Raw genomic sequence first — 57,671 nt, 5'->3', positions numbered from 1 at the left:
GAAGGTCTGCTCGTGCGGGGAGAGGTCCGCGGTGTCTGCCACGGGCCCAGGATGACAACCCCCCGTTGCCGTTGTCACGTGGGTGTTCGCGACCCCCCTCACGCCCCTCGGCGGTCCCGCATCGCCTCGATGCCGGCGATCAGCAGGTCGAGCGCGAAGGCGAAGTCCCGCTCGCGCATCTCCTCGACCGTGTCGCCCCCGCGCGCGTCCATCAGGTCCTGCGAGACGTCGATGACGGGCTTGAGGCTGGGCTCGGAGCGGTATGCGGCCATCGCCTGCCGGAAGTACTCGTCCTGACTGATCCCGGCGGCGGCCGAGCGGCGGCGGAGATCGCCCTCGATGGTGCCGAACCCGTACACGAACTGGAAGACCGCGGAGAGTGCTCCGGTCCGCTGGTGCAGCGGGAGGCCGGTCTCCCGGATCACGTCCTGGACGGCCCGGGTGAAGAGCACCGAGTGCGGGCCGATGTTGAGGAAGCTCACGGCCAGCGACGACGCCCACACGTGGCGCACCAGCAACGCCCGGTAAGAGCCCGCGAGTTCGCGCAGGCGGTCGGTCCAGACGGCGTCCTCGGGGGGTGCCGCGATCTCGCCGTAGACGGAGTCGAGAGCCAGCTCCAGCAGGTCGTCCTTGGTGTCGACGTACCAGTAGAGGGACATGGCGGTGACGTCGAGTTCGGCGGCGAGGCGGCGCATGGAGAACCTCGCGAGGCCCTCCGCGTCCAGCAGCCGGACCGTCGCGGCGGTGATCCGGTCCCGGTCGAGACCCGTGGGCGACCCTTCCGACCTGCGGGTACGCGAGGCCGGGCGCCCGACGAGCCACACACTGGTCCGCACCGCCGGCGGGGCCGGCGCGATTCTCGGTGCGGGCTCCTCCGCCCGGTCGGCCGCGGACACCATGGCGCACTCTCCTCGTGTGCCCGGGGGACGGACCGGGCGGGGCACCGTCACGGACGGCCCGGATGCCCGGTCCGATGCTATGCCGCCGATCCGGCCGGCTCCCCCGGGATGTCCGAGCCGTCCGCCGCCCCGGGCGCGCCACCCGCCCGTTCCGCCCTGCGCAGCAGCAGCGCCGCCACCATCCCGCCGGCCAGCACCGCCGCCGCGCCCACCAGTTGGCCTCTCTCCAGCCCGGCCGCGAAGGCGTTCTCGACGGCGGCGCGCTCCGGTCCGCCCCCTGCCGCCGCCAGCGCGGCGGGCAGGGAGGCGGCACCGGTCGCGGCGAGGGGGAGCAGCGCGCCGAAGCGGGAGGTGAGGACCGCGCCGAGGACGGCGACGCCGAGGCCGTTGCCGAACTCGGCGAGGGTGCCGTTGACCCCCGCGCCCACCCCCGCGCGCTCCGGTGGGATGGCTCCCATGATCGCGGCGGCCATGGCGGGGCCCGCGAGGGCGATCCCCGTGCCCGTCAGGACCAGGCCGAGCAGCATGCCGGCGTACCCGTGCGGGGCGAGCAGCGCCACGGCGGCGAGACCGGCGGCCAGCAGGGACATGCCGGCCCCGATCGTGGCGGGAGTGCCCATCCGGGGGACCAGCCGGGCACCGAGCCCGGTGAGGTTGAGCGCGACCACGGTGAGCGCGAGCGGGGCGATGCGCAGCCCGGCCTCCAACGGCTCGTACCCGAGGACGAACTGGAGGTACTGGGTGAGCAGGAAGAGCGAGCCGCCCATCCCGAACGTGACCAGCACCGACCCCGTCACCGCGCCGGTGAACGACCTGTTCCGGAAGAACCGCATGTCGAGCATCGGCGCCGGGACGCCCAGTTCCCAGCGTGCGAACCCGGCCAGCACGGCGACCCCGGCGCATGCGGGAAGCAGCACCCGGAAGGAGGTCCAGCCGTGCTCCGGGCCGGAGATGATCGCGTACACCACGGCACCCAGGCCGAGCGTGGAGAGCAACGCGCCCAGCAGGTCCGGCCGTTGGCCGTCCGGGTTCTTGGACTCCGGTACGAGCCGGGCCACCGCGACCAGGCCGAGTACGGCGACGGGGAGGTTGACGAGGAAGATCGAGCCCCACCAGAAGTGGCCGAGCAGCACCCCGCCGAGGAGCGGGCCTGCCGCGAACCCGAGGGAACTGACCGTCGCCCAGAGGCCGATCGCGCGGACCCGCTCGGCCTCGTCGAAGACCTGGACCACCACGGCGAGCGTGCTGGTGAGCAGAAGCGCGCCGCCGACCCCCATCCCCGCACGGGCGGCGACGAGTTGGCCGGGACTCTGGGCGAAGGCGGCGACCAGCGAACCGGCCCCGAACACCGCGAGGCCGGCGAGCAGCATCCTCTTCCGGCCGTAGCGGTCCGACGCGCTGCCGGCGGTGAGCAGCAGACCCGACTGGACGAGCGAGTACGCGTTGATCATCCACTGCACCTGCGCGCCGGAGGCCCCCAACTCCTCGGTGAGGGACGGGATCGCGACGTTGAGGACGGTGTTGTCGAGCAGCACGGTGAGCTGGGCGAGGCAGATCACGCCGAGGATCAGCCAGCGCTGGGGATGCCGGGGCGGTCCGAGGCCGGTCGAAGGGGTGGAGGTGTTCGCCGTCATGCGGTCTCCTGTGGGACAGCCCTCCGGCGCGCGGCGACGTGCCACGGCCGCGCCGTGCCGGGGGCCGGCGGTACGGGCCTGGCGGAACGGGACCGGCGGTACGGGGGACGTGGGGTGCGGGCGATGCGGGGGGCTCGCGCGGTGCGGGACGGTGCGGGACGGTGCGGTGCGCTCGTGCGGGGCGGAGAACCGATCGCCATACACCGTAAGGGAGTTCTTCTACGGCGTACAAGCGAATGGCCCGGACTCATCCGAACGGACGAACTGGCGCGCGGGCCGGGTGGGGCGCCGACGCGGTCGGCGCGGGAGCCCCTCTTCCGGCGGGCGGACCGAGAGGGTGGGACCCATGACGACGGATCTGCGCGCATTCCTGGAGCCCTACGCCGAACGGGGCGCCGCCCCCGGTGCCGTGGCGCTCGTGGCCCGTGGCGAACGGGTGGACGTGGCCGCGGCCGGTTCCGCGGACACCGGCGGCTGCACGCCGATGGCCCGCGACACCATCTTCCGGATCGCCTCCCTCACCAAGCCGATCACCGCCGCCGCCACGATGGCGCTGGTCGACGAAGGGCGGCTGGCCCTCGGCCAGCCGGTCGGGAACTGGCTGCCGGAGCTGTCCGCGCCCAAAGTCGTCAGGACGCCGGACGGCCCGGTCGACGACGTCGTACCGGCCGGACGGCCGATCACCGTCTTCGACCTGCTCACCTTCCGCGCCGGGTACGGCTTCCCCTCCGACTTCGCGTTGCCGGCCGTCGCGCCGCTCTTCTCCGAGCTGAACCAAGGACCGCCGCAGCCGCAGGCCGTCGCGGAACCGGACACCTGGATGCGGACCCTCTCCCGCATTCCGCTGCTGCGGCAGCCCGGCGAGGCCTGGCTCTACAACACCTGCTCGGACATCCTCGGGGTGCTCGTCGCCCGGGTCTCGGGGCAGTCGCTGCCGGAGTTCCTGGCGGAGCGGCTGTTCGCACCTCTCGGGATGAAGGACACCGGGTTCGCCGTCCCGGCGGCGGACCTTAGCCGGTTCACCGGCTACTACCGGGCGCACCAGGACGGCGGATTCGACCTGGTGGACGCGGCGGACGGGCAGTGGAGCACCCTCCCGGCGTTCCCCTCGGGGGCGGGCGGGCTGGTCTCCACCGCGGACGACTGGTTCGCCTTCGCCCGGATGCTTCTCACCGGCGGCCTGGCCGGGGACGGGACGCGACTGCTGTCGGCCGGCTCGGTACGGCAGATGCTGACCGACCACCTCACCCCCGCCCAGCGGAAGGCGAGCGGCCTCTTCACCGAGGGGCAGGGCTGGGGGTTCGGCGGGTCCGTCGACGTGGAGCCCCTGGACCCGTGGAACGTACGCGGCCGGTACGGCTGGATCGGCGGCACCGGCACCGCCGGGCACATCGTCCCGTCCACCGGGCTGACCACGCTGCTGCTGACCCAGGTCGAGCTGGGCGGGCCGAAGCCACCGGAGCTGATGCGGGACTTCTGGACGTACGCCGCACGGGCCGGGGCGGCGGACTGAGCGGCGGGCTCCCCGCGCGCCCCGAACGGGCCCGCCCCGCTCCAAGGGGACGGGCCCATGAGGGGGTGCCGGGGTGACCGGTGTCAGCTCTTGGGCTGCGTCAGGTCGTAGAACGTGCTGCTCCCGACGGTCACCTCATCGAAGTTCGCCTCGACCCAGGACGAGATCTTCGAGGACGTACCGCTGTCGCCGCCGCCCATGCCCAGGCCGCCGCCGACGAAGTAGTGGATCTTCCCGGCGGAGACGTAGGCCTTGAACTGCGCGAGGGTCGGGGACGGGTCGCTGCCGTTGAAGCCGCCGACGGCCATCACCGGCTCCTCGGTGGCCAGCTGGTAGCCGGCCGAGTTCTGCGAGCCGATGGCCGCCGCGACCCAGGTGTAGTCGTCGGCGTTCTTCTCCAGGAGCTTCTTCGCCGCGTCGGAGACCGTGGTGCCGTTGAGCAGTCCGCCCATACCGCCGCCACCGCCGCCCGGACCGCCTTCGCCCGTGCCGCCGGGCATCCCGCCGGGCGTGCTGCCGCCGTTCTGCCGGCTGGTGCCCTGGCCGGGCACCTGCCCCGCCGCTCCGGTGGGGGGCGTGCCGTTCGGAGGCGTACCGCCACCACCGCCGGGGCCCTGGCCGGTCGTACCGTTGCCTTGACCGCCGTTGGCCTGCCCGGTCATACCGCCCGGAGGCCGCATCCCGCCACCGCCGCCGCCGGGGCCGCCGCCCCCGCCCATCGAGCTGGCACCGGACGGTCCGGCCGTGACGATCGACCCCTCGTGTCCGGTGTCGAGGGTGCTGATCGTGTACGCGGCCGGGCCGGCCAGCGACGCCACGATCGCGACCGCCGCCACCACGAGCCCGAGCGGCCGGCCCAGCCGTCCCGCGAACACCAGCCACACGGCGCTGATCAGGCCGAAGAGCAGCACCGTCCAGCGCAGCCAGGGCAGGTAGTCCGGGGTGCGGCCGAGCAGGACGAACGCCCAGATCGCGGTGATGGCGACGGTGCCGCCGAGTACCGCGCTCGCCCACCACGCGGTCCGCTCCTCCCACAACGCACCCGCACCGATGCCGACGAGCGCCGCGAGGTAGGGGGCGAGGGCCACCGTGTAGTACTGGTGGAAGATGCCGGCCATGAAGCTGAAGACCACCGCGGTCATCAGCAACGAGCCGCCCCACGCGAGGAACGCGGCCCGGCGCGCGTCGGTGCGCGGCGCCTTGCGGGTGAGCCAGAGCCCGGCCACGAGCAGGACGAGCCCGGCGGGCAGCAGCCAGCTGATCTGGCTGCCGATCTCGGAGTTGAACATGCGGCCGATGCCGGTCTCGCCCCAGCCGCCGCCCTGTCCGCCACCGCCGACACTGCCGGTCTCCTCGCCGCTGATGCGGCCGAGTCCGTTGTAGCCGAAGGTCAGCTCCAGGAAGGAGTTGTTCTGCGAACCGCCGATGTACGGGCGGGAGGAGGCGGGCCACAGTTCGACGATCGCCACCCACCAGCCGCCCGCGACGACCATCACCGCTGCACAGAGCGCCAGTTGACCGAACCGCTTCCGTACGGACACGGGCGCGACGACCGCGTACAGCACGGCCAGCGGCGGCAGGATCAAGAACGCCTGGAGGGTCTTCGCCAGGAAGGCGAGCCCGACCGCGGCGCCCGCCCAGAGCAGCCACGTGGTGCGGCCGTTCTCCACCGCGCGGAGCACGCAGTACACGGTGACGGTCATCAGCAGCGCGAGGAGCGCGTCCGGGTTGTTGAAGCGGAACATCAGCGCGGCGACCGGGGTCAGCGCGAACGCGCCCACCGTGAGGAGACCCGCCGCCGCGCTGAAGCGGCGGCGCACGGCCGCGTACAGCACCCCGGCGGTGGCGACGCCCATCAGGACCTCGGGCAGCAGGATCGCCCAGGAGCCGAGGCCGAAGATCCGCACCGAGATCGCCATCGGCCAGAGCGCGGCCGGGGGCTTGTCGACCGTGATCGCGTTGGCCGCGTCCGAGGAGCCGAAGAAGAACGCCTTCCAGCTCTCGCTGCCGGCCTGGACGGCGGCGGAGTAGAAGGAGTTGGCGTACCCGGAGGCGCTGAGGTTCCAGACGTAGGCGAGCGCGACCACCAGCATCAGGCCGAGGAAGGCGGGGCGCGCCCAGGACGGGTCCTCGGGCCTGCCGCGCCAGAGCCGGTCCGCCCGGCCGGTCCCGGCCCGTGGGGTCGCCCGGTGGGCGGCCTGCGGGGGAGCGGGCGGCACGGGGGGCGGTGGTGCGGGGTACGCGTCGGGGTGGAGGGAGGCGGTCATCGGGCGTTCCTCAGTTCGTCGTCGGCGTACGGGGCGGTGCCGGGGGCCGTGATCGGAGCCGTACCGGAGACTCCGGTCGGGGCGGCCTTCGAGGCGGCCTCTCTCGGGGCTGTACCGAAAGCGTCGAAGGCGTCGAAGGGGGCCGGCTCTCCGGCGGGGCGGACGGCGACCGCGTGGGCGTGGGGGCGGCCGTCCGTGGCGGGCCGCTCCCCGCGCCGCTCCGGGAAGACCCAGGCGCGCAGCAGCAGGAAGCGCAGCACGGTCGCCGCCAGGTTGGCCGCGACCAGCACCGCGACCTCCGTGGAGTGCGAGGTGGACGGGGCCGTGGTGGACAGCGCGGCCAGCGAACCGCTCGTGAGCGCGAGGCCGATGGCGAAGACCACGAGGCCCTGCGCCTGGTGGCGGACGACGTCGCCCCGGCCGCGTACCCCGAAGGTGAGCCGCCGGTTCGCCGCCGTGTTGGCGACGGCGGAGACCAGCAGGGCCCCGGCGTTGGCGAGTTGCGGGCCGACGCCGAGCCGGAAGAGGGAGTAGAGCGCGAGGTAGACGGCTGTCGAGAGCACCCCGACCACGCAGAACCCGACCAACTGCCGTGCCAGCCCACGCGGTACGCCGGGCACCGTGCGGTCCCGGGGGTCGTCGCCGAACGGCCGGGCCAGCCGGTCGAGCGGCAGCGCGCCGACCGCCAGCGCCCGCCCCACCCGCCAGACGCCCTTCAGATCCTCGGTGGCGGTCTTCACGATGTGCACCGTGGAGTCGGGGTCGTCGATCCAGTCGACCGGCACCTCGTGGATGCGCAGTCCGGCCCGTTCGGCGAGCACCAGCATCTCCGTGTCGAAGAACCATCCGGTGTCCTCGACCATCGGCAGCAGCCGCTGGGCCACCTCGCGCCGGATCGCCTTGAACCCGCACTGGGCGTCGCTGAACCGGGCGGAGAGCGAGGAGCGCAGGATCAGGTTGTAGGAACGCGACACGAACTCGCGCTTCGACCCGCGCACCACCCGTGCGCTGCGCGCCAGCCGGGACCCGATCGCCAGGTCCGAGTGGCCGGAGATCAGCGGCGCGACCAGCGGCAGCAGCGCGTTCAGGTCGGTCGAGAGGTCCACGTCCATGTAGGCGAGGACCGGCGCGCCGGAGTGCGACCACACGGTACGCAGAGCGCGTCCGCGCCCCTTCTGCTCCAGCCGGTACGAGACCACCTCCGGCAGCAGCGCTTCGAGCCGGGACGCCACCTGCGGGGTGGTGTCGGTGCTCGCGTTGTCCGCGATCGTGACGCGGAAGCGGTAGGGGAAGGTCCGGGTCAGGTGCTCGTGCAGCCGCCGTACACAGGCTTCGAGGTCTTTCTCCTCGTTGTACACGGGCACGACCACGTCGAGTACGAGTGCGGGCGCTCCGTGCGCGTCCACCGTCCCGGCCGGAAGATGCTGCCGGGCCGGCAGGGCACTGGTGCCGGCGCTCCAGGGGTTGTCGGTTCGCATGGGCACGACATTCGCGGGCCGCGCTGTCACGCCGTTGTGCTGAGCCTGTGGTCGGGCTGTGAGTTCCGAAAGCCACAGTGACGGACCCTCACATGCCGTTCCCCGTAGGCGAGTCGATGTGGCCAGAAGATGTACGGAAGTCTTCCGCAGCCGGCTCGGCACAGGCCGGGAGCCGGACGGAGAACACCGTGTCGCCCGGCACCGAGCGCACCGACACCTCCCCGCCGTGGGCGGCCGTCACCGCCTGCACGATGGCGAGCCCCAGTCCGGTGGAGCCCGCGTGGCGCGAGCGCGAGGCGTCCCCCCGGGCGAACCGCTCGAAGACGTGCGGCAGCAGCCCGGCCGGAATCCCCGGCCCGTCGTCCCGCACCTCCAGCGTCACCCAGGGACCCCCGGGCTCCGGGGCGCGTACGCACGCGGTGACGGTGGTGCCGGGAGGGGTGTGGCTGCGCGCGTTGCCCAGCAGATTGACCAGCACCTGATGGACACGGGTCGCGTCGGCCCGTACCGTCGCGGGCGCGTCCGGCAGCTCCAGCCGCCAGAGGCGACCGCCCTCGGCCGACCGGGCGCGGTCCGCCGCGCGTGCGTCGCTCACCGCGTCCACCACGAGCGGCGAAAGGTCGGTGGGGCGGTGGTCGAGCGGCCGGCCGGCGTCGAGCCGGGCCAGCAGCAGCAGGTCCTCCACCATCCCGGTCATCCGCTCGGCCTCGGACTCGATGCGCCCCAGCGCGTGCCGGGTGTCGGCACCGATGGACTCGCGCCCGCGCCGGGTGAGTTCGGCGTACCCGCGGATCGAGGCGAGCGGGGTGCGCAGCTCGTGGCTGGCGTCCGCGACGAACTGCCGGACCCGCGTCTCACTCTCCTGCCGGACGGCCAGGGCCGAACCGACGTGCCCCAGCATCCTGTTGAGCGCGGCACCCACCTGACCGACCTCGGTCCGGGGATCGGCCTCCGCCTCGGGCACCCGTACGAGCGGGGCCACCTCACCGCTGTGCAGCGGGAGTTCGGAGACACGGGTCGCGGTGGCGGCGATCCGGCGCAGCGGGCGCAACGCGACCCCGACCATCGTGGCGCCGGCGATCGAGGCGGCGATGAGCCCGGCCCCGGTGACGCACACCTCCACCAGGATGAGGGCTGCGATGTCCCCGCTGACCTCCTCGCTCGGGATGCCGACGAGGAAGGTGACACCGCCCTTCGCGGAGGCGGATTCGACGCGGTAGGAGCCGAGTCCGGGCAGTTCGGCGTCGTGGGTGGCGGAGTCCGCGGTGGCCCCGGAGGACTCCAGCGCCTTGGACTGGGCGTCGGTCAGCGGCGTGGAGCTGGGCACCGAGTCCTCGCCCTGGTCGGCGAGCACCTTCGAGTCGAGGACCGTGCCGTCCTCGGCGACGACCGCGCCGACCGTACCGATGGGCTGGCCGCCGTTGCCGATGAAGGCCAGCGGGCTGCCGCCCGGCCCACCGCCGCCCGGACCCGGTTCACCGGCCCCCGGGCCCAGTCCGGCCCGGACCGCGATGGAGTCCAGTTGGGCGTCGAGCTTGCCGTACATGTAGCTGTGGAAGGCGATCGCGGTCACCGAGCCGATCACAGCCGCGACGACGGCGATGAGCGAGACGGCGGAGACCACGAGCCGGGTCCGCAGCGTCCAGGGCCGGCCGCCCTTCCGCCTGCCCCCGGCTGCGTCACGTCCAGCCGTCCCGCCCCGGGTGTCCGCCTGACGGCCGGTCCGCCCGCGCATTCCCGCTACTCGCCGGGCTTGATGAGATAGCCCGCGCCGCGGCGGGTGTGGATCATCGGCGTGCGGCCGGCGTCGATCTTCTTGCGCAGGTAGGAGATGTACAGCTCGACCACGTTGGCCTGACCGCCGAAATCGTAGTTCCACACCCGGTCCAGGATCTGCGCCTTGCTCAGCACCCGGCGGGGGTTGCGCATGAGGAAGCGCAGCAGCTCGAACTCGGTCGCGGTGAGGTGGATCGACGTCCCGCCCCGGCTGACCTCGTGGCTGTCCTCGTCGAGCAGCAGGTCGCCGACGACGAGCGTGGACTCGCTGCGGGCGTGGGCGGACGTGCCGGCACGACGGATCAGCCCGCGCAGCCGCGCCACGACCTCCTCCAGGCTGAACGGCTTGGTGACGTAGTCGTCGCCGCCCGCCGTGAGCCCCGCGATCCGGTCCTCCACCGCGTCCCGGGCGGTCAGGAAGAGCACCGGCACGTCGGCGTGGTCGCGGCGCAGCTTGCTGAGCACCGCCAGCCCGTCCATGTCCGGCAGCATCACGTCGAGCACCACCGCGTCGGGGCGGAAGTCCCGGGCGGTCCGCAGCGCGCCGGCACCGTCCCCCGCGCTGCGCACGTCCCACCCCTCGTACCGCAGGGCCATCGAGAGCAGCTCGGCGAGCGGCGGCTCGTCGTCCACGATCAGTACGCGGACGGGGTTGGGGTTCTTGGTGGTGCGGTCGGCCCTGAGCGGCTCGATACGCCCCTGGGGCGAGGTCGTCGTCATCCCCCCACCCTGTGAGACCGCTCTGAGAGGGAGCTTGCCCGTTTCTGTGAAAAGCCTGAGAAACGGGTCAGGCTCTGGTCATGAGGAGACCAAGCCCGCTCCGAACCGAAGCGGGCTGAAGGAGAACGGGTCAGAACAGCCCGTCCTGCACCGTGCCGGGCCCCAGATCCTCGACGGGAACGGTCACCGCCGGACCCCAGCCGCCACTACCGCCCCTCCCGCCGCCGTCCGCCCCGCTCCCGGGCGGCGCTCCGGCGGCGCGGACGAGCTCCCAGCCGGTCATCAGCCGGGTGTCGAGCACCACCACCACGCCGCCGGCGCCGTCACCGCCACCGGTCGCCAGGTGCAGATCCGGCCCGGCCGCCGCCACCAGCCGCCCTGCCACCCCACCGCCCGCGACCAGTCCCCGCACCGCGCCGACGGCCGCGCCCGGCTCCCGTACCGCCCCGGCCGCCGTGCCCGGTGCCGCCAGGCCGAAGATCTCCGCGTGGTCCACCGCCTCGTACGGCAGCCGCTCCAGCGACTCCGGCCAGCCCCGCCCCTCGAGCGCCGCCGCCCGCCCGTACAGCTCCGCGACCTCGCCGCCGCGCTCCCGGGCGTCCGGCAGCACCCCGCGCACCGCGCGCTTGCGGGCGTACGGAATCCGGTCCGGCACCCCCAGCGCGGCGCGCAGCACCTCCTCGGTCCGGCGCGCCGCCATCAGCGGCCCCCGGCCCAGCCAGCTGAAGACCACGGCGCCCTGCTCCCGCAGCCGCGCGGCGCCCCGCTCCTCGGCGGTGATCCCGACCTTGACCATCCCGGGCCCGAACCAGGCGAGGTAGACCCGGTAGGTGCGCGGGTCGTCCGCGACGGTGTCCGCCGCCACCGAGTGCTGCCGGTCCAGCCGCGCGCACTCCGCGCACCTGGCCCCCGTACTCCGCCCCGGCACGGACGCCCCGAGCGGGCAGGCGTTCCCCCGCGCACCCACGCAAGTCCGCTCCCCGAGCGCCCGGAAGCCGAGCTCGCTCCCGTACACGAGGACGCTCCCCCGCCGGGCCCGGCCGTTCTCCCAGCCCAGCTCCGGGGCGTCCCCGGGCCACCGCAGTCCGGTGCACCGCCAACCCACGTCGAGAACCCCCCACACCGAGACCACCGCGGACAACGAGGGATCAACCCTACGGGCCCGGAACGCGAGTGAAGGGGACCCGGCCACATCCCCCGAAGGGCCACTACAATCCCCGCCATGGCACTGACCATGGACGACGTGGACCGCTTCGAGGCTTCCCGACCGCGCCTGGAGGCCATCGCCTACCGCCTCCTCGGCTCCGCGAGCGACGCCGAGGACGCCGTGCAGGACACCTTCCTGCGCTGGCAGGGCGCCGACATCGGCCGCATCGAGGTCCCCGAGGCCTGGCTGACGAAGGTCCTCACCAACCTGTGCCTGAACCAGCTGACCTCGGCGCGCGCCCGGCGCGAGACCTACGTCGGCCAGTGGCTGCCCGAGCCGCTGCTCACCGGTGACCCGATGCTCGGCCCCGCCGACACCGTCGAGCAGCGCGAGTCCGTCTCGTACGCGGTCCTCGCCCTCATGGAACGCCTCTCCCCCAACGAGCGCGTGGTGTACGTGCTGCGGGAGGCCTTCGACTACCCGCACCGCAGGATCGCGGAGATCCTCGACATCACCGAGGCCGCCTGCCAGCAGCTCTTCCACCGCGCCAAGAAGCACGTCGCGGAGGGCAGGTCACGTGCCGAGATCGACGAGGCCGCCGCCCGGCGGATCGTCCACGAGTTCCTCGCCGCCGCGACCAGCGGCCGTACCGAGCCCCTCGTGGCGCTCCTCACCGGCGACGCGATCGCCGTCGGCGACGGTGGCGGCAAGGTCCCGGCCCGCGCCTCGGCGTTCGAGGGAGCCCTCGCGGTCGCGAAGTTCATGCGCGGCCTCTTCAAGCCCAGCCAGGCCAAGCGCGACCTCGCCGGCGGCTCCCCCGGCATCTGGGCCTCGACCGCCAACAACAGGCCCGCCCTGGTGGTGGTCCTCGACGGCCGGGTCATCGGGATCGTCTGCATGGAGATCACCGCCGGGGGCATCGCCGCGTTCCGGAGCCAGGTCAACCCGGACAAGCTGGCCCGCGCGACCGAGCGGTGGGCGGCGGCCGGCGACCACGGCGAACCCCTGGTCCGGCCGTTCTGACGACCCCCCGCCCGATGTGAGCCGCTTCACATCGCCTCCCTGTCAGGAATCGTCGGGCCGTCCGGTTCAAGAGGCGAACCGCGCGGAACAGGACGCGAGACAGGGAGCAGGGAAATGAAGGCCCACACCGTCCAGAAGCACCGCATCATCGTCCTCGGAGCCGGATACACCGGTGCCATCGCCGCCGGCCGCCTCGCCAAGCGGCTGCGCCCCGAGGACGTCGACATCACCCTGGTCGACGCCGAGTCCGACTTCGTCGAGCGGGTCAGGCTGCACCAGCTGGCGGTCGGCCAGGAGCTCAGGCCCCGCCCCTTCGCCGCGATGTTCGCGGGTACGGGCGTCACGCTGCGGCTCGCCAAGGTCACCGCCGTCGACGCCGACCGCAGGACCGTCACGGTCTCCGCCCCGGACACCGGCGGGACCGAGGAACTGACGTACGACACCCTCGTGTACGCCCTCGGCAGCGGCTGGAACACCCACGGTGTCCCCGGCACCGCGGAGCACGCCCACGACGTCGCCGGCCGTCCCGGCGCCCTGCGGCTCCGCGACCGGCTGGCGGGTCTCGGCGCCGGAGCGCCCGTGGTCGTCGTCGGCGGCGGCCTCACCGGCGTGGAGGCCGCCACCGAGATCGCCGAGGCCCGCCCCGACCTCGGCGTCACCCTCGCCGTACGCGGCGAACTCGGCGACTGGCTCTCCCCCAAGGGCCGCCGCCACCTGCGGAAGGTGGCCGACAAGCTCGGCATCACCGTCCGCGAGCACACCGCCGTCGAAGGGGTGGAGGCCGGCCACGTCGTCACCGCCGACGGCACCGCCGTCCCCGCCGCCGTCACCGTGTGGACCGCCGGCTTCGCGGTCCACCCGATCGCACGGGCCAGCGCCCTGGAAGTCACCGGCACCGGTCAGATCGTGGTCGACAGGACGCTGCGCTCCGTCTCGCACCCCGACGTGTACGCCATCGGCGACGCCGCCCACGCCATCGGCCCGGGCGACAAGCCGCTGCGCATGTCCTGCGCCTCGGGCGTCCCCGTCGCCTGGCAGGCCGCCGACACCATCGCCGCACGCCTCACCGGGGACGAGCTCCCCGAGCCGTCCGCCCGCTACTTCAACCAGTGCGTCTCGCTGGGGCGCAAGGAGGGCCTCATCCAGTACGTCACCGCCGACGACCGCGCCGTCAGCGCGGCCCTGACCGGACGGCTCGCCGCCTTCTACAAGGAGGTCGTCTGCAAGGGAGCCGCCTGGGGCGTCGCCCACCCCACCCTCGGCCTCCCGTCGCGACGGCGGCCGGTCGTTCACCCGGCCCCGCTCGACGCGTCACCGGAGACGGGAACAGCCGTACCGGCCCCCGAAGCGGCGTCCTGACCGCTCGACGAGCCTCGAACGGCTCCGGACGGGTACGGACGGGTACGGACGTGGAGGCACGGGCCCCCGGACCGGCCCCGTCCGTACCGGCGCTCGACGCGCCCGGTCCCGCCGGATCGTCCCCCGTGGGCGGTACGGGAACAGGACGCGTGGAGGAGTACCGGGCGGCCGAGGCGGGCGTCCGCGAACCCCGACCGCCGCGCGAACCCGCGGTCGCCGCTCAGCACCACGAAGTGCCCGTCCTTCTCCAGGCACTCCCGGAAGACGGACCACTCCGTGCCGAAGGACCCGTGCTCCCCGGTGCTGCTGACCATGCCGCTCCCGTCGGCCACCGTGCGGCATTCCCCGTACGCCTTCGTCACGCTGAACATCCGGCGGGCCGAAGTGCGCATGCCGCGCAGGGTGCCCCAGCCCGTCACCGCCATGGCGAGGACCAACGAGACGGCCGTCAGCCGGGAGACGAACTCGGCCCCGGTCGTGCCGCGTTCCGCCTCCGACTGTGATGCCGCCCCACCCCGGTGTCCAAGAGCGGAGAGCGCAGCGGTGTGCTCCGGGGCCGCGAGCGACCGCCCGCCCACCCGGGCCCCGGGGAACTCGCTCCCCCTGCACTGTCACGCCGTACGACATGGCACGACACACGACAGAGGCCCTCAGGATTTCTCCTGAGGGCCTCTGGCCTGTTGTGCACTCGGCAGGATTCGAACCTGCAACCTTCTGATCCGTAGTCAGATGCTCTATCCGTTAAGCTACGAGTGCTTGGCGTTCCGGTTTTTTTCTTCCCGGTCGGCGTTGCGAGAACAACATTACATGAACCGCGCCGGGACGCGAAATCCATTGCCCTCACCCCATCTGACCTGCGGAAACGCCCTCAGAGGGTGAATCTCGACCAAGCCGGGACCCACTGCCGCCTTCACCCTTCCGGCGCTCCGGCACCCGGAAACCCTCCGAACGGATCCCCGCGACGGGGGACCGGCGCAACCCGGACCCGGCCGGGCACGATCACGACCGGGAACGACCGGAGCCGCGGCCCGGCAGGCGGCGACCGGCACCGGGCGCGGCCACCATCCGCACCGCCCCGCCCGAGCCGGCCCGCCCCCGGAACCGCCCACCCCGGGAACGACCGAAGCCCCGTGCCAGGGGCACGGGGCTTCGGATGGAGCGGAGGCGGAGGGATTTGAACCCTCGATGGGTTTTAAAACCCAAACCGCATTAGCAGTGCGGCGCCATAGACCGGACTAGGCGACGCCTCCAGCACACCTTCGCGCAAGCGCGAGTGGTGCGTGCAGATGATGACACAGTCGGGTGCGGTGTCACCAATCGCGGCCCACGGTACTAGGCAGGTGGGCGCCAGGGCAAAGGACATTCGCCCCCGATTCGGGGAAGGTCCGGCGGATGCGTGTTCCGGGCCGCTCTCCTCGCCCGTACGCCCCGCGTGCGCCCCGGCTTGCTCCGTGCGGCCCCTCCGGATCGCGCAACGTCGGGGCGGGAGGGACGTTAGGGACACCAGGGCTGGGCCGACGTGATCCAGGGACACGAGATGGGTCAGCCGTTGCCCGCCGTCATCTCCCCGCACCCGTGCCCCAGGACCAGGAGTCCCGCAATGCTGCGCCGTCTCGCCCTCACCGCCGTCGTCTCGCTCGCCGCGCTGTCCGCCGCCGCCCCCCTCGCCACGGCCGTGGGGCCACTGCCCGTGCCCATCGAGGGGTCGGGGCCGATCCCGGTGTCCGAACAGTCCGGGCCCGCCGTCCAGTCCGGGCCCGCCGGCTCCCCGTACAGCGGGATGCTCCGCCCCGCGCGCAAGGGCGCCGGGCCGGCCGAGGCCCGTGGTCCCCGCGACACGAACGCCCCCGCCCTCCCCGGCCGCGGCAACCGGCCCGGGGACACCGACGAGCCCACCACCCTCCCGGCGCCCGTCACCCTTCCCGCACCCACCACCGGTGGCACCGAGGGAGACACCGGAGCCGCGGCGGACGCGACCACCCGGCTCACCGTGACGGTCCAGGACACCGGGAGCACCGACTCCGGTAAGGCGGGCGCCGCAGGCGGCCCCGTCCGTGACGGGTCGTACGAGCTGACGTGCGCGCCCGCCGCCGGCACCCGGTCGGGCACCCGGGGCGGGGGCGACCACCCGGAGGCGCAGGCCGCCTGCGACCGGCTCGCGGAGGCCGAGGGGGCGGGCGAGGACCTGTTCCGGCCGGTGGACGAGGACGCGATGTGCACCCAGATGTACGGCGGTCCGGCCACCGCACGGATCACCGGGACCTGGCGCGGCCGGCCGGTCGACACGACCGTGAACCGCAAGAACGGCTGCGAGATCGCCCGCTGGAACGCCCTGAGCCCGCTGCTCCCGGCCACCGGCCGGTAACCGGGCCGGCGGACCGGGCCGGGCCCGAGGGGGAGCCCTTCCGCACGCACAGCGGACGCACATCGGAAGCACATACGGGTCCCGCGTGCCCGGCCAGTAGGCCGAATGGGCCTTTTCCCCGGCCTTCTCGCATCCCCTGAGCCCTCTCGCGGGCTCCAGGCGTACGGCTCCGCCCGAACCCCCGGAGCCGTACGCACGGGGCGTGTTGGGGCATTCGGGGGCCTGGGGTGCGCACCGGTTGCGCGGAAGCTCGACGAGAGCTCCTCCTCATCCACCGTTCCTGCCCGCTCCGGTGCCCGTAGACTCCTCCCGTGACAGCCTGTGGCCCGAGGGGCAAGATGGAGGCCCGGGCCGGCAAGGTGCGGTAAACAGGGAGGAAGCGCGTCGTGAGCAGCAGGCCATCCCGAGGCACTGCTCGCCTCGCAGCCATACTCGACGCCCTCCCTGACGGGCTGCTGCTCGTCAATGCCAACGGCACGGTCGTCAACGCCAACACCATCGCGCTCGAAATGTTCGAGGCGCCCGGTACCGGGCTGGTGGGACGCGGACTCCTGGATCTGCTCACCGAGTTCGACTCGCGGCTGATCCCCGGGTCGATGCGCCGCCCCGATTCGGCGGACTCCCGGGGCAGGACCAAGCCGACGCGGATGATCGCGCGCCGGACCGACGGCCACGAATTCCCGGTCGAGGTCACCAGCGCGAGTCTCGACAGCGGACAGGCCGCCTACAACGACTTCCCGACCTCCTCCTTCACCGGTGACGAGCTGCTGATGCTCGTCGTCCGGGACCTCTCCGGCACCGTCGACACCGAGGCCGAGCTGGCCCGTTCGCAGCGGCAGACCGAGATGATCCTGCGGGCCGCGTCCGAGGGCGTGGTCGGTACGGACACGGACGGCAGGGTCGTCCTGGTCAACCCGGCCGCCGCGCAGATCCTCGGTTTCCGCGCCAGCGACCTGGGCGGCAAGGAGCTGCACCCGCTGATCCTGCACTCGCGTGCGGAGGGCGAGCCGTTCCCGTACGAGGAGTCCCCGCTCGCCGACACCCTGCGCTCCGGGCGCAAGCACCGGGTGCGCGGGCAGGTGCTCTGGTCCAAGAGCGGTGCGCGGGTTCCGGTGGACCTGACGACCGCTCCGGTCCGGGACGGCGACCAGCTGGTCGGCGCGGTGATGACCTTCACCGACCGCAGGCCGTACGAGGAGCTGACCGAGCAGCACACGACCGAGGTCGCGGAGCTGACCGGGAAGCACGCCGCCGAGATCGCCGCCCTGACCGAGAAGCACGCCGCCGAGATCGCGGAGCTGGCCGAGAGCCACACCGCGGCGGTCACGGAACTCACCGAGAACCACACCACCGAGGTCTCCGGCCTCACCGAGAGCCACGCCGCCGAGATCGCCGACCGTACCGAGCGGTACGCCTCCGAGCTGGAGGAGCAGGCCGACCACATCACCCTGCTCGGCGCCCAGCACGCGCAGCTGACGGCCGTTCTCGGCGAGTCGCTGCGCGGGCCGCTGGAGGAGCTGCGGGGCGAACTCGCCACGCTCGCCTCCGACCCGGCCGGCCAGCTCTGGCCCGAGGCGAACCAGATCCTGCACCATCTGGCCGCCGGGTACGCCCGGATGACCACGCTGGTCGACAACGTCCTGGGCTACCAGCGCCTGGACTTCGGTACCGAGGCACTCGACAAGGCTCCGGCGCCCATCGACGCCGTCGTGACGGCGGGCATCGACGGCGCGGTCGAGCTGATCGGCCCGGGTCGCGCGCAGTTCGCGGTGCACGCTCCGCCGATCGAGGCCGAGGTGGACGCCCGCCGGCTGGCGACCGCCCTGGCCCACCTGGTCGCGGACGTGGCCGGTATCGACTCCACCGGCAAGACCCGGATCGCCCCCGGCGGCGGCTATCTCGACTCGACCGTCGTGGTGGCCGCGGCGCAGCGCGGGGACGTCGTACGGATCGAGGTGCGTGGCCCGTTCGCCGGTGGCGACCCGGTGCACACGCCGATCGTGCGCGGGATCGTGCGGGCACACGGCGGAGTGCTCCAGACCCACGAGATGCCCGGCATGGCGGGCAGCGCGTACGTGCTCGAAGTGCCGCTGGGCTCCGGCTCCGGCACGGTCCAGCAGCAGCCGCAGCACCCCCGGCAGAGCCCGGCCGCAGTGCCGGAGCAGTCCGCGCAGCCGCAGGCGGAGGTCGCGGCCTTCGAGGCCGTCGGCGCTCCCGCGGTCGTCAGCGGCGGCCGGCGCAGGGCCCGCCGGGCGTCGACGGACGCGTTCCTCGAAAGCGCGCTGAGCCCGGAGGGGCCGGAGAGCCTCGCGGGAGCCGAGGGCGCGGTGCCGGCGGGGTCCACCGACGCGGGTGTGCCGGTGGGCGCGTCCGACGGGGCAGGCGACGCGGGTGCGACCGGACGACGCCGGGCGCGGCGGGGTCCGGCAGCGGTGGAGGAGCAGGCGCAGGAGGCACTGGTGCCCCCGCCGAGCGAGGGTTCCGGCCGCAGACGCGGCCGTCCCAGCCCGGCGGAGACCGCCCCGGTCCCGGCGCAGGCCGGTCCCGCTCAGCAGGCGGGTCCCACTCCGCAGCCCGTACCTGGTCAGCAGGCCGTGCCCGTCCCGGCGCAGGCCGGTCCTCCTCACCGGCTCCCGGCCGCGCAGGCGCGTCCGCGCGGTGCCGGGCAGGCTCTGGCACTCCCGGCGGCCGGTAACGCGCCTTCGGAGGGTTCCGTGGTGACGGCGGCCGAGGGCGCCCAGGGCGCGGGCCGTCCGCAGCGCGGTCAGACCGTGCCCCCGCAGGGTGTCCCGGCAGCCCCGCAGGCACCCGGTGCGCAGGCGCCGGCAACGGGCCCCCAGGTCCCGGGCCGGCAGGGGCAGCCGGTGCGTCCGGAGGGCGCGGGCCGTCCGGCGCTGCCCGTGCGGTCGCCCGTGGTGCACGACGAGGGCGCCCCGCAGCCCGAGGCACTCGCACCGGAGCTCCAGCCCGCGGGCCGTCGCGCCCGGCGCGCGCTGGCCGCCGCGCAGGAACGGCTGGCCGCGGAGAACGCGGGCCCGCGCACCCCGTTCGCGCTGGGGCCCGCCGACGCGGACCGGTCCGGAGCCGAAGCGGTACCGGACCGGCACGACGCCACCGCCATGGGCCCGGACGAGGACCACACGCCTCCGCAGCCGCACCCCCTCCCCGCCCCCCCGTCCGGCCGTCGGCGGGCCCGTCCCGCCGAGGCGGCGGGCTCGCCGGAGAGCTGGTCGCGGGTCGACTCGACCGACCGGGTCGGCGGCCCGGACCACGGCTCCGCCGACGACGACGTCCAGGACGACGACGAGGCGCCCGAGCCCGCCCTGGCGTACGCCGCGCGCGTCCGGAACGGCGCCGCCGGCGACACTTCCGCGCCGTCGGCGGAGGTTGCCGCCGACGTCCCGCTGCCGCCCGCCTCCGCCGTACCGGCAGCGGAGCCCGAGCCCGCGCTGCCCGCCGCTCCCGGGCCGGTGCCGGGCGAGACCGGGGCCACCGCGCACGCGACCGGCAACACCTTCGTGCCGCCCGGCGCCGTGCCCGCGGCCCGCAGGCAGCCGCTCCCCGCCGAGATGCCGATGCCCGGCGGCTCGGACACCCAGGGGCGGGCCTTCAGCGTGCGGACGCTCGGTCAGGGCGTACCGCTCGTCCAGCACCTGGGGCACCAGCAGAACCAGACGCTGGGCACGGCCGGCCGTCGCCGGAAGCTGTCGGCGCCCCCGGGAGCCGATGCTCCGGCCCCCGCTGCCCTTCCGCAGGCTCCCGCCGCCCCGCAGCCCGCGCGGCCCGGTTCCACGACGGCCTCGGCGTCGGGGCAGCTCATGACGCCGGTCTCCGCGGGGCGTTCGTACGCCATAGGAGCACCGGACGAGGGCGCCGAGGGCCCGGAGCCGCTGGACGGTCCGGGCGGCGCGGTCGAGATCGCCAACCGTCCGCAGCCGCGGCCGGTCGACGACGAACTGCCCCCGGAGCCGCTGGACAACCCCCGGCGGCTGCTGGTCTGGCCCGCTCCCGACGTCTCCACGCAGCAAGCGCTCAGCGACCGGGGCTACCGGCCGGTGATCGTGCACTCGCGCGAGGAGGTGGACGCGCAGATCGCCGCGTTCCCCGCCGCGCTCTTCGTGGACCCGCTGACCGGGCCCATCACGCGTACCGCCCTCCAGTCGCTGCGCCAGGCGGCGGTGGCGGCCGAGGTGCCGGTGCTGGTCACGGCGGGCCTGGGGCAGGCGAGCCGGGAGGCGGCGTACGGCGCCGACCCCGCCGTCCTCCTCAAGGCGCTCGCCCCGCGCGACAGCGAGCAGCACCCGCCCCGGGTCCTCGTCATCGAGGAGCGGGAGGAGATCGGAGGGGCCCTCGCGCAGACCCTGGAGCGGCGGGGCATGCAGACCGTCCGGGCGTCCACCGACAGCGAGGCGGTCGACCTGGCCGCGCGGACGCGGCCGAACCTGGTGGTGATGGACCTGATGCAGGTACGTCGCCGACGGGCCGGGATCATCGACTGGCTGCGGGCCAACGGACGCCTGAACCACACCCCGCTGGTCGTCTACACCTCGGCCGGACTGGACGGCCCCGCGCTGTCGCTGCTGGCTTCCGGCGAGACCGCGCTCTTCCTGGCCGAACGCTCCACCAGCGACGAGGTGCAGTCCCGGATCGTCGATCTGCTGGCGAAGATAGGGACCAACTGAGCAGCTGACGAAGGGCGGTACGGATCTCCGTACCGCCCTTCGTCGTGCGGGTCCGCGCGACGGTCAGACGACGACGGTGACGTCCAGTTCGCCGTCCGCGTGCCGCTTGCGGATCACCTTCTTGTCGAACTTCCCGACGCTCGTCTTCGGCACGGCCTCGATGACCGTCCAGCGTTCCGGGAGCTGCCACTTGGCGACGCCGGACTCGGCGAGGAAGGTCCTGAGGTTCTCGAATCCGACGACGGCACCCTCCTTGAGGACGACCGTGGCCAACGGACGCTCGCCCCACTTGTCGTCGGGCACGGCGACGACGGCGGCCTCGGCCACGTCCGGGTGAGCCATGATCGCGTTCTCCAGCTCCACGCTGGAGATCCACTCGCCGCCGGACTTGATGACGTCCTTGGCCCGGTCGGTGAGGGTGAGGAAGCCGTCGGGGCTGATGACGCCGACGTCGCCGGTCTTCAGCCAGCCGTCCTGGCTGAACTTGTCCTCGGGGCGCAGGTTTTCGCCGTCCACCCCGCCGTAGTACGCGCCGGCGATCCAGGGACCCCGGACCTCCAGCTCACCGGCCGACTCGTTGTCCCAGGGCAGGTGCTCACCGCCCGGGCCGACCAGCCGTCCTTCGACTCCGGCCGGGAAACGGCCCTGGGTGACGCGGTACGGCCACTCCTCCTCGGCGCTCAGCCCGGCGGGCGGGTTGGCCATGGTGCCGAGCGGCGAGGTCTCCGTCATGCCCCAGGCGTGGCAGAGGCGGACGCCCAGCTTGTCGTACGCCTCCATCAGCGAGGGCGGACAGGCGGCGCCGCCGATCGTGACGCGGGCCATCGAGGTGAGGTCGCGCGGCCTCGCGGTGACCTCCGCGAGCAGGCCCTGCCAGATGGTGGGCACGGCCGCCGCGTGGGTCGGGCGCTCCCTCTCGATCATCTCGGCGAGGGGGACGGGCTGGAGGAAACGGTCCGGCATCAACATGTTCACACCGGACATGAAGGCCGCATGGGGCAAACCCCATGAAAGTACGTGAAATTGCGGAACCACGGCGAGGGTGGTGTCGGCGTCCGTCAGCCCCATCGACTCGGTCGCGTTGACCTGCATCGAGTGCAGATAGATCGAACGGTGCGAGTAGACGACGCCCTTGGGGTCCCCCGTGGTGCCGGAGGTGTAACACATGGCGGCGGCCGAGCGTTCGTCGATCTCGGGCCAGTCAAAGGTGGTCGGGCGCCCGGCGATGAGCTCCTCGTAGTCGTGCACGCGCGGCGCGACCCCGTCGAGCAGGGACCGGTCACCGGGTCCGGCGACGACCACGTGCTCCACGGACGGCATCCGGGGCAGGAGCGGTGCGAAGAGCGGCAGCACCGAGCCGTTGACGATCACCACCTTGTCGTCCGCGTGGTTGACGATCCAGACGAGCTGTTCGGCGGGCAGCCGCAGATTGAGGGTGTGGAGCACGGCACCCATGGCCGGAATCGCCAGGTATGCCTCGACATGGAATGAGTTGTTCCACATGAGAGTCGCCACCCGCTGATCGCCGTCGATGCCCAGCTCGTCGCGGAGGGCGTGGGCGAGGCGGATCGCGCGGGTACCGATCTCCGCGAAACTGGCCCGGTGCGGCTCGGGTTCGCCGGTCCAGGTCGTGACCTGCGACTTCCCGTGGATCGTCATCCCATGGGTCAGGATGCGGGTGACAGTCAGCGGTACGTCCTGCATGGTGCTCAGCACGGCGTCCTCCCGGAGGCGCTACGCGGCAGTAGGGTTCCGCTGATTCTGCGCACATACCGCGCGGTATGTCACTACTTCCGGTCACCCCAATCGGTACGCGCCTCCACCGGGCCGGTGGTCACGGGCGCCCCGGGCCGGTGGTCACGGGCGCCCCGGCGCGGGGTCAGGGCGCGGTCAGGGCGCGGGCACCAGTTCCGGGTCCTCACGGAGCTTGCGGAGCGCCCGGGAGACGGCGCTCTTCACCGTGCCGACGGACACTCCGAGCACCTCGGCGGTCTGGACCTCGCTGAGGTCCTCGTAGTACCGCAGGACGACCATGGCCCGCTGCCGGTCGGGCAGCTTGAGCACGGCCCGCCACATCGCGTCGTGGAGCGACTGGTGTTCGGCCGGATCGGGGGCCGGAGCGCTCTCCGGCTCGGGCAGCTCGTCGCAGGCGTACTCGTCGACCTTGCGCTTGCGCCACTGCGAGGTACGCGTGTTCACCAGGGCGCGGCGGACGTACCCGTCCAGCGCCCCGTGGTCCTCGATCCGATCCCAGGCCACGTAGGTCTTGGCCAGCGCGGTCTGGAGCAGGTCCTCGGCGTCGCTCGGATTCGCGGTGAGCGAGCGCGCGGTGCGCAGCAGGACGGGGCCGCGCGCCCGGACGTACGAGGAGAACGACGGGTAGGGCGGGGTGTGTCCGGCGGCGGCAGCGGGGCGCCTGAGGGCGCCCGTGCAGACTGGCGTGGTCATCTCCCCAACCTAGGAGCGGAGGCCGGGCGGCGGATCGCCCCCAGGTCCCGATGACGCGTCCGCCTCAGGGTGTAGGCGCCGGGAGACGTCCACCTCCTGGGGGTGGAGGGCACGGGGGCCGGGGTCCGGGCCGGGATCAGGGTCGCGGCCGGGATCGCGGCCGGGGTCGCGGCCGGGATTGCGGCCGGGGCTTCGCCGCGCGCGGTGGCCGGAAGGCGCCGGGGACGGGAACGGCCCGCGCGAGGGCACCGGTGTGCCCTCGCGCGGGCCGGCCGCGGATCCGCCGGGGTCCGCGGGTCGTCCCCCCGCAGGTGACGCGGGAGTGCCCTCAGCCGATCCGCAGGCTCTCCGGCGGGCCGAGGTAGACCGGGCGCAGGCCGCCGGTGTCGACCACCAGCTTCTGGACCACCACCGTCGGGTCGATCATCCAGAACTTCAGCACGTGCTCTCCCGGCCGGGTGATGACGTGCTGGGTGGCGGTGCGGTTGACGTTGTCGGAAGTCCCGCGCGCCCACTGCGCGTTCATGGTGCCGTCGTCCCCGCCGGTGACCGCCGTGACGTTCACCGTGCTCGGTGCGTCGTCGTCGAAGGAGACCGCGTACTTCAGGCCGTCGCCCGAGAGCGGGTTGTTCCTCGGGGAGAGGTACGCCCAGACCGTGACCGGTCCCGTGGTGAAGAGGCTCAGCGTGTATTCGAGGCGCGGGCCCCGTCCCGCCGACTGCCGGGCCGCCGTCACCGGGAAGGGCTCCATGCCGCCCGCCGTACGGCCCACGTCGGGCAGCCGGCGCCAGTCGACCGACCCGCTGCCGACCGCGCGGCTGTAGTGCTCGGCCTCCATCGACACGTACCCGCCGGCCTCAACGAACCCCTTGAGGCCCGACTTCGGCGTCCTGGGCCGGTCGACCACGGCGGTCACGACGACGCTCGACCCGCCGGGGCCGCTCACCGTCACCGGCACCCGGGTGACGCCCTGCGGGGCGTGCTTCCAGTCGACCCGCAGCGTGACCCGGGTCTGGGTGGTGACCCGCCCGCGCGGCCGGTCCACCACCAGCCAGGACTCACCCGTGGTGATCCGGTAGTCGAAGGGCGCCCGGCCCCGGTTGAACACGTCGATGTACGGGTCGGGGCCGTTGCCGTACGGGGAGAACACCGGCAGCGTCGCCTCGCCCGCGCCGCCGCCCGGCCACCAGTCCTCGCTGCCCTCGACGGCCACGCCCATCTCGGCCGCCCCGGGCAGCTCGATGCGCTTCAGCGCCGGGTAGATCTCGTCGGTGAGCGCCACGTTGTTCAGCTCGGGCTGCTGCCACGGGGCGTTCGGGCCGTACCGCGCGACGTCTCCGTACCCGATGTGCGGCTGGGTCTGGAAGCCCTCCCATTTGCCTTCCGCCACCTGGGTGTTGAACCTCTTCGAGAAAGCGAAGTCGTCCGCGAGACGGGCCTCGGCCCTCGCGGCCAGCTCGTTGGTCAGGGCCCGGCCCTGCTCCGCGTAGAAGAGGTTGGTGAACTGTGCCTCGCGCAGCTCGTAGACGTTCGCGGTCGCCTCGACCTCGTACCCGACGAGCTCGAACCAGGCGTCCTGCGAGGAGGCGGGCAGGCGCTTGCCGACCTCGCGGGACTTCGCCGCGAGGGCCCGCCAGCGGTCGGTGACCCGCTCCAGTTCGCGGTGGTCCACGAGGCTGAACGGGGTCGCCCGGTCGTCGTAGACGATCGCCGAGGAGTCGGTGGCCGGGTTCTTGGCCGGGTCGAGGGTGATGCGCCGGTTCAGCAGCTCCGGCTTGCGGATCTGCTGGAGGTGCGCGTACTCCGAGAGCACCTGTGCGATCCGCTCGGCCTGCTTCTCGCCGAAGTGGAGGCGCGCGTAGCCGAGTTCCCACTCCGGGAGGTCGTCGACGTCCCAGCGCGCCGGGCTCCAGGCGTACTCCATGAAGAACTGCGTGGCGAGCTCGTTGCCCTTGAGGTCACCGACGTTGGTGACCCACAGACCGCGATTCCCGTACGTGTACGACTGGTTGAGCTGGTCCCACATGTTCGGCAGCGAAGTGGTGTCCACCCACTTGTAGTTGCGGCCGACGCCCACGTAGTCGAAGTGGTAGTAGAGGCCGTACCCACCGGCACGGTCGTCGGTGTCGAGCTGCGGCAGCTTGCGGACATTGCCCCAGTTGTCGTCGGTGAGCACCACCGTCACGTCGTCGGGGACGCGCAGCCCCCGGTCCCAGTAGCGCTGCACCTCCTTGTAGAGGGTCCACACCTGCGGGACGGACGTCTCGTCGCCGGTGATGTCGGCGATGATGGCACGCTGGCTCGCGATGATCTCGCTCATCAGCTCGATCGCGTCACCGTCCGGCAGACTGGTGTCGCCGTTGCCGCGCATGCCGAGGGTGACCACGCCCTCGAAGTCCTGCTCCTTCATGCGGCGGATGCCGTCGGCCCAGTAGGCCTTCAGCGCGTCGGAGTTGCGCCGGAAGGACCACTCGCCGGTACCGCCGTAGGGGTCGTGGCCGGGAGTGGTGATGTTGCCGGCGCTGTCGCGGACGGCTGCCACCGCGTGCCGGTTCCACTCCTCGATGCCGCGCATCATGGGCGCCTCGTGCGAGGTGCCCATGACGATCCCGTACGCCGTCGCGGTGGCGTGGTTCAGCGGGTCGTCCTCGGCGAAGGCACGGCCCCAGACGGCGGGCCAGAGGTAGTTGGCCTTGAGGCGGAGCAGCACCTCGAAGATCCGGGCCCAGAAGTCGGCGTTGAACCCGCCCTCGAAGCCGGGTGCCTTGCCGGGACCGAAGAACTTGGGCGCCCAGGTGCCGAGCGCGGGGTTCTCGTCGTTGATGAAGATGCCGCGGTACTTCACCGCGGGGGTGCCCTGGGTGTGACGGCCGGGGCGGACGTGGATCTGGTCGCGGTGCTCCGGCACCACGTCGTCCCACCAGTACCAGGGGGAGACCCCGATGCCCCGGGAGACGTCGTACGCGCCGAAGATCGTGCCCCGCTGGTCGCTGCCGGCGATCACGAAGGCCCGGTCCACGCCGGGCATCGGCCGCTCGACGATCGTCTGGAGGGACGTCTCCCACGTGCCGGCGATCCCGCGCACGTCGAGCTTGCCCGCGTCCACGAGCGCGTCGATCAGAGGGCTGCGCCCGATGGTGCCGACGATCGCGATCTCCCGCTGCCCGGCACCCGCCTTCCGCACCACGGCCGGACGCACCCCGGTGACCCGCTCGATGTCGGACTGCAGATCACCGACCGCGCGGATGACACCCGCGTGGTCCGCGCCGCTGACGACGAGGGGGACCGCGCGGCCCGACTTCACCAGGGTGAACCCGCCGGGGACCGCGCCGAACGAGATGTACGCCCCGGAGTCGGTCGCCCGGCCCGCCGCACCGAGTGCCCCTCGCGTCCCGCCGGCTCCCTGGGCCCCGAGAGGTGCGGCCAGGGCGGGCGTGGCACCGCCGAGGGACAGGAGCGGGGAGGCCAGGGCACTCAGGCCCAGGCCGAGCGCCAGTACGGACCTGCGGCTGGCGCGGCCCCCCGCGGGCGAGTCCGGGGCGCCAAAGAGACGGGGGTCCCGGGAGTCCTGTACCGAGTCCCGCAGCCGCGGGTCCGAAATCTGCGGGCCCGGAATCTGTGATTCCACGAATGACCTCCGATAAAAGTTTCGAGGAAAGAGTCGCCACCACGGACACGAGGGAGAGTTCGCAGGTCACAGCCCTGAGCAGCACGAAATAGCGGACCCTGCGCCGGTATTCCGCAGCTCACCGATCTCTCCCTTATCGAGCCAAGGCGCTCGAATGCGAGGAATTCCGACATCGAGCCACCCGACAGCTCTGCGCCGGATCGAAACATTTCGAATATGTCCCCGCAATTTTCTGGAAACCTAAAGCCCTCCTTTTCCAGCGGTCAATCCCCCTGCACCAACCGATTGCGACGAGGCGGCGGCGAGGCGGGCGCGAGGGAGCCCTCCCCGACGGCCGGACAGGGTGGGGCGTGCCCAGGGTCACCCCCTGCTCCATTGCCTTCTTCGAACGTGTGTACGAACATGGCTGCATGGCCCCCACCGACCGGCAGATCGCCACCCTGGCCCTGGCCCACGCGCTGAACGCCGCGGAGCGGGGGCTCCCCGTCATCCCGCTCAACTCCGCCCGGCTCCCCGCGCTGCGTTCACCGCACCCCGGCGGCGCGGCGCGCACCGCCTGCACCGGCCACTGCGGGCTGCCCGGACACGGGGTGCGCGACGCGACCACCGACCCGGCGGCCGTCCGCGCGCTCTTCGCGGCGGCCCCGGACGTCGCCGGGTACGGCATCGCCTGCGGGCAGGGGCCGCACCGGCTGATCGGCATCGACCTGGACGCGGACACCCCCGGACCTGCCGCCGACGCCTCCACCGGCCCAGCCGCCGGCACCGGAGCCGAAGCACACGCGGACGGCGCGCTCCGCCAGCTCGCCCTCCAGCACCTCTTCACGATCCCGCCGACCCTCACCGTGCTCACCCCGGCCGGCGGCCGGCACCTCTGGCTGTCCGTGCCTGCGGAGGTCGTCGTGGCCGGCTCGGCGAGCCGCCTCGCCCCCGGCGTCGACGTCCGGGGCACCGGCGGCTACCTCATCGGCCCGGGCTCGCTCACCCCGCACGGCACGTACCGCCTCGCCCCGGGCACCGCGCACCTGCCGCCGGCACCGTGCCCGCGCACCCTGCTGCGGCTGCTCGCGCCGGTCCGCCCGGCACGCCGGACCGGCGGAGCCCGTGCCCCGCGCGGCCCCGAGGACGACGAGGGGCTGGTCCACTTCGTACGCGCCGCCCGCGCCGGAGAGCGCCACACCCGGCTGTTCTGGGCCGCCTGCCGTGCGTACGAACACGGCGTCGGCGACGCCCTCGCCGCCGCACTCACCGAGGCGGCCGTACGCTCCGGCCTCCCCGTCCACGAGGCCCGCGCCACCCTCGCCTCCGCCGCCCGGCTGACGGCGGGCCGCTCCGAGGCCGCCTGAGCACCGGAGCGGCTTCCGCGGGACCCCGAGGCGGCGGCGCGGCCGAGGAGTAGGGTTCTCCCCGGTCTCCGCAGCCCGCAGGACCGGTGTGCGCGAACCCGTCACGCACACCCCGTCCCGGAGAAGATCGGCCCGTCCATGCCCGCCGCAGCGCCCACCCTCCGGGAGCACGGCGGCGACGGCACCGCGGCGGACCCCGCCCGGCACCCGCTCCGCGCCCGCTTCCGCACCGGCCGGGCCGCCCTCCTCGCGGTCGCCCTCTTCCTCTGCGTGCGGGCGCTCTCGCTCGCCGCGCTGGCGGTCCGCGCCGCCGAGACCGGCAAGAGCCCGCGCGTGCTCCTCTCGGAACGCTGGGACTCCCTCTGGTACACCCGGGTGGCCGAACACGGCTACGCCTTCACCCTGAACGCGCCGGACGGCCGCTCCCTGTCGAGCATGGCCTTCTTCCCCCTGCTCCCCTGGCTGGAGCGGGGCACCCGCGCGGTGACGGGCCTGAGCCTGCCCGCCGCCGGACTCCTGGTCACCACCCTCGCCTCGGTCCTCGCGGCCTGGGCCGTGCACCTCGTGGTGCGCCAGTCGTACGGCGACCGGGCCGGCGTCGTCTGCGTGGTGCTGTGGGCGGCCGTACCGGTCGGCATCGTCCAGTCGATGGCGTACAGCGAGGCCCTCTTCACCGCCCTCGCCGCGTGGGGGCTGCTCTGCGTGCTGCGCGAGCGATGGGTGGCCGCAGGCGTCCTGGCGAGCCTCGCGGGGCTGACCCGGCCCGTCGGACTCGCCGTCACGGCCGCCCTGTTCCTCGCGGTCTGGCTCCGCCACCGCCCCGGGGCCGGTACCTCCGCCCCGGCCCGCACACGAGCCGTGCTCGGCTGCCTGGTCGCACCGGTGGGGGCCGCCGCGTACATCCTCTGGGTGGGCTCCCGGCGCGGACACCTGCTGGGCTACCTCGGCGTACAGGACGAGTGGGGCAACGGCTTCGACGGCGGCTGGGCCTTCGCCCGCTTCCTGACCGGCGGCTCCGCCGCACTCGCCGTACTCGCCCTCGCCGCCCTGCTGCTCCTCGCGTACTGGCCCCACCACATCGGCGCCAAGCAGCTCCAACCCCCACCGCTGATCGCCTACTCGGCCCTCGTCACGCTGCTCGCCGTCGGCGCCTCTGGCTACTTCGGTTCCAAACCCCGCCTGCTCCTCCCGGCGTTCCCGCTGCTGATCCCCCTCGCGGTGGTCCTCGCGAGGCGCCGCCCCGCCCTCGTGGCGGCTGTCCTCACCACGCTGACCGCCGGCTCCGCGGTGTACGGCGCGTACTGGCTCACGGGGTCGGGGCCGCCGTAGCCAAAGGGGACTGGGAGAGGCGGGGCCGGCCGGATTCGAACCGGCGTCCTCACGGTTTTGGAGACCGCGCGCGACGACCTCTGCGCTACGGCTCCGCCCGCCCAAAGCCTAGAGCCCGGCGCGCGGCCCGGTAGGGCGAAGCTCAGAAGGCCCTCAAGGCTTTCCCCTTCCGCCTCCACGAGCGCGGGCGGGATGCGACGTTCGTTCTCCCATGCCGTACGGCACACGGCCGCCCGGCGGACGACTGCCCACCGGCAGCGGAGGAGACCGACATGCTGGCAACGCTGCGCCCCGGCGAAGTGATCGTCATCGCCCTGACCTTCCTCGTTCTCGCGGGCCTCGGAGCGGTCACCCTCCGGCGGCTCGGGGGCCGCAGGAGGTAGCCGCCTCAGGGTCCCGACGGGTGCGGGGAGGAACCACCGCCGCCGTGCTTCCGGCGTCCGCACGCCCCGTGCCCCGTGTCACCGGCAGGAGCGCCGGACGGACGTACGGGCGGATGAGCCCCACGACGGTGGACCAGGCATTCGAGACGCGTACCCCGTAGTCCCATGTGCGCTTCGAGGAGCCTCACCGCCATGTCGTGGCCCGTCTGGAAGGCCAGATGGTACGGGGTCAGACCGCCTCGGGAGGGCTTCCCCGGGTCCGCGCCGTAGGCCGGCAGTACAGCCGTGCAGGCGGCGTCCAGAGGCTCACCGGTCTGGCGCGCCCCGTCCGACTCGCCGTCGATTGCCCGGAGCAGCGGGGTCCAGCCGTTGTGCCCGTCGTACTGATCCGGGTCGTGGCCGGCGTGCAGGAGCCGGGTCAGCTCCGCCAAGTCGTCCTGCTCCACCGCGAGGTGGACGGGCGCCATCTCGTACGGGTCCGCGTCGTCGGTCACCGCACGATCCAAACAGGCCGGGTCCGTGCCGTCGCGTGCGCCCCAAAAGGACCGGACGAGCGCGGGGACAGCGGTCACCGGCGCACACCGGCCATGTCGAAGGCCCCCGACCGGTGCTGCTGGTCAGGGGCCTTCGATCTGTGCGGTGGGTGTGGGATTTGAACCCACGGTGACATCGCTGCCACGACGGTTTTCAAGACCGTTCCCTTAGGCCGCTCGGGCAACCCACCCCGCTCCCCGGTGCGACGGGGTCGCCGCCGGGGAACGGCCTACAGCCTAGCCGGTCAGCTGTCGCCCTTGCGCTCGCCCAGGGTGAGTTCGACGGTGGACTCCTTGCCGTCGCGCTCGTACGTCAGGGTGACCCGGTCGCCCGGCTTGTGGGTCCAGATCTCGCCGATGAGGGTCGGGCCGCTGTCGACCGGGGTGTCGTTGAACTTGGTGATGACGTCGCCCGCCTTCAGCCCCGCCTTGGCGGCCGGCCCGTCCGCGGCCACGGCCGAGGTGCCGGAGGAGCCCTGGTCGGAGATGACCGCGCCGTCGCCGTTCTCCGACATGGTGACCGTCGCGCCGATGACCGGGTAGACGGGCTGGCCGGTCTTGATGAGCTGCTCGGCGACGTTCTTCGCCTGGTTGATCGGGATGGCGAAGCCGAGGCCGATGGAACCGGCCTGCGTCTGGGCGCTGCTGCCGGTCGACTGGATGGCGGAGTTGATGCCGATGACCGCGCCGGTGGCGTCGAGCAGCGGGCCACCGGAGTTGCCCGGGTTGATCGAGGCGTCCGTCTGCAGGGCGCTCATGTAGGAGCTGCTGCTGGAGGAGGAGCCGTCGCTGGAGGCGACCGGGCGGTTCTTCGCGCTGATGATGCCCGTGGTGACCGTGTTGGAGAGGCCGAAGGGGGCGCCGATCGCGATGGTCGAGTCGCCGACCGCGACGTTGTCGGAGTTGCCGAGCGCCAGCGGGTTCAGCCCGGACGGCGCGTTCTTCAGCTTGATGACGGCGACGTCGTAGCCCTCGGCACGGCCGACCACCTCGGCTTCGTACTTCTTGCCGTCGGAGAAGGTCGCGGTCAGCTTGCCGCTCTCCGCCGCGGAGGCCACCACGTGGTTGTTGGTGAGGATGTGGCCTTCCTTGTCGTACACGAAACCGGTGCCCGTGCCGCCCTCGCCGTCGCCGTTCTCGGCGTCGATGGTGACCACGCTGGGAAGCGACTTGGCGGCCACTCCCGCCACGGTGCCGTCGGCGCGCTTGAGGGCCTTGGGGCTGTCGGAGGCACTGATCGTCGTGGAACCGCCGGAGCCGCCGTCGTTGCTGTCGGCGGCCCAGAAGCCCAGCGCGCCACCGATGCCCCCGGCGACGAGTGCCGTCGCGGCGACCAGGGCGACGAATCCGCCCGCCCGGCGCTTGCCCGGGCCCTTGGGGGTCTGCTCCGCGGAGGCACCCCAGACGGCGCCGCCGTTGCCGTCGCCGGCGCCGTCGCCACCCGCGGCGTACGCCGGGACGGCCGGCGGGGCCGGGGGCGGCCACGAACCGGCGGGCGCGGCGGTGTGCGGCGCCGGGTACTCCGGAGCGGCCTGCGGGGCCGGGTAGCCGGGCGCGGGCGTGTGCGGGGCCGGGTACCCCGGGGCGTGCGGCGGGAGGGGCTGTGTCGCGTCGGCCGCCGGAGCGTGCGCGGGCGGCTGCGGCTGCTCCTGCGCCGGTGCCTGCGCGGGCTCGACGACCGGCCGCACCTCCGTCGGCTGCTCCGAAGCCGGGGCGCCCGGGGCCGGGGCGGCCGGTGCGGGAGTGGTGCCGTACGGTCCGGCGGGCTCGGCCGACGGGGAGGTGTCGTCGGCCCGGCCGTCCACGTACGGCGGTTCATGGGGCGGCTCGGCGTGCACGGCGGGCCCGGTGGAGCCCTGCGCGACCGGGGCCGTGTCTTCCTGATGCGCCGTCGCCGGAGCCTCGGGCGTCGGGGACGTATCCCGGCGGGGGTCCTCAGGAGCGGCGGCCGGCACGGGAGGTACTGACGGAGCGGGCGGTACGGCGGGGACCGCGGCGCCCTCGTGGCCCTCGTTCTCGGTGCTCACAGCTCTTTACTCCTCGGTCCACTCGGCATTCGGCAAGAGATCCGCTCTGCAGTGTCTGGCCCAAGCTTTGCCCAGAACACGTCAGGCCACTGTAAGCAGGACCTGTGCATCCGCACACCAATCTTTACATCAGACAAAACGGCACTCCCGGCACCAGGAACCCGCGGCCGTCGCGTCGCGGTGACACCATGACGCGGTGACCCACGCACAACAGCCCTCCAGCCCGGCCGCCATCCAGGTCGTGGCCCACCGCGGAGCCTCCGACGACGCCCCCGAGCACACCCTGGCCGCGTACCGGAAAGCCATCGAGGACGGCGCCGACGCGCTGGAGTGCGATGTGCGGCTCACCGCCGACGGACAGCTCGTCTGTGTGCACGACCGCCGGGTCAACCGCACCTCCAACGGACGGGGCGCGGTCTCCGCGCTCGAACTCTCGGAGCTCGCCGTGCTCGACTTCGGCTCGTGGAAGGACCGCGAGGAATCCCCCGACTGGGACCCGGTGCCCGGCGAGCTCACCTCCGTACTCACCCTGGAACGCCTGCTGGAACTGGTCACCGAGGTACGGGCGACGGGCCGGCCGCTCCAGCTCGCCATCGAGACCAAGCACCCGACCCGGTGGGCCGGGCAGGTCGAGGAGCGGCTGCTGCGCCTGCTCAACGAGTTCGGCCTCGACGCCCCGCCGGCCGAAGGCCCCTCGCCCGTACGCGTCATGAGCTTCTCCGCCCGGTCCCTGCACCGGGTCCGCACGGCTGCCCCCGCCCTGCCCACCGTCTACCTGATGCAGTTCCTCACGCCCCGGCTGCGGGACGGGCGGCTGCCCGCCGGCGCGCGGATCGCCGGGCCGGGCATCCGGATCGTACGCAACCATCCCGACTACATCCGCCGACTGCGGCGGGCCGGGCACCAGGTGCACGTCTGGACCGTGAACGAGCCGGAGGACGTGGCGCTCTGCGCCGAGCTGGGGATCGAGGCCATCATCACCAATCGCCCGAAACGGGTCCTTTCCCAACTCGGACGCCCGTAACCACCGCCTCCGGACCCGTCACGGGGAGTGCACCGGCGCATTCCTTACGTGTCGACCCGTTACGAGTGCGTCACCAGAGATGCTTTGACCGGTTTCCGGCGCAGCTCAGAGGGGCATCCCCTTCGTGGCGTGGGGCAAAGGAGGTCTCGGGGGTGACGTTGGTGGTGGCACAAGAAGTGCCCACGTCGTCGAGCATGGCCGTTCCTCACGGTCCTGCGGGCGTGAGGCAGGCGCGGCACCGTATGCGCGCACAACTACGGGACAACGGGGTCTCCGACACGGTCGTCGACGACGCGGTCCTGATCCTGTCCGAACTCCTCAGCAACGCCTGCCGGCACGGCAGACCGCTGGGGCAGCACGTGGACGTCGGTGACGGCGACGTCCGCGCCGCTTGGCGCGTGGACCGCCGGGGCGGCCTGACCGTGGAGGTCACGGACGGAGGCGGGCCCACTAGGCCCATCCCCTCCACCCCCTCGGTGACGGCTCGGGGCGGTCGCGGGCTGAACATCATCAGTGCCCTCTCCGAGAAGTGGGGCGTCAGGGACGACGCCCCGGGCGAGGTCACGGTCTGGGCGCTGGTGGCGGCGGAGGAGCGGTTCGACGGACTGGAGGGGCTCGACGGCTTCGACGGTCTCGCCCGGCTGAACTCCGGGGACGGGCACCCGGGTCTCGAAGGGCTGCCCGGTTTCGGTGGGCTGCCGGGATTCGACGGGCTCACCGGCTTCGAGGGGTTCGACCTCGACGGGCTGTCCGCCCTGGACGACGCGAGCTGAGCACCGGGCGAGCGCCACCGCGGCGCCGCGCACGCACACGAACACGACACAGCCGTACGGACAGACGTACGGCGGGCGTACGAGCCGTACGCCCGAGCCGGGCAGAACCCCCGGCGACCGAGCCGGACGACGGAGCCCGGCACCGAACCCACGTACCGGAAACACGCACCGGAACGGGCGCCGACGGCGCCCCCGAAGGCATGGGCGGCGGTCGGGCCCGGGGCGCGGGAGGCACTAGGCTCGCGCCTCAGAGCCTGTCGGGTGACCTCTGATCGGGCGGCCACGCCCTGGCACGAACGCTTCCCGCGTTGCCGGGATGCCCTGGTAGCCCCGCTACGAGGCCATCCCGACACCTTGGAACCGCACGCACCGGACCGCGCCCACCACCCGATCGAAGGCCACCCGGCAGACTCTCCGACCGCACCGTCGCAACCGGGAGAATGCCGACCATGGCCAAGAAGCGCCCTCAGACGACCAAGGCCGCGAAGCCGCAGGTGAACGACGGGGAGATCCCCGTCGTCGGGGCCCGTGAGCCCTGCCCCTGTGGTTCGGGACGCCGGTACAAGGCGTGTCACGGACGCACCGCCGCGCACGCGGTCACCGAGCTGGTCCAGCGCCCGTTCGAAGGGCTGCCCGGGGAGTGCGACTGGGTCGCGCTGCGCGAGCTGGTGCCCGCCGCGACCGTCCCGCTGACGCTGAAGGACGGGCTGCCCGACGGCGTCCCGTCCGTCACGCTCGCGACCGTGCTGCCGATGGCCTGGCCGGCGCTCCGCCGCGACGACGGTTCCATCCTGCTCGCCCTGCAGAACGACACCTCCTCCGGGGATCTCAGCCGCGGTCTGGCCGACGCCCTCCAGCAGGCGCTGGAGGCCGCGCCCGGCACCCCGGTCGCCGCCCGCCGGGTCGGCGCCGACGGCCCGCGCCTGCAGGACCTGCTCGCCGCGGACGCCCCGTTCGAGCCCGTCGTCCACTCGGGCTTCGAGTTCTGGGTGCCGGACGCGGAGAACGCCACGGCCGAGGTGACCGCCTCACTGGAGCGCGCCAACGACGCCGCCATCCCGACCTCCCTGCTCTCCTCCGTGGACGCCGCGTACTGGTGCGAGACCCCGGAGAAGAACCACCTGCGCTGGGTCATGCCGCACCCCGAGGAGAAGCTCCTCGACGCGCTCGCCCGGCTGCACGCGGCCGGCGAGACCTCGCTCGGCGAGGGGACGCGGCTGGTCGGTTCGTTCCGCGCGCACGGTCTCGTCGTCCCGGTGTGGGACCTGCCGAGCGCCATGACCGCCGAGGAGTGCGAGAAGCCCGCGGCCGAGTTCGCCGAGCGGCTCGCCGGGGCACTGGCCTCCGATGCGCCGTTGACCGCCGAAGAGCGCCGGGCACGCGGCGGGCTCACCAACCGCCAAGTGACGCTCAGCTGACAGTGACGAACCCCGGGCCCGATCGGTGACTCGCGTCACAACGAACCGTGCCGACGAGTAAATCCCGGCCCGAATAGGCGAGATCGAATTTGCGAACGGCAGATCTCTTGTTACGGTTCTGAAAGCCCGGTCGCTGGTGCATCCCCCGTCGCCAGCGACCGGGCGTCTCAATTTCCGGGGACGGCCCGGCCCGCGGCGAAGCCGTGAGCGGCCCGCCGCCCCGCGCACGACGGGCCTTCGCCCTCGCGCCTCCCGTACGACGGTCTTCGCCTCGCACATCCCCCGCGACGCCGACCGGTGCGCCCCGGGCACCCGCACCTCGAACGCCACGCGCCGTCACGCCGTCGCACAGTCACGCAGTCGCGCCGTCACGCAGACGCGCCGACACCGTCGTCACGCCGGACGAGCCTCAACCCGCCCCGCCCAAAGGGCCCTTGCCGGACCTTCTGAACCCGGTCTCAGCCCCGACGGGCAAGTTGTGCGCCTCCTGTGCGTCCTCCGGGAGCCCGCCACGTCGCGACGCGCGCCCGAGCAACGCACCCAAGGAGTGGGCGCGGACGGAAGTCCGGTGTCGCATTCCCTATTCGACAGATGTTCAGGAACATTGGAGCAAGGTATTCCAGAAAGGTGATCAGGTTCGAAAAACGGTCAAGAATTCGCATGCCCGCTCCTTCCTTCCCGACCCGGAATCTCCCGCCCCGAAGCCCTGCCGGAATGCGTTGAGTGATGCTCCGGGGTGCGTTTCAAAAGCAGCGCCGCCTGCCCCGCCCGCACGCCGGGCTCCGGAGAACGGGACCGTCGGTCTCCGGGCACGGACCGGTCGGCTCTCTCCCGTCGAGGAAAGTCTCGAAACCGCCGGATCTCCCCGGATTCCGACCGCGGTACGGAACCTGGCGCCCGGCCCTCAGTAGGCGAGCCGGCTCCCGCCGCCCGGCGCACTCGTACTCGCCGCCACCAGCGCGTCCAGGACCGTCCCGACGTCCGGCAGCCACGGCGTGGCGCTCCGCGCCGGCGCCGCGGGCGGCCGTTCCCAGCGGACCTGACCGTCGCCCTTCCCGGCGGGCGGCACCGTCAGGTAGCCGCCCTCCCCGTGGAAGCGCAGCGAACTGGGCACCCACTCCTGGGCGTGCAACAGCTCGCCCAGGCGCTCCAGGGTGTACGGGCGTACCAGCAGGGCCCACCGGGTCGGCGTCGCGATCACCGGCCCGAGCCGCAAGCCCCGGGCGTCCAGCACCGCCAGCGCCTGCGCACCGCTCACCGCCGGCAGGCTCACGGCACACGGCGCGCGGCCCCCGGTGGCCAGCAGCACCGGGGCGGTGGGACGCCCGGTCCACCACCACCGCACCATGCGCTCGTCCGTGGTGGCCGCGAGCAGCCCGGGATCGAAGGGGTGTGCGCCGGGTACCACGCACTCGGGGTCGGGGCAGGCGCAGCCGCTCCGGCCGGTGGACAGTCCCACACCGGGCAGGACGGGCCACTGCCGGCCGATGGCGCAGGCCAGCGCCGCGTCGAGTCGAGCGGTGCCGCCTCCACGCCGGAACCGGTTCCCGCGTCGCCTTCCGGGGATCTCGCGCATGAGCGCTCGTTCCTTTCCGTTGAACGCCGAGGTCCACGCCGCCGCCCGCGCCTCGCACTGCTTCGCGGCGGCGACTCTGACTGTGCGTAGATCACTGGGTGGATCACTGCGTTGATCACCGTGCGTCGATCACCGTGCGCGGTTCATTCGGCTCGTGCGTCGCTCTGCGTGGATCACCGTGCGTGGATCACCGCGGGTACCCGACCGCGCGGGTGTGACCGTGCGTTCCTCACCGTGCGTTCGTGACCGCGCGTGCGTGCTCCTCGGGCCCCCGCACGAACGTGTGGCGGGTGCCGGACGGAGCCGGGCCGAGCGTGATGGAGCGGAGACGGATCGAACCGGACCGAGCCTGAGTCGAACGGCCTTGCGGAGTCGAACTGCCGAGAGCCGGACCACCTCGTGCGGTCCGGACGCGGCGGGACGGGGAGAGCCATGTCGCGGACGTGCCGCCCGGAGTGAGGTCCCACCACCCCGAGCGGTGGTGTCAGGGACGAGGACGCCCGCTCCCGCCGCCGGGTTCCGGGGTGACCCCAACTGCCCCGCGCTCCAACGATTACGTACCCCGCACGACCGGAATGACGCTCCACCCGGCACAACGCCCCGGAGGGCACTGCCCGAAGAACTCGTCCAGTCGACAGCAAATACCTGCCACCTGCCGCATTTTTCGGCCAAGTTAAGTATCCCGTGGACACCAGGAGTCTCGCAAGGACAATGCTGGACATCGCCTTACTTGTACGTGTACATGTGGATGCCTTGATAGTGGCGCAGAATGACAGGGGGGTTTGCGATGCTATTCGACGGAACTCGCCGGTCGGAAAGCCGGAGGCCATGAGCGCCCGACACCTGCCAAAAATGGCTGGAATCAATCCCACCGTTCCGGTTTCAGCGCACACTCCGGAGCCGCTGGCCACGGTGCCCTCCGCGCCGGGATCCTTCCTCCAGGACCGCCTGGCCGGATGGGTCTCCGACCTCACCACCCTCCACGAACTCACCGAGCGCCTGGCCGGGACCCGCACCCTCGACAGCGCGCTCCCGGAGTTGCTGAGCGCCGGCGCGGCCCTCGTCGGCGCCCCCCGCGGCCTCGTGATCCTCGAGCCCGACGACGCCCGGAGCCCGCGCACCACCGTCGGCCTCGGCCTCGGCCACGCCGACCTCGGCATCATCGAGACCGTCCCGCGAGCCGCCACCCCGCACGGCCGGATCCTCGACGCTCCGGCCGCGGCCACCGCCCCGGTGAGCAACCCGGACCTGCTCGCCGAGGCCGGCCTCGACCCCCGTCATCGCGAAGTCGCCGACCGGCTCGGATACGCCGCCAGCTACGCCCTGCCCCTCGTTTCCCGGTCAGGTGCCAGGCTCGGCGCGACCGTCTGGTTCTACGACGAACCGGCCGAACCCCTGGAGCGGCAACAGCACCTCGTCGGTCTGTACGGGCGGTACGCGGCCGAGCACCTGGCCCGCCTCCTCGAACTCGAACGCGCCCGGTCCGACCTGGCGGTCGTCGCCGAGGAGCTGCTGCCGAGCCGGTTGCCGCGCATCCCCGGCGTGCGGCTGGCCGCCCGGCACCGTCCCGCCCCGGACGGCGGCGGCGACTGGTACGACGCCCTGCCCCTCCCGGACGGCGCGCTCGGCCTCTCCGTGGGAGCGTCCGGCGGCTCCGGCCCCGGGGCGACGGCCGCGATGGGGCGCCTCCGCTCCGGGCTGCGCGCGTACGCCGTCATGGAGGGCGAGGACCCGGTGGCCGTCCTCTCGGACCTGGAACTGCTGCTCCGGCTCACCGAACCGGCGCGCACCGCGACCGCTCTCTTCGCCTACTGCGAACCGGCGCTGCGCCGGATCGTGCTGGCCGGCGCCGGTCACGCCCCGCCGCTCGTGGTCGGCGAGCGGCGCACCGAGTTCGTCGAGACCACCGTCTCCGCGCCGCTCAACATGCTGGCGTGCTGGGAGGCGCCGAGCGTGGAGTTCAGCCCCGAATCGGGTGAAACCGTTCTTCTCTACACCGACGGGCTGCTGCGCCGCACCGGCGATTCGACGGACCGGGCGTTCGCACGGCTGCACGCCGCCGCCGCCGGGGTGCCGCGGACCGCCCGCCGCGACCCGGGGACGGTGGCCGACCACGTACTGCGCACCCTGCTGACCAGGAACACCCCGGCCGACCACACCGACGACGTGGTCCTCCTCGCCGTGCGTTTCGACTGACCGGCTCCGCCGCCCTGCCCGCCCGGCCGACCCGCCCGGCCGACCCGCCCGCCCTGCCCGCCCGGCCGACCCGCCCGCCCTGCCCGCCCGGCCGACCCGGCCGACCCGCCCGGCGGCCCGGCGGCCCGGCTCCCCGGACGCGCTTTCTGGGAGCCTTCCCGAAGACGCCTCCCGGAACGGCTCCCGATGCCGCTTTCCGGAGTCTCACCATCCGCTTCTGGTGTCCGCGCAGATCAGCCGCACTCTCCGCAGATCGGCCGAGGTCTCCCGGCACCGCCACCGCTCTGATCCGCGTCCCTGCGGTAAGAGGCCCTCGGCCCCTGGGCCCCCTTCCGTACGCCCGTACGATGGTGGGGCCCAGTGTCGTAGCAAGGAGAGCCACATCGTGTCCGACGAGCGCACCCCGGAGACCCCGGAAATCGAAGCGACCGAAGAGACCGAGCCGGTCAAGGCCCGGAAGAACGGCCTGTACCCGGCCGTCTCCGACGAGCTCGCCACGAACATGAAGTCGGGCTGGGCCGACACCGAGCTGCACGGTCTCGCGCCGCTGCCGCAGGCCGCGCACACCGCCGCCCGCCGCGCCGCGCTCTCCGCGCGTTTCCCCGGCGAGCGCCTCGTCGTCCCCGCGGGCCACCTGAAGACCCGCGCCAACGACACGGAGTACGCGTTCCGCGCCTCCTCCGAGTACGCCTACCTCACCGGCGACCAGACGCACGACGGCGTCCTCGTCCTGGAGCCGAAGACCGACGGCGGCCACGACGCGACCGTCTACCTGCTTCCGCGCTCCGACCGCGAGAACGGTGAGTTCTGGCTCGACGGCCAGGGCGAGCTGTGGGTCGGCCGCCGCCACTCCCTCACCGAGGCCGAGCAGGTGCTGGGCATCCCGGCGAAGGACGTCCGCGAGCTCACCGCCGCGCTGAAGGAGGCCACCGGACCGGTCCGCGCCGTCCGGGGCTACGACGCCGGCATCGAGGCGGCCCTGACCGACAAGGTCACCGCCGAGCGCGACGAGGAACTGCGGGTGTACCTCTCCGAGGCGCGCCTGGTGAAGGACGCCTTCGAGATCGCCGAGCTCCAGAAGGCGTGCGACATCACCGCGCGCGGCTTCGAGGACGTCGTGAAGGTGCTCGACAAGGCCGAGGCGACGAGCGAGCGCTACATCGAGGGCACGTTCTTCCTGCGCGCCCGCGTCGAGGGCAACGACATCGGCTACGGCTCGATCTGCGCCGCCGGCCCGCACGCCACCACGCTGCACTGGGTCCGCAACGACGGCGCCGTCCGCGCCGGCGAGCTGCTGCTGCTCGACGCCGGCGTGGAGACGAACGACCTCTACACCGCCGACGTGACGCGGACCCTGCCGATCAACGGCACCTTCTCGCCGCTCCAGCGCAAGATCTACGACGCGGTGTACGCGGCGCAGGAGGCGGGCATCGCCGCCGTGAAGCCCGGCGCCGACTTCCGCGACTTCCACGACGCCGCGCAGCGCGTGCTCGCCGAGCACCTCGTCGCGTGGGGCCTGCTCGGCGACCTCACCGTCGAGAAGGTCCTGGAGCTGGGCCTCCAGCGCCGCTGGACCCTGCACGGCACCGGCCACATGCTCGGCATGGACGTCCACGACTGCGCCGCCGCGCGCACCGAGACGTACGTCAACGGCACGCTGGAGCCGGGCATGTGCCTGACGGTGGAGCCCGGTCTGTACTTCCAGGCCGACGACCTGACGGTGCCGCAGGAGTACCGCGGCATCGGTGTCCGGATCGAGGACGACATCCTCGTCACGGAGGACGGCAACCGGAACCTCTCCGACAAGCTGCCGCGCGACTCCGCCGAGATCGAGACCTGGATGGCCGGTCTCAAGGGCTGACACGCACCGCACGAGGAGCCGCGCGGTTCTCCGCACGGAGATCCGCACCAGGAGCCGCACGGGAGACCGCGCGGAGCCGGCGCCGGGGCGCGCCGCTCAGGACACCATGAGCAGCGCGCCCTCGCGCCATTTCAGGGTTTTGTCGAAGCTCACCACGGTCCCGCGTCCCGGCCGGTTGCCGATGTGGACGTGGTCGGCGAGCTGTTCGATGAGTCCGAGGCCACGGCCGCTCTCGGCCATGTCCCCCGGGTCGGCGGCGCAGTCCGGCTTGGTCACCGGCGCGTCGCGGGTATCGGAAGGGTGTGCCGCGGGGCGAAGGGTTCGCCGGGCGGGAAAGCCCGGTCCGGAGTCCGCGACCTCGATACGGCATGTCTCACCGTCCAGGTACGCGGTGACCCGGTACTGACCTGAGGCGCCCGCGTGCCGGTCGCCCCCGGCACGGCCGTGGGCGGCGCCCCCGAGGTCCCCCAGGTCGGCGGCACGGTCCCCGCCGTGTTCCACGGCGTTGGCACAGGCCTCGGTGAGCGCCACCGACAAGTCGTACGAGATGTCCGGATCCACTCCCGCCGTCTCCATGCTGCCGAGGAGAAATCGACGGGCGAGCGGAACGCTCGCGGCTTCGCGCCGCAAATGGAGTGACCACCACATGCTCATGCTCCAGCCTCCTGGCTGCGGCTCGACATACCGATACGTATTGCCGTGGAGGGCACCCCGTAAGCACGGTTCTGCCGTGATAGCCCTCATTCGGCGGACGCGAATATTCCGCTTGCCGGTGTATGTCCGGACCGCTGACCGGTTCCGAAGCCCAGCACACCCCCGCCACCAGCTACAACGACTGTCACACCCGTCGCGTTCTGCCTCGTGCGCAACAGTTCCGCTTTCCGCGCAACGCACCCCGAACGGTACGGAAGATGACGTTCCGGACCTGCCGCCCCACGGGCGGGGGCGCAGTGCGATGATGGCCCGGCCATGTCTACGCCTGTCGCACGGTCCGTCACACGCGCCGGAGCCGGTCTACGGCTCCTGAGGGCCTCGGTGTTCGCCGCGGTCTGCGTCGTGCTGTCCGCCGCGGGGCATGGCATCGCCTCCGCCTCCGACGTACCCGGGTGGACGCTGCTCTGCGGATTCCTCCTCGCCCTCGCGGTGGTGGCACCGCTCGCCGGGCGCGAGCGCTCGCTGCCGTCGATCACGGCGGCACTGGCCTTCGGGCAGCTCTCGCTGCACACGCTCTTCGAGCTCGCCCACCCCATGACGACCGCCGCCATGGGGGCGTCCCCGGCGGCTCCGGCCACGGGGGACGCGTCGCTCGTCCGGTTCGCCGCCTCGCTGGTCTGCGGTGACACCCCCGGCTCGATCAGCGTCGCCCAGGCCCACCACATCGTCACGGAGGCGGGCGTCGACCCGGCGGCCGTGGCCGGCGCCCACGTCCACCTCGCGTCCGCCGCCGCCTCGGCCGGCGCCCCGGCGGGGCTGCTGCCCGGTCTGCCCATGGTCCTCGGCCATCTGCTGGCCGCGCTCGCCACGGGCTGGCTGCTGCGCAGGGGCGAGGCGGCGCTCTTCGGGCTGGCGCGGCTCTCCGCGCACGGCGGCCGTGAACTCGCCGCCGCCGCACGGCTGCGCCCCCTGCGGGCCGCGCTCGCGCTCGTACGGTTCCTGCGCGCCGGGTTCCCGGGCGCCCCGACGGCCGGGCCGCGCCCGGCCCGTACTCCCGTGGACGCTCCGGCTCCGGCCACCGGCGATCCGCTGCAGCATCTGGTGATCAGGCGCGGGCCTCCCGCCGCGTACGCCCTCGCAGCCTGACGCGACATCCTCCCTCCTGCCGCAGAACGGCCCCGCCGTCACGACGGCCGTGGGACGGAGGTGTCGTGATGCCGTCGCGCACCCGCGCGCCGGATCACCGCTTCCCTGCTCCGTGGAGTGATCCCTGCCATGAACATTTCCCGTATCGCCGTCGCGGGCGGCATCGCCGCGACCACCGTTCTGCTGCTCGCCGGTCCCGCCTCCGCGCACGTCAGCGTGCAGCCCCAGGGCGAGGCGGCCAAGGGCGGTTACGCCACCATCAACTTCAAGGTCCCCAACGAGCGTGACGACGCCTCCACCGTGAAGCTCGAAGTCAGCTTCCCCACGGACCACCCGCTCTCCTCGGTCAGCCCGCAGGCCGTGCCGGGATGGAAGATCGACGTCACCAAGGCCACGCTCGCCAAGCCGCTCGACGTCCACGGCAAGAAGGTGACCGAGGCCGTCTCCAAGGTCACCTGGACCGCCGACGCCTCCGCCGCGATCAAGCCCGGCTTCTTCCAGCAGTTCCCGCTCTCGGTGGGCCAGCTCCCCGAAGACGCCGACCAGCTCGTCTTCAAGGCCCTCCAGACGTACAGCAGCAAGGAAGTCGTCCGCTGGATCGAGGAGACCCCGGCCAGTGGCGAGGAGCCCGACAACCCGGCGCCGGTCCTGACCCTGACCGACGCCGCGGCGGACACCCACGGCGCCGCCGCCGACGACAAGGCGGCCGGCACCGACGCGTCCGCGGCGGCCGGTCACACCACCGAGGCCGCCTCGGACTCCACCTCGGCGAGCGACAGCACCGCGCGGGTCCTTGGCATCGTCGGCATCGTCGTCGGCATCGCGGGCGCCGCGTTCGGCGTCCTCGCCCGCCGTCGTACCGTCTGACCCACCCGGGCCTTCCGTCCCTCCGTGACCGGGCCGGGCGCACGCGCGCCCGGTCCGGTCCCCGGACGGCCCCGGAGCCATCCACCGCACCACGGACCAGGAACACATCCCTCATGCGCACCAAGAAACTGGCATCGGTCGTCGCGTTCGCCGCGGCGACGGCACTGGCCCTGACCGCCTGCGGCTCGGACGACGATGCGGCCGCCAAGCCGGTGACCGACGTCTCCACGTCCACCACCACCCAGGCCGCCACCGTCCTCGACCAGCCGTTCGCCAAGCCCGACCTCGTCCTGACGGACACCCACGGCAAGACGTACGACCTCCGCAAGGAGACCGCGGGCAAGCCGACGCTCATCTACTACGGCTACACCAACTGCCCGGACGTCTGCCCGCTGACCATGAGCAACATCGCGCTCGCCAAGCGCGCGCTGCCCGCCGCCGAGCAGGACGAACTCCGGGTCGTCTTCATCACCACCGACCCCGAGCGGGACACCCCGGCCTCGCTGGGTGCCTGGCTCAAGGCCCAGGACCCCGACTTCATCGGCCTCACCGGCGACTTCAAGACCATCCAGGCGGGCGCCCGGTCGATGGGCATCGGCATCGACCCCGCGACGACGGAGAAGGACGGCACCGTCGTCTCCATGCACGGCGCCCAGGTCATGGCGTTCTCCCCGAAGACCGACGCCGGATACGTCATCTACAGCGAGGACACCACCGCCGACGACTACACCGCGGACCTCCCCAAGCTCATCCAGGGGGCGAAGCCGTGACAGGCCGGGCGGTACTCGCAGGCGGACTGGCCCTCGTCTCGGGCCTGACCCTCGCGGGGTGTTCCAGCGGGGGCTCCCCCGAACTGAAGGTCGTCGGGGCCTTCATGCCGCAGCCGGTCAGCGACATCGCGGCGGCGTTCCTCGTCGTGGAGAACGCGGGAGGCGCCACCGACCGGCTGACCTCGGTGACCAGCTCGATCTCCGACCACGTCACGATCCACGAGACGAAGGGCCGGGCCATGCGGATGGTCTCGTCCTTCGAGGTGCCCGCGGGCGGCGAACTGGACCTCGAACGCGGCGGCAGCCACATCATGTTCAGCGAGCTCAAGCGGCAGCCGAAGCGCGGACAGAAGATCTCCGTGGAGCTGCACTTCGAGAAGACCGGCCCGCTCACGGTCGAACTTCCCGTCGAGGAGACGACCTACAACCCGGCGAAGCAGTGAGGGACTGAATCCACCATGACAGCCACCGCCCCGCGCGCAGATCGTGTCCGGCCTTTCCCGATACGCCGGCCGCTCACCGCGTCCGCGCTCCTCGCCACGCTGATCGGCCTGTTCCTCGGCCTGATGCTGGCGGGCGCGGCTCCCGCGTCCGCGCACGCCGCCCTCACGGGAAGCGATCCGCAGGACGGGGCGGTGGTCGACGCCGCACCCCAGAACGTCACCCTCTCCTTCTCCGAGTCCGTCTCGCTGGGCGACGACGCGATCCGGGTGCTCGACCCGTCCGGCGCGCGGGCCGACACCGGTGACCCGCGCGCGGTGGGCGACGGCAAGGCCGCCCGGTACGCCGTCACACTCCACTCCGGCCTCCCCGACGGCACCTACACCGTGGCCTGGCAGGCGGTGTCCGCCGACAGCCACCCGGTCTCGGGCGCCTTCACCTTCTCCATCGGCGCACCGTCCACCACCACCGTCGCGCTGTCCGCCTCGGGTGCGGGCGGCGGAGTGGTCGGCCTGCTCTACGACATCGCGCGCTACGCCGCGTACACCGGTTTCATCCTGCTCGCGGGCGGCTCCGCGTTCGTCCTCGCCTGCTGGCGGGGCGGTGCCTCGGCCCGCCCGCTGCAACGGCTCGTGCTCGGCGGCTGGATCACCCTCACCGCGTCCACCCTGCTGATGCTGCTGCTGCGCAACCCGTACACCGGCAGCGGGAAGTTCGCCGACGCCTTCGATCTCGCCGGTCTCCAGGCGTCCCTGGAGACCAAGCCGGGCGCCGCGCTGGTCTCCCGGCTGCTCCTGCTGGGCGCCTCCGCGCTCTTCGTCGCCGTGTTGTTCGGTACGTATTCCCGGCGCGAGGACGAGAAGGAGCGGAAAGACCTCACCTTCGGCCTCTCGCTCGGCGGGGCGGTCGTCGCCACCGGCATCGCGGGTACCTGGTCGCTCGCCGAACACGCCTCCACCGGGCTCCAGCCGGGCATCGCCATGCCGGTCGACATGGCCCATCTGCTGGCGGTCGCGGCCTGGCTGGGCGGCCTGGCCTCCCTGCTGACCGCCCTGTACCGGGTCCCCGAGCTGCCCTCCGCAGCCGTACGCCGCTTCTCGCGCATCGCGTTCGTCAGCGTGGTCGTCCTCGCCGGAACCGGGCTCTACCAGTCCTGGCGCCAGGTCGGCTCCTGGTCGGCGCTCACCGGCACCGCCTACGGCCGGCTGCTGCTGGTGAAGGTCGGACTGGTCGCGGTCCTCGTGGGCGTCGCCTGGATCTCCCGGCGCTGGACGGGCCGGCTGACCCACGGGAAGCCCTCCGGGACGGGAGCGGTCACCGAGGAGGAGGCGGAGCCGGCGGCCGAGGAGGCCGGACTGGTGACGGTCGCGGCCACCGAGTCGGCCGCCGGTACCGGCGAGGGCGGGCCCGCCACGACCACCGACCCCACGCGCGCCGCCCAGCTCGCCCGCCAACGGGCCGCCCGGACGGCGACCAGGGAACGGAAGGCCCGCGACGCCGATGCCGGCCGCTCCGGACTGCGCCGCTCGGTCCTCGTCGAGACCGCCGTCGCCGCCGTCCTGCTGGTCGTCGCCACCATCCTCTCGTCAACCGAACCCGGCCGTACGGAGGAGGAGGCCGCGAAGACCAATGTCGCCGCCGCTCCGGCCGTCGCTCAGCCGGTCACGGTGAGCCTGCCCTTCGACACCGGCGGCACCCACGGCAAGGGAACCGTCCAGCTGGACCTCGACCCGGGCCGGACCGGCTCCAACGACCTGCATCTGTGGATCGAGGACGGGAAGGGCACGGCGATGGACGTACCGGAAGTACGGATCGCGCTCACCCTGGAGGCGAAGGACATCGGCCCTCTGCCGGTCGTCCCCGACCGGCTCGCCGAGGGCCACTGGGCCGCGAGCGGCGTCCAGATCCCGATGGCGGGCGAGTGGAAGTTCGCGGTCTCCGTCCGCACCTCGGACATCGACGAGACCACCGTCGTCAAGAACGTGAAGATCGGCTGACCCGCGTGAGCAAGCGCAAGACGAACGTACAGACCCCCCGGGAGCGTGCCGGGGCGACCGGAGCGGCCACCATGGGCGCCGACGCGAACGCGGCCACCGGCGGTGTCTCGCGGCGGAAGCTGATCGGCGGCGCCGGGGCGGCCGGAGCCGCCGGCCTGGTGCTGGGCGCCGCGGGTGGTGCCACCGGATACGCCGTGACGCGCCCGGACGCGCCGACGGCGCTCGCCTCGATCGGTTCGACCGAGGCGATGTTTCACGGGAAACATCAGCCCGGGATCACCACACCGCTCCAGGCGAGTGGCCATCTCGTCGCCTTCGACCTCGCGGCGGGCGCCGGACGCACCGAGGCCGCCGCACTGATGCGGCGCTGGTCGACGCTGGCCGGGGAGCTGATGGCGGGCCGCCCGGCCGGCTCCGGCGGGGACACCGGGATCGCCCTGGACGCCGGCCCGTCCTCCCTGACCCTCACCTTCGGCTTCGGCCGTACCTTCTTCGACCGGACCGGGCTGGAGGAACGGAGGCCCGCCGGGCTCGACCCGCTGCCCGCGTTCTCCTCGGACCATCTCGACTCCGGACGGTCGAACGGCGACCTCTGGGTGCAGATCGGCGCCGACGACGCGCTGGTCGCCTTCCACGCATTGCGCGCGGTCCAGCGCGCCACCGGTTCGGCTGCGCGCGTGCGCTGGCAGATGAACGGCTTCAACCGCACTCCGGGCGCGACCGCCCGCCCTCTGACGGCCCGCAACCTGATGGGCCAGATGGACGGGACCAACAACCCCAAGCCCGCCGACGGCGACTTCGACGCACGGATCTTCGTGCCCGCGCCCTCGGCCTCCGCTGCCGCCGACCCGGCGCAGGACTGGCTCGCGGGCGGCTCCTACGCGGTCGTCCGTCGCATCCGGATGCTGCTGGACGACTGGGAGAAGCTCTCGGTCGCACGTCAGGAGCGGGTCATCGGCCGGCGCAAGGACGACGGTGCCCCGCTCAGCGGCGGCGACGAGACCACCGCGATGGACCTGGACAAGCTCGGTCCGGACGGCAAGCCGGTGATCCCGTCGAACGCCCACGCCCGGATCTCCTCACCCGGGAAGAACGGCGGGGCGGCGATGCTGCGGCGCCCGTTCTCGTACCACGACGGCATCGACCCGGACGGGACGCCCGACGCGGGGCTGCTCTTCGTCTGCTGGCAGGCGGACCCGTTCCGGGGCTTCGTGCCGGTGCAGCGCAAACTCGACCGGGGGGACGCGCTCTCGCCGTTCATCCGGCACGAGGCGAGCGGTGTCTTCGCGGTGCCGGGCGGCGCCGCGGAGGGGGAGTACGTGGGGCAGCGACTGCTGGAGTCCTGACCGCCCCCGGTCCGCCGGGCTCGCCGCCGCGACCGCCCCCAGCTCCACCGGCCACCTGCCCGAACACCCCCGAAAGCCGCCCCGACAGCCCTTAGGGTGACCGCATGTCCGCTACGCGCTACGCCTATCTCGGCCCCGAAGGCACCTTCACCGAGGTGGCGCTCCGTACGCTCCCGGAAGCCGCCACCCGCGAACTCGTCCCCATGGTCTCCGTACCGGCGGCGCTGGACGCGGTCAGGAACGGCGAGGCCGCCGCCGCACTCGTACCGATCGAGAACTCGGTCGAGGGCGGAATCACCGCGACTCTGGACGAGCTGGCGGTGGGCGCCCCACTGATGATCTACCGCGAGGTGCTGCTCTCCATCTCGTTCGCACTGCTGGTGCGGCCCGGTACCCGGCTGGAGGACATCAAGTCCGTCACCGCGCACCCCGCCGCACAGCCGCAGGTCCGCAACTGGCTGGCCGCCCACCTCCCCGGAGCCGTGTGGGAGTCGGCCGCGTCCAACGCGGACGGCGCCCGGCTGGTACGGGACGGACGGTACGACGCCGCCTTCGCCGGGGAGTTCGCGGCGGCGACGTACGGGCTCGTCCCGCTCGCCACCGAGATCCACGACGCGGTGAACGCGCAGACGCGCTTCGTCCTCGTCGGCCGCCCGGCCCGGCCCTCCGCCCCGACCGGCGCCGACAAGACCTCCGTGGTCCTCTGGCTGGGCGAGGACCGGCCGGGCGCCCTGCTCGAACTGCTCCAGGAGTTCGCGGTACGCGGGGTGAACCTGATGTTGATCCAGTCCCGCCCCACCGGGAAGGGCATCGGTGACTACTGCTTCGCGGTGGACGCCGAGGGCCACATCGCGGACCGGCGGGTGGGCGAGGCGCTGATGGGACTCAAGCGCATCTGTCCGAACCTGCGCTTCCTCGGCTCCTACCCCCGGGCCGGCGTGACGCCGGAGGAGGTCGCCCCCCTGCGCACGGGCACCTCGGACACCGACTTCGCCGCCGCCTCGGACTGGCTGGCGCGCAGCCAGGACGGGCGCGGCTGACGAGCGCGGGCCGCTCCGGGGCGTCTTCAGAGGAGCGCCGGTTGCACATCCGGGCGGCCCTCCTCACCGATGGTCGTTTACCCACAGAGTTATCCACAGGGCGCGGCCGCAACCTGGGGACAAGTCGACACTGCCGTTCGACATCATCGACAAATCACCCCAGGTGATCTCATGGGGTTGCGAAGCCTCCCAGGGCTCCCCATGATCCACATCCGGCTCGTTCAGCCCAATTACCTTGATCAATGACACGGAATGACGAATTGCCGCTCGAATGGGTGAACGGAAGGCGGTTTAAGGATTGAATCCATGCTCCCCAGACCCCCGGAACCCACCATCGGGAATCGCCTTCGCGCATCCACAGGTTTTCCACACAGCCTGTGGATAACTGCTACGAGTAGACCCATCTTGTGGACAACCACTCCGGAGGTGTCCCTCAACTCCCCGACAGGGCAGGGCAGTACGTCAAGGAGGGGGCAACTCTGCACCCGATTCGAGGCATTGGGGCCGCTTCGACTGACGCACCCCGGGTCACCGGTGAACCCTCCCGCCCCCCGGGCGCCCGCACTCCTCGATCCCTGACGGATTCCCACCGCACTCGTGTCCGCCTCCGCGGACGATTACCGTGCGGACGATCGCCCGCCCACGCCTCGCCTCTCAGCCCCCCACCGCCCTCCCCGCGCGAATCCGGGATTCCACCAGAGTTACCATTCACGGCAATTCGGGCAAAGTGACACGCTCGGCAATATCGGTTCGGATGGCCGAAGCGCACACCGGTAGCCTGGAGGGGTGATTGACCTTCGCCTGCTCCGTGAGGACCCCGACCGTGTTCGCGCCTCCCAGCGCGCCCGTGGAGAGGACGTCGCCCTCGTCGACGCCCTGCTCTCCGCCGACGAGCTGCGCAGGTCGTCCGGCGTCCGCTTCGACGAACTCCGATCCGAGCAGAAGTCGCTCGGAAAGCTGATCCCCAAGGCCACACCCGAGGAGCGGACGGAGCTGCTGACCCGCGCCGACCAGCTCAAGGCCGACGTCCGTGCAGCCGACGCCGCCCAGAACGAGGCGGACGCGGAGGCCAAGCGCCTTCTGCTGCAGCTCGGCAACATCGTCCAGGAGGACGTGCCGGTCGGCGGCGAGGAGGACTTCGTCGTCCTGGAGACGCACGGCACCATCCGCGACTTCGGCGCCGAGGGCTTCGAGCCCAAGGACCACCTGGAGCTCGGAGAGTCGCTCGGCGCCATCGACATGGAGCGCGGCGCCAAGGTCTCCGGATCGCGCTTCTACTACCTGACGGGCATCGGCGCCCTGCTGGAGCTCGCCCTCGTCAACGCGGCCATCGCGCAGGCGACCGAGGCGGGCTTCATCCCCATGCTCACCCCCGCGCTGGTCCGCCCGCGCGCCATGGAGGGCACCGGCTTCCTCGGCCAGGCGGCCGAGAACGTCTACCACCTGGAGAAGGACGACTTCTACCTGGTCGGCACCTCCGAGGTCCCCCTCGCCGCGTACCACATGGACGAGATCATCGAGGCCGACAAGCTGCCCCTGCGGTACGCCGGCTTCTCGCCCTGCTTCCGCCGCGAGGCCGGTACGTACGGCAAGGACACCCGGGGCATCTTCCGGGTCCACCAGTTCGACAAGGTCGAGATGTTCTCGTACGTCGACCCCGCCGACGCCGAGGCCGAGCACCGCCGGCTGCTGGAGTGGGAGAAGCAGTGGCTGACCGGCCTGGAGCTTCCCTTCCAGGTGATCGACGTGGCCACCGGTGACCTCGGGGCCTCCGCCTCGCGGAAGTTCGACTGCGAGGCGTGGATCCCGACCCAGGGCAAGTACCGCGAGCTGACCTCCGCCTCCAACTGCGACAGCTTCCAGGCGCGCCGCCTGTCGGTGCGCATGCGGGACGGCAAGAAGGTCCAGCCGCTGGCCACCCTGAACGGCACGCTCTGCGCCGTACCGCGCACGATCGTGGCGATCCTGGAGAACCACCAGCTCGCGGACGGTTCCGTGCGCGTGCCCGAGATGCTCCGTCCGTATCTCGGCGGGCGTGAGGTCCTGGAGCCGGTCGCCAAGTGACCTTCCCCTTCAAGCTCGTCGCCACCGATCTCGACGGCACACTGCTCCGCGACGACCACACGGTCTCCGCGCGGACGCGCGAAGCGCTGGCCGCCGCCACCGGGGCCGGTGCCGCGCACATCGTGGTCACCGGCCGTGCGGTCCCCTGGACCAAGCGGATACTGGACGACCTGGAGTACGACGGTCTCGCCGTCTGCGGCCAGGGCGCGCAGGTCTACCACGCGGGCGAGCACAAGCTTCTCACCTCGCTCACGCTGGACCGGCAGCTGGCCGGGCTCGCGCTGTCCAAGATCGAGGCGGAGGTGGGCCCGCTACTGCTCGCCGCGAGCCGCGACGGGCTCGACGGCGAGGTCCTGGTCGGCCCCGGCTACCGGGTCCACGAGGGCCCGCTGCCGGTCGTCCGGGTCGACGACGCGAACGAGATGTGGACCGCGCCGCTGAACAAGATCTACATCCAGCACCCGGAGCTCGACGACGACCGGCTCACGGCCGCCGCACGGGCGGTCGTGGGCAGCCTGGTCAACATCGTGATGGCGGGTCCCGGGGTCGTGGAGATCCTCCCGCTCGGCCTCAGCAAGGCGACGGGCCTCTCGCTCGCCGCGCGCCGGCTCGGTGTGAAGGCCGTGGACACGATCGCCTTCGGTGACATGCCCAACGACATCCCGATGTTCGGCTGGGCACGGCACGGAGTGGCCATGGCCAACGCGCACGACGAACTCAAGGCCGTGGCGCACGAGATCACCGCTTCCAACGAGGACGACGGCATCGCGGTGGTCCTGGAGGAGCTCCTCGCCGGCGGAACGCGGTAGCTTCCCGGCGGCTCTCCCGCGTACGTACCCGCCCGGCGTCGCGCACGACGTGGCGCACCATGTACCGCACCGACCGCCCGCGGCCCGCGAAGGCCGCGGGCGGTCGTGCGTCCCGCCCCGCGGGGACGGACCGGATTGTCACCCCTCGCGCGGTCCGGGCCTCAGCTCCCTCAGCCGGTGCGCCACGTCGTCCAGCCGGGCATCGACCCGTCGTACGTCGTGCGCGACGTCGGCCAGCCGGGTGCTCATCGCACCGACGACCTCATGGGTCACTCCCAGCTTCCGGTCCAGACTGTCGAACCGCTCCGACATCCTGCGCAGGACCGGACCCAGTTCCTGCAGGGCCGAACCGACCCCGGCGAGGCAGCTTTCGATGCGGGTGACGCGGAAATCGAGCGAGTCGTACCGCTCCCGGAGGTCCCCCTCGGCATCGAGAAGGTACGTACGCACGCAGCGGGCGATGTCGCTTTCGCGAAGAAGCATGGCGACGTTGAGGACCGTACGACGGGTGTACAGGGTGAGCCGGGCGGTCGCCTGTGGATAACTCGGGTGGTTGGCCTCCCCCTCACCGCCCCATAGGGACATCATGTCCCTATGGAAGGTTCGCAGTTCAGAGCCTCGAAGGAGCAGCAGCCCGTTCTCCGCCATCTCCGCCCGATGGCGCTGGGTAACCTTTTTCACCACCTCTGTGGATACTTCGAAGTAACGTGCCACGTCCTCTGTGCGGACGTGAATGCCGTCCGGGAGCATGACAAGGCTCTTGACCTTGTCGAGGATGTCGACGCGCACCATCCGCTCGGCGCGCAGAGCGCGGGATTCGAGCAGGGCGACTTCCGTGGGCATGAGCATGCCTTCCGTACGCGGGAACAGCGAAGGACGGCCCTCACCCCGGGCATCAGGGGCGGAGGCCGCTCACGGGTGCCACTCACTCGATGGCCGGCTCCGTCCGGGGCTCACGCACCCGGGGCCGGCATTCCCTCTTCACACACGCTCGTCGTCACGGATTCCAGTCGCCTCCACGCATCCGGCCCAACGACCCGGCGGACCCCACGTCACGCGGCAGGCCGCCGCGTACGCGATGGCCGAGGGGTACGGAACGGCAGGAGAACGCGGGACGAGGGGGAACGCGGGACGGCCGGAGAACGCGGGACGGCCGGGAAAGCGGGACGGCCGGGAAAGCGGGACGGCCCCCACCCACCGGGCGAGGGCCGTCCCGCACGGAGCCGTCTCGGCGGCCGGCGCCGCGCCTCACTCCTCGCCGGCCAGCTTCAGCGTCCGCAGTTTCTGGCCCGCGTACCAGGTGGCGCCGACGGTGACCGCCACCAGCAGCACCGCGGCGAGGGGGAGTTGGACGTCGGCGGTGATCGCCCCTTCCGCTCCTGCCTTCTCGGCGACGGCGAGCGCCCACTGCTGCACGCTCAGCGTGCGCGCCCCCGGCACCTGACTGCCGAAGAGGGCCTCCCACACCAGCGCGTACACCAGGCCGAAGACGACCGCGTGCCGGCTGACCGTGCCGAGCAGCAGGAAGAGCGCGCTGTACGCGATCGAGGCGACGAGCGCGCCGACGGTGTAGGCCACCGCGATTCCCTGGCCGTTGCCGTTGAGGACGAGCCCCGCGATCAGGGTGGGCAGGGCGGAGAAGACCATCGTGACGGCGATGGCCACGATCAGCTTGGTGAAGATGATGGTGGGCCGCTTCACGGGCTTCGCCAGCAGGTAGACGATCGAACCGTCGTCGATCTCGGGGCCGATGGCCCCCGTACCCGCGATGACACCGATCAGCGGAACCATCACGGCGAGGGCGAACCCGCCGAGGACGTCCGAGGTGATCTGGTCGTCGGCGCCCGCCAGGACCCGTACCGCGAACGAGATCGCGATCAGCAGGGCGGGCAGGACGAACAGGATGGCGGCCCGGCGCCGGCCGAGCAGTGCCCGGTAGGTGAGCCGGGCGACTGTGGGGTCGTACATGACGCGTCACAGCTCCTTCTCGGCCACTGGTCAGGCCGATACGAGGTACGAGAAAACCGATTCGAGGGACTCGTCGGACGGCGAGACGGCCAGCAGCCGGATGCCCCGCTCCTGGGCCACACGCGGCAGCAGTGTGGTGAAGCGGCCGAAGTCGACCGCCTGGACCAGCAGCGCGCCCTCGCGGTGGTCCACCTCGATGCCGGCTGTCGAGGGGTCCGCGATCAGGGCCGCCGCCAGCGCTCGGTCGTCGCTCGAGCGCACGAGATAGCGGTGCGGGCGGTCCGTCATCAGCCGGCGGATGCGGCGGAAGTCGCCGGAGGCCGCGTGCCGGCCGGCCACGATCACCTCGATGTGCGAGGCGAGTTGCTCGACCTCTTCGAGGATGTGGGAGGAGAAGAGCACGGTGCGACCCTGCTCGCCCATCCGCCGCAGCAGCTCCATCAGCTGCATCCGCTGCCGGGGGTCCATGCCGTTGAACGGTTCGTCCAGCAGCAGGACGGAGGGGTCGTGGACGAGCGCCGAAGCCATCTTCACGCGCTGGCGCATGCCCTTGCTGTACGTCTGGATCTTGCGGTCCTGCGCGTACTCCATCTCGACCGTGGCGAGCGCGCGCGCCGCCTCGGCCGCGCCCAGACCCTGCAGTTCCGCGTTGGCGACGACGAACTCCCGGCCGGTCAGGAAGTCGTACATGCCCTCCCGCTCGGGAACGATGCCGATCTCCCGGTAGACCGACTCGTTGCGCCAGATCGGCCGCCCGTCGAGCGTGACCGTCCCCGTGGACGGGGCGAGGAATCCGGCCATCAAGTTGATCAGCGTGGACTTGCCCGCGCCGTTGGGACCGAGCAGCCCGGTGACGCCCGGGCCGATCGTCATACTCACGTCATTGACGGCGACCACGTTCCCGAACCAGCGGGAGGCGTGGTCGATCTCGATGATGGTCACAGCCCGACCCTCCGGTAGCGGCGCAGCAGGGCGGCGTACGAGCCCGCGATGAGCGCGAGAACAACGAACAGATAGACGACGCCCATCGCGGCCCCCGGGCCCTCGCCGCCCGGGAAGGCGGAGGAGGCGCCGAGGAACGCGGTCTGCACCCCGTCGATCAGCGTGATCGGGGAGAACAGCCCGAACCAGGCGATGGCACCCTCGGCCCCGGTCGAGTACGCGATGGCCTGCACCGTGGAGACCGCTCCGTACGAGATGGTCAGCACGGCGATCACCGCCGCCACGCCGAAGCCCCGGCGCGGGGTCACCGCTGCCACCACCAGCGCGAGCGCGGCGAACAGCACGGACAACAGGGCCACCGACACCAGTCCCTGGGCGAACCAGCCGGTCTGGTCGCCGAGGTCGAATTTCGCGAGCAGCGAGCCCACGTAGAGGATGAGCAGCGGTGTCCCGGTGAGCAGGAAGACGGCGGACGCCATCGCCGCCACCTTCGCCACGACGTAGTCGGCGTGCTCGATCGGCCGCGAGAAGTACAGCGGAACCGTCCGGAACCGCAGGTCCCGCGAGACGCTCTGCGGGGCCTGGGCCGCCACGAACAGCCCGATGACGGCCTGCAGGTAGATCGCGTACGAGGTGTACTTCACGACGAGTTTCGTGGCACCCGGCGCGGCCATCGACACCGCCACGATGATCGCCGCGACCAGGCACATCACCGCGAACATGAGCATCGGCAGCACCTTGGAGCGGGCGGAGCGCCCGAGCCCGAACGCGCCCTTGAGGGACTGGACGTAGAGCGAGCGACGGGCGTAGGCGCGACCGAGCCGGGGGCCGTCGTAGGAGCGGTAGCCGATGTCGTGGATGCGGGAGGCGTCGCCGGGCAGCGCGCCTCCGGCCCTGATCTCAGTGCTCATCAAGACCGCTCCCCTTCTGCTGAACGGCCCCGGGCACCGGGGCCTGACGGACGGCCCCGGGCGCGGGGGCCTGCGGTACGGCTGCGGAACCGGCCGGGGCCTGCGGTACGGCTCCGAGGGCCGGGGCCTGCGGTACGGCTGCGGCCACCGGGGCGGGGGCCGGGACCGGCCGGGCGCCGTCGCCCGCGCGGAAGACCTCGGCGATGTGGTGGCGGCGCTGCTCCATGCGGACGAGCCCGAGTCCCAGCCCGGCCACGCTGTCGCGGACCAGGTCGTACGTCTCCTCGCCCCTCGCCTCGACGAGCAGGATGTGGCCGGCTCCGGGCAGACCGCCGGTGTCGACGCCGTCGTCGCCGACCAGCTTCACGCCGGCCCCGACGAGCCTCCGGCGCAGTGCGTCGGTGCCGTCCGGGTGGACGTCGCTGTCGGTGACCTCGACCGCGAGCGTGGTGGTGGTCTGGGTGAACTCGCTGGTGGAGCTCGAGCGCAGGAGCGTGCCGCCGTCGATCACGACGACGTGGTCGCAGGTGCGTTCCAGCTCGCCCAGGAGGTGCGAGGTGACGAGGACGGAGATGCCGAAGTCGGTGTGCACCCGGCGGATGAGCCCGAGCATCTCGTCGCGGCCGACTGGGTCGAGGCCGTTCGTCGGTTCGTCGAGCAGCACCAGCCGCGGATCGTGCACCAGTGCCTGAGCCAGCTTGACGCGCTGCTTCATGCCGGTCGAATAGCCCCCGATGGGGCGGTACCGCTCCTCGTAGAGACCGACGTGGCGCAGCGTGTCGGCGGTGCGTTCCCGGGCCGCCGTCGGCGGCAGACCGGACATCCGCGCCATGTGGACGACGAACTCCGTCGCCGAGACGTCGGGCGGCAGGCAGTCGTGCTCCGGCATGTACCCGACCCGCTCCCGGATCGCGGCACCGTGCGTGGCGACGTCCAGCCCGAGCACCGAGGCCGAGCCCTCGGTGGCGGGCGAAAGTCCCAGCAGGATCTTGATCAGTGTGGACTTGCCCGCCCCGTTGGCACCCACCAGACCGGTCACGCCCGGTCCGATGTCCAAGGAGAGCCGGTCAAGAGCGGTCACCCGTGGGTACCGCTTGCTCAAGGCTTTCATCGCGATCACAGTCACAGGGACGACGGTAGTGGCGCGGGTACCACCGGTCGTCAGACCTGACGGTCGCATACACGTCAAACTTGAGTTGTACGGACCCGTAGGGGGGTCCGGCACAGGAGTGACCGGCCCGGGACCCCGTTGACACCGATCACCCTCCCGGACACGGATGTTGCCGGACCCCGGTGTTGCCGGACACGGGG

General features: G+C 72.6%; 42 protein-coding genes and 4 tRNA genes (1 of these 46 running past the window's edge). 21 read left to right on the top strand and 25 right to left on the bottom strand.

Annotated elements, in window-relative coordinates; translation table 11 throughout:
• The 3 genes from OHT52_RS15070 to OHT52_RS15060 form a co-directional block, all read right to left on the bottom strand.
• A protein-coding gene (locus tag OHT52_RS15070) for a hypothetical protein (RefSeq protein WP_328720659.1) crosses the window boundary here: on the bottom strand, nt 1–42 show its 5' end (the start). 177 nt of this gene lie to the left of the window's left edge; only the first 42 of its 219 coding nucleotides appear in the window; the start codon lies at nt 40–42; its stop codon lies beyond the left edge, outside the window.
• A 56-nt stretch (nt 43–98) separates the two neighbouring features.
• The gene (locus OHT52_RS15065; RefSeq protein ID WP_328720658.1) at nt 99–899 is read right to left on the bottom strand and encodes a TetR/AcrR family transcriptional regulator; all 801 of its coding nucleotides are present in this window, start codon (nt 897–899) and stop codon (nt 99–101) included.
• Nucleotides 900–976: 77 nt separating this feature from the next.
• Nucleotides 977–2,533, bottom strand: a complete 1,557-nt coding sequence (locus tag OHT52_RS15060; protein WP_328720657.1) for an MFS transporter — start codon at nt 2,531–2,533, stop codon at nt 977–979.
• Between the two features lie 346 nt (nt 2,534–2,879).
• Here OHT52_RS15060 and OHT52_RS15055 point away from each other — a divergent pair, with 346 nt between their 5' ends.
• Nucleotides 2,880–4,046, top strand: coding sequence for a serine hydrolase domain-containing protein (locus OHT52_RS15055; protein ID WP_328720656.1), 1,167 nt, complete (start codon nt 2,880–2,882; stop codon nt 4,044–4,046).
• Between the two features lie 83 nt (nt 4,047–4,129).
• Here OHT52_RS15055 and OHT52_RS15050 read toward each other — a convergent pair whose 3' ends face one another.
• The 5 genes from OHT52_RS15050 to OHT52_RS15030 all read right to left on the bottom strand — a co-directional run bounded on the left by OHT52_RS15050 (nt 4,130) and on the right by OHT52_RS15030 (nt 11,392).
• Nucleotides 4,130–6,313, bottom strand: coding sequence for a glycosyltransferase family 39 protein (locus OHT52_RS15050; protein ID WP_328720655.1), 2,184 nt, complete (start codon nt 6,311–6,313; stop codon nt 4,130–4,132).
• Nucleotides 6,310–7,791 carry a bifunctional glycosyltransferase family 2/GtrA family protein gene (locus tag OHT52_RS15045; RefSeq protein WP_328720654.1) on the bottom strand — a complete coding sequence of 494 codons (1,482 nt, stop codon included), beginning with the start codon at nt 7,789–7,791 and terminating at the stop codon, nt 6,310–6,312. Before OHT52_RS15045 ends, OHT52_RS15050 begins: the two co-directional genes overlap by 4 nt.
• An 88-nt stretch (nt 7,792–7,879) precedes the next feature.
• The gene (locus OHT52_RS15040; protein ID WP_328720653.1) at nt 7,880–9,415 is read right to left on the bottom strand and encodes a HAMP domain-containing sensor histidine kinase; all 1,536 of its coding nucleotides are present in this window, start codon (nt 9,413–9,415) and stop codon (nt 7,880–7,882) included.
• A 116-nt stretch (nt 9,416–9,531) separates the two neighbouring features.
• On the bottom strand, nt 9,532–10,287 hold the full coding sequence (locus OHT52_RS15035; protein WP_328720652.1) for a response regulator transcription factor: 756 nt from the start codon (nt 10,285–10,287) through the stop codon (nt 9,532–9,534).
• 130 nt (nt 10,288–10,417) lie between these two features.
• Nucleotides 10,418–11,392, bottom strand: a complete 975-nt coding sequence (locus OHT52_RS15030; RefSeq protein ID WP_328723748.1) for a DUF2797 domain-containing protein — start codon at nt 11,390–11,392, stop codon at nt 10,418–10,420.
• A gap of 117 nt (nt 11,393–11,509) precedes the next feature.
• Here OHT52_RS15030 and sigJ point away from each other — a divergent pair, with 117 nt between their 5' ends.
• Both sigJ and OHT52_RS15020 read left to right on the top strand, forming a co-directional pair.
• Complete coding sequence (gene sigJ, locus OHT52_RS15025; RefSeq protein ID WP_328720651.1) at nt 11,510–12,457, top strand: RNA polymerase sigma factor SigJ; 948 nt, start codon at nt 11,510–11,512, stop codon at nt 12,455–12,457.
• A gap of 114 nt (nt 12,458–12,571) precedes the next feature.
• Entirely contained in the window at nt 12,572–13,816 is a 1,245-nt protein-coding gene (locus OHT52_RS15020; RefSeq protein ID WP_328720650.1) for an NAD(P)/FAD-dependent oxidoreductase, read from the top strand.
• On the opposite strand, the gene OHT52_RS15015 is transcribed toward OHT52_RS15020, so the two are convergent.
• The 3 genes from OHT52_RS15015 to OHT52_RS15005 form a co-directional block, all read right to left on the bottom strand.
• Entirely contained in the window at nt 13,747–14,394 is a 648-nt protein-coding gene (locus OHT52_RS15015; RefSeq protein ID WP_328720649.1) for a hypothetical protein, read from the bottom strand. The two genes, OHT52_RS15020 and OHT52_RS15015, sit on opposite strands and share 70 nt — an antisense overlap.
• A gap of 105 nt (nt 14,395–14,499) precedes the next feature.
• Nucleotides 14,500–14,572 (bottom strand) — tRNA-Arg (locus OHT52_RS15010).
• Nucleotides 14,573–14,975: 403 nt separating this feature from the next.
• Nucleotides 14,976–15,066, bottom strand: a tRNA-Ser gene (locus OHT52_RS15005).
• Nucleotides 15,067–15,416: 350 nt separating this feature from the next.
• Between OHT52_RS15005 and OHT52_RS15000 the strand changes: the two genes are divergently transcribed.
• Complete coding sequence (locus OHT52_RS15000; protein ID WP_328720648.1) at nt 15,417–16,181, top strand: SSI family serine proteinase inhibitor; 765 nt, start codon at nt 15,417–15,419, stop codon at nt 16,179–16,181.
• 386 nt (nt 16,182–16,567) lie between these two features.
• Nucleotides 16,568–20,863 carry a PAS domain-containing protein gene (locus OHT52_RS14995; RefSeq protein WP_328720647.1) on the top strand — a complete coding sequence of 1,432 codons (4,296 nt, stop codon included), beginning with the start codon at nt 16,568–16,570 and terminating at the stop codon, nt 20,861–20,863.
• A gap of 63 nt (nt 20,864–20,926) precedes the next feature.
• On the opposite strand, the gene OHT52_RS14990 is transcribed toward OHT52_RS14995, so the two are convergent.
• The 3 genes from OHT52_RS14990 to OHT52_RS14980 form a co-directional block, all read right to left on the bottom strand.
• Nucleotides 20,927–22,579 (bottom strand): long-chain fatty acid--CoA ligase, encoded by a 1,653-nt coding sequence (locus OHT52_RS14990; RefSeq protein ID WP_328720646.1) that lies wholly within the window; start codon nt 22,577–22,579, stop codon nt 20,927–20,929.
• A 174-nt stretch (nt 22,580–22,753) separates the two neighbouring features.
• Nucleotides 22,754–23,311, bottom strand: a complete 558-nt coding sequence (locus OHT52_RS14985; protein WP_328720645.1) for a SigE family RNA polymerase sigma factor — start codon at nt 23,309–23,311, stop codon at nt 22,754–22,756.
• Between the two features lie 328 nt (nt 23,312–23,639).
• A complete protein-coding gene (locus tag OHT52_RS14980; RefSeq protein ID WP_443046794.1) occupies nt 23,640–26,795 on the bottom strand; it encodes a glycosyl hydrolase 115 family protein in 3,156 nt (1,051 codons plus the stop codon).
• 554 nt (nt 26,796–27,349) lie between these two features.
• On the opposite strand from OHT52_RS14980, the gene OHT52_RS14975 reads away from it, so the two are divergent.
• Entirely contained in the window at nt 27,350–28,285 is a 936-nt protein-coding gene (locus OHT52_RS14975) for a bifunctional DNA primase/polymerase (RefSeq protein WP_328720644.1), read from the top strand.
• A 138-nt stretch (nt 28,286–28,423) separates the two neighbouring features.
• The gene (locus OHT52_RS14970) at nt 28,424–29,614 is read left to right on the top strand and encodes a glycosyltransferase family 39 protein (protein WP_328720643.1); all 1,191 of its coding nucleotides are present in this window, start codon (nt 28,424–28,426) and stop codon (nt 29,612–29,614) included.
• 20 nt (nt 29,615–29,634) lie between these two features.
• On the opposite strand, the gene OHT52_RS14965 is transcribed toward OHT52_RS14970, so the two are convergent.
• The 4 genes from OHT52_RS14965 to OHT52_RS14950 all read right to left on the bottom strand — a co-directional run bounded on the left by OHT52_RS14965 (nt 29,635) and on the right by OHT52_RS14950 (nt 32,557).
• Nucleotides 29,635–29,709: transfer RNA gene (locus OHT52_RS14965), tRNA-Trp, on the bottom strand.
• A 293-nt stretch (nt 29,710–30,002) separates the two neighbouring features.
• Nucleotides 30,003–30,491 carry an ankyrin repeat domain-containing protein gene (locus tag OHT52_RS14960; RefSeq protein ID WP_328720642.1) on the bottom strand — a complete coding sequence of 163 codons (489 nt, stop codon included), beginning with the start codon at nt 30,489–30,491 and terminating at the stop codon, nt 30,003–30,005.
• Between the two features lie 143 nt (nt 30,492–30,634).
• Nucleotides 30,635–30,721: transfer RNA gene (locus OHT52_RS14955), tRNA-Ser, on the bottom strand.
• A 54-nt stretch (nt 30,722–30,775) separates the two neighbouring features.
• Complete coding sequence (locus OHT52_RS14950; RefSeq protein ID WP_328720641.1) at nt 30,776–32,557, bottom strand: S1C family serine protease; 1,782 nt, start codon at nt 32,555–32,557, stop codon at nt 30,776–30,778.
• A gap of 196 nt (nt 32,558–32,753) precedes the next feature.
• Between OHT52_RS14950 and OHT52_RS14945 the strand changes: the two genes are divergently transcribed.
• The 3 genes from OHT52_RS14945 (at nt 32,754) to OHT52_RS14935 (ending at nt 35,772) form a co-directional block, all read left to right on the top strand.
• Nucleotides 32,754–33,581, top strand: coding sequence for a glycerophosphodiester phosphodiesterase (locus tag OHT52_RS14945; protein WP_328720640.1), 828 nt, complete (start codon nt 32,754–32,756; stop codon nt 33,579–33,581).
• A 65-nt stretch (nt 33,582–33,646) separates the two neighbouring features.
• Entirely contained in the window at nt 33,647–34,354 is a 708-nt protein-coding gene (locus tag OHT52_RS14940; RefSeq protein ID WP_328720639.1) for an ATP-binding protein, read from the top strand.
• 449 nt (nt 34,355–34,803) lie between these two features.
• Complete coding sequence (locus OHT52_RS14935) at nt 34,804–35,772, top strand: DUF5926 family protein (RefSeq protein WP_328720638.1); 969 nt, start codon at nt 34,804–34,806, stop codon at nt 35,770–35,772.
• 904 nt (nt 35,773–36,676) lie between these two features.
• Here OHT52_RS14935 and OHT52_RS14930 read toward each other — a convergent pair.
• Complete coding sequence (locus OHT52_RS14930) at nt 36,677–37,348, bottom strand: bifunctional DNA primase/polymerase (RefSeq protein ID WP_328720637.1); 672 nt, start codon at nt 37,346–37,348, stop codon at nt 36,677–36,679.
• A gap of 711 nt (nt 37,349–38,059) precedes the next feature.
• Here OHT52_RS14930 and OHT52_RS14925 point away from each other — a divergent pair.
• Complete coding sequence (locus tag OHT52_RS14925; RefSeq protein WP_328720636.1) at nt 38,060–39,544, top strand: PP2C family protein-serine/threonine phosphatase; 1,485 nt, start codon at nt 38,060–38,062, stop codon at nt 39,542–39,544.
• A gap of 385 nt (nt 39,545–39,929) precedes the next feature.
• Entirely contained in the window at nt 39,930–41,405 is a 1,476-nt protein-coding gene (locus tag OHT52_RS14920; RefSeq protein WP_328720635.1) for an aminopeptidase P family protein, read from the top strand.
• 96 nt (nt 41,406–41,501) lie between these two features.
• On the opposite strand, the gene OHT52_RS14915 is transcribed toward OHT52_RS14920, so the two are convergent.
• Nucleotides 41,502–42,059, bottom strand: a complete 558-nt coding sequence (locus OHT52_RS14915) for an ATP-binding protein (RefSeq protein WP_328720634.1) — start codon at nt 42,057–42,059, stop codon at nt 41,502–41,504.
• Between the two features lie 315 nt (nt 42,060–42,374).
• Between OHT52_RS14915 and OHT52_RS14910 the strand changes: the two genes are divergently transcribed.
• From OHT52_RS14910 to OHT52_RS14870, 9 genes are all read left to right on the top strand, one after another.
• Nucleotides 42,375–43,205 (top strand): hypothetical protein, encoded by an 831-nt coding sequence (locus OHT52_RS14910; protein WP_328720633.1) that lies wholly within the window; start codon nt 42,375–42,377, stop codon nt 43,203–43,205.
• Between the two features lie 129 nt (nt 43,206–43,334).
• Complete coding sequence (locus OHT52_RS14905; protein WP_328720632.1) at nt 43,335–44,072, top strand: YcnI family copper-binding membrane protein; 738 nt, start codon at nt 43,335–43,337, stop codon at nt 44,070–44,072.
• A 113-nt stretch (nt 44,073–44,185) separates the two neighbouring features.
• Nucleotides 44,186–44,842 (top strand): SCO family protein, encoded by a 657-nt coding sequence (locus OHT52_RS14900; protein ID WP_328720631.1) that lies wholly within the window; start codon nt 44,186–44,188, stop codon nt 44,840–44,842.
• Nucleotides 44,839–45,285: a copper chaperone PCu(A)C gene (locus OHT52_RS14895; RefSeq protein ID WP_328720630.1), complete on the top strand. Its 447-nt coding sequence runs from the start codon at nt 44,839–44,841 to the stop codon at nt 45,283–45,285. The genes OHT52_RS14900 and OHT52_RS14895 overlap by 4 nt, the downstream gene beginning before the upstream one ends.
• A 15-nt stretch (nt 45,286–45,300) precedes the next feature.
• A complete protein-coding gene (locus tag OHT52_RS14890; RefSeq protein ID WP_328720629.1) occupies nt 45,301–47,280 on the top strand; it encodes a copper resistance CopC/CopD family protein in 1,980 nt (659 codons plus the stop codon).
• Nucleotides 47,281–47,351: 71 nt separating this feature from the next.
• Nucleotides 47,352–48,626, top strand: a complete 1,275-nt coding sequence (gene efeB, locus OHT52_RS14885) for an iron uptake transporter deferrochelatase/peroxidase subunit (protein ID WP_328723746.1) — start codon at nt 47,352–47,354, stop codon at nt 48,624–48,626.
• Between the two features lie 104 nt (nt 48,627–48,730).
• Nucleotides 48,731–49,666 (top strand): prephenate dehydratase, encoded by a 936-nt coding sequence (gene pheA, locus OHT52_RS14880; RefSeq protein WP_328720628.1) that lies wholly within the window; start codon nt 48,731–48,733, stop codon nt 49,664–49,666.
• A 786-nt stretch (nt 49,667–50,452) separates the two neighbouring features.
• Nucleotides 50,453–51,730: a serine--tRNA ligase gene (serS, locus tag OHT52_RS14875; RefSeq protein WP_328720627.1), complete on the top strand. Its 1,278-nt coding sequence runs from the start codon at nt 50,453–50,455 to the stop codon at nt 51,728–51,730.
• Entirely contained in the window at nt 51,727–52,539 is an 813-nt protein-coding gene (locus tag OHT52_RS14870) for an HAD family hydrolase (RefSeq protein WP_328720626.1), read from the top strand. The genes serS and OHT52_RS14870 overlap by 4 nt, the downstream gene beginning before the upstream one ends.
• A gap of 138 nt (nt 52,540–52,677) precedes the next feature.
• On the opposite strand, the gene OHT52_RS14865 is transcribed toward OHT52_RS14870, so the two are convergent.
• The 5 genes from OHT52_RS14865 to OHT52_RS14845 all read right to left on the bottom strand — a co-directional run bounded on the left by OHT52_RS14865 (nt 52,678) and on the right by OHT52_RS14845 (nt 57,471).
• Complete coding sequence (locus tag OHT52_RS14865) at nt 52,678–53,382, bottom strand: hypothetical protein (RefSeq protein ID WP_328720625.1); 705 nt, start codon at nt 53,380–53,382, stop codon at nt 52,678–52,680.
• A 405-nt stretch (nt 53,383–53,787) separates the two neighbouring features.
• Nucleotides 53,788–54,507, bottom strand: coding sequence for an ABC transporter permease (locus OHT52_RS14860; protein WP_328720624.1), 720 nt, complete (start codon nt 54,505–54,507; stop codon nt 53,788–53,790).
• A gap of 30 nt (nt 54,508–54,537) precedes the next feature.
• Nucleotides 54,538–55,449 carry an ABC transporter ATP-binding protein gene (locus OHT52_RS14855; RefSeq protein WP_328720623.1) on the bottom strand — a complete coding sequence of 304 codons (912 nt, stop codon included), beginning with the start codon at nt 55,447–55,449 and terminating at the stop codon, nt 54,538–54,540.
• A complete protein-coding gene (locus tag OHT52_RS14850; RefSeq protein WP_328720622.1) occupies nt 55,446–56,360 on the bottom strand; it encodes an ABC transporter permease in 915 nt (304 codons plus the stop codon). Before OHT52_RS14850 ends, OHT52_RS14855 begins: the two co-directional genes overlap by 4 nt.
• Nucleotides 56,350–57,471, bottom strand: coding sequence for an ABC transporter ATP-binding protein (locus OHT52_RS14845; RefSeq protein ID WP_328723745.1), 1,122 nt, complete (start codon nt 57,469–57,471; stop codon nt 56,350–56,352). The genes OHT52_RS14850 and OHT52_RS14845 overlap by 11 nt, the downstream gene beginning before the upstream one ends.
• Nucleotides 57,472–57,671 lie beyond the last annotated feature (200 nt).

Origin of the sequence: Streptomyces sp. NBC_00247 (assembly GCF_036188265.1) — a bacterium.
Classification (GTDB): Bacteria; Actinomycetota; Actinomycetes; order Streptomycetales; family Streptomycetaceae; genus Streptomyces.
Note: the sequence above shows the minus strand (reverse complement) of the source record. Positions and strands in the feature narration are given on the sequence as shown.

Coding starts and splice junctions, on each gene's coding strand:
- OHT52_RS15065 (WP_328720658.1), bottom strand. CDS start 899: ATGGTGTCCGCGGCCGACCGGGCGGAGGAGCCCGCACCGAGAATCGCG.
- OHT52_RS15060 (WP_328720657.1), bottom strand. CDS start 2,533: ATGACGGCGAACACCTCCACCCCTTCGACCGGCCTCGGACCGCCCCGG.
- OHT52_RS15055 (WP_328720656.1), top strand. CDS start 2,880: ATGACGACGGATCTGCGCGCATTCCTGGAGCCCTACGCCGAACGGGGC.
- OHT52_RS15050 (WP_328720655.1), bottom strand. CDS start 6,313: ATGACCGCCTCCCTCCACCCCGACGCGTACCCCGCACCACCGCCCCCC.
- OHT52_RS15045 (WP_328720654.1), bottom strand. CDS start 7,791: ATGCGAACCGACAACCCCTGGAGCGCCGGCACCAGTGCCCTGCCGGCC.
- OHT52_RS15035 (WP_328720652.1), bottom strand. CDS start 10,287: ATGACGACGACCTCGCCCCAGGGGCGTATCGAGCCGCTCAGGGCCGAC.
- sigJ (WP_328720651.1), top strand. CDS start 11,510: ATGGCACTGACCATGGACGACGTGGACCGCTTCGAGGCTTCCCGACCG.
- OHT52_RS15020 (WP_328720650.1), top strand. CDS start 12,572: ATGAAGGCCCACACCGTCCAGAAGCACCGCATCATCGTCCTCGGAGCC.
- OHT52_RS15000 (WP_328720648.1), top strand. CDS start 15,417: ATGCTGCGCCGTCTCGCCCTCACCGCCGTCGTCTCGCTCGCCGCGCTG.
- OHT52_RS14985 (WP_328720645.1), bottom strand. CDS start 23,311: ATGACCACGCCAGTCTGCACGGGCGCCCTCAGGCGCCCCGCTGCCGCC.
- OHT52_RS14975 (WP_328720644.1), top strand. CDS start 27,350: ATGGCCCCCACCGACCGGCAGATCGCCACCCTGGCCCTGGCCCACGCG.
- OHT52_RS14970 (WP_328720643.1), top strand. CDS start 28,424: ATGCCCGCCGCAGCGCCCACCCTCCGGGAGCACGGCGGCGACGGCACC.
- OHT52_RS14935 (WP_328720638.1), top strand. CDS start 34,804: ATGGCCAAGAAGCGCCCTCAGACGACCAAGGCCGCGAAGCCGCAGGTG.
- OHT52_RS14930 (WP_328720637.1), bottom strand. CDS start 37,348: ATGCGCGAGATCCCCGGAAGGCGACGCGGGAACCGGTTCCGGCGTGGA.
- OHT52_RS14925 (WP_328720636.1), top strand. CDS start 38,060: ATGCTGGACATCGCCTTACTTGTACGTGTACATGTGGATGCCTTGATA.
- OHT52_RS14915 (WP_328720634.1), bottom strand. CDS start 42,059: ATGAGCATGTGGTGGTCACTCCATTTGCGGCGCGAAGCCGCGAGCGTT.
- OHT52_RS14910 (WP_328720633.1), top strand. CDS start 42,375: ATGTCTACGCCTGTCGCACGGTCCGTCACACGCGCCGGAGCCGGTCTA.
- OHT52_RS14905 (WP_328720632.1), top strand. CDS start 43,335: ATGAACATTTCCCGTATCGCCGTCGCGGGCGGCATCGCCGCGACCACC.
- OHT52_RS14900 (WP_328720631.1), top strand. CDS start 44,186: ATGCGCACCAAGAAACTGGCATCGGTCGTCGCGTTCGCCGCGGCGACG.
- OHT52_RS14890 (WP_328720629.1), top strand. CDS start 45,301: ATGACAGCCACCGCCCCGCGCGCAGATCGTGTCCGGCCTTTCCCGATA.
- efeB (WP_328723746.1), top strand. CDS start 47,352: ATGGGCGCCGACGCGAACGCGGCCACCGGCGGTGTCTCGCGGCGGAAG.
- pheA (WP_328720628.1), top strand. CDS start 48,731: ATGTCCGCTACGCGCTACGCCTATCTCGGCCCCGAAGGCACCTTCACC.
- OHT52_RS14865 (WP_328720625.1), bottom strand. CDS start 53,382: ATGCCCACGGAAGTCGCCCTGCTCGAATCCCGCGCTCTGCGCGCCGAG.
- OHT52_RS14860 (WP_328720624.1), bottom strand. CDS start 54,507: ATGTACGACCCCACAGTCGCCCGGCTCACCTACCGGGCACTGCTCGGC.
- OHT52_RS14850 (WP_328720622.1), bottom strand. CDS start 56,360: ATGAGCACTGAGATCAGGGCCGGAGGCGCGCTGCCCGGCGACGCCTCC.
- OHT52_RS14845 (WP_328723745.1), bottom strand. CDS start 57,471: ATGAAAGCCTTGAGCAAGCGGTACCCACGGGTGACCGCTCTTGACCGG.